Source organism: Paracoccus sp. C2R09 (assembly GCF_018860625.1).
GTDB lineage: Bacteria > Pseudomonadota > Alphaproteobacteria > Rhodobacterales > Rhodobacteraceae > Paracoccus.
Genome location: NZ_JAHKQB010000037.1, coordinates 1 through 46,833, shown reverse-complemented (window position 1 = coordinate 46,833; position 46,833 = coordinate 1). Strand labels below are relative to the sequence as shown.

The 46,833-nt window shown below is 66.0% G+C and carries 40 protein-coding genes, 2 tRNA genes and 1 pseudogene; 8 read left to right on the top strand and 35 right to left on the bottom strand.

The genetic code is table 11. The features are described 5' to 3' along the window. Positions 1-2,168 (bottom strand): ribonuclease E/G (locus KO490_RS15325; RefSeq protein WP_252727238.1); only part of this gene is annotated, 2,168 nt, incomplete at its 3' end. A 609-nt stretch (positions 2,169-2,777) separates the two neighbouring features. On the opposite strand from KO490_RS15325, the gene KO490_RS15320 reads away from it, so the two are divergent. Then, positions 2,778-3,656, top strand: a complete 879-nt coding sequence (locus KO490_RS15320; protein ID WP_216020295.1) for an alpha/beta fold hydrolase — start codon at positions 2,778-2,780, stop codon at positions 3,654-3,656. Here KO490_RS15320 and KO490_RS15315 read toward each other — a convergent pair. From KO490_RS15315 to KO490_RS15305, 3 genes are read right to left on the bottom strand one after another with little or no spacing between them, the layout of a single operon-like run. Next, positions 3,653-4,249 (bottom strand): inner membrane-spanning protein YciB, encoded by a 597-nt coding sequence (locus tag KO490_RS15315; RefSeq protein ID WP_216020294.1) that lies wholly within the window; start codon positions 4,247-4,249, stop codon positions 3,653-3,655. The genes KO490_RS15320 and KO490_RS15315 overlap by 4 nt on opposite strands. A gap of 10 nt (positions 4,250-4,259) precedes the next feature. Then, entirely contained in the window at positions 4,260-5,159 is a 900-nt protein-coding gene (locus tag KO490_RS15310; protein ID WP_216020293.1) for a DMT family transporter, read from the bottom strand. A 44-nt stretch (positions 5,160-5,203) separates the two neighbouring features. Next, positions 5,204-6,088 carry a thioredoxin family protein gene (locus KO490_RS15305; RefSeq protein WP_216020292.1) on the bottom strand — a complete coding sequence of 295 codons (885 nt, stop codon included), beginning with the start codon at positions 6,086-6,088 and terminating at the stop codon, positions 5,204-5,206. A gap of 225 nt (positions 6,089-6,313) precedes the next feature. On the opposite strand from KO490_RS15305, the gene acnA reads away from it, so the two are divergent. Beyond that, positions 6,314-9,085: an aconitate hydratase AcnA gene (gene acnA / locus KO490_RS15300; protein ID WP_216020291.1), complete on the top strand. Its 2,772-nt coding sequence runs from the start codon at positions 6,314-6,316 to the stop codon at positions 9,083-9,085. A gap of 65 nt (positions 9,086-9,150) precedes the next feature. Here acnA and ggt read toward each other — a convergent pair whose 3' ends face one another. From ggt to KO490_RS15245, 11 genes are all read right to left on the bottom strand, one after another. Beyond that, positions 9,151-10,956, bottom strand: a complete 1,806-nt coding sequence (ggt, locus tag KO490_RS15295) for a gamma-glutamyltransferase (protein ID WP_216020290.1) — start codon at positions 10,954-10,956, stop codon at positions 9,151-9,153. Between the two features lie 52 nt (positions 10,957-11,008). Next, entirely contained in the window at positions 11,009-11,560 is a 552-nt protein-coding gene (locus KO490_RS15290) for a DsbE family thiol:disulfide interchange protein (protein WP_252727228.1), read from the bottom strand. Continuing rightward, a complete protein-coding gene (ccmD, locus tag KO490_RS15285; protein WP_216020289.1) occupies positions 11,553-11,696 on the bottom strand; it encodes a heme exporter protein CcmD in 144 nt (47 codons plus the stop codon). The genes KO490_RS15290 and ccmD overlap by 8 nt, the downstream gene beginning before the upstream one ends. After that, on the bottom strand, positions 11,693-12,418 hold the full coding sequence (locus tag KO490_RS15280) for a heme ABC transporter permease (RefSeq protein ID WP_216020288.1): 726 nt from the start codon (positions 12,416-12,418) through the stop codon (positions 11,693-11,695). The genes ccmD and KO490_RS15280 overlap by 4 nt, the downstream gene beginning before the upstream one ends. 39 nt (positions 12,419-12,457) lie before the next feature. Next, the gene (gene ccmB, locus KO490_RS15275) at positions 12,458-13,114 is read right to left on the bottom strand and encodes a heme exporter protein CcmB (RefSeq protein ID WP_216020287.1); all 657 of its coding nucleotides are present in this window, start codon (positions 13,112-13,114) and stop codon (positions 12,458-12,460) included. Continuing rightward, on the bottom strand, positions 13,111-13,731 hold the full coding sequence (gene ccmA, locus KO490_RS15270; RefSeq protein ID WP_216020356.1) for a heme ABC exporter ATP-binding protein CcmA: 621 nt from the start codon (positions 13,729-13,731) through the stop codon (positions 13,111-13,113). Before ccmA ends, ccmB begins: the two co-directional genes overlap by 4 nt. Further along, complete coding sequence (locus KO490_RS15265) at positions 13,731-14,081, bottom strand: Mth938-like domain-containing protein (protein WP_216020286.1); 351 nt, start codon at positions 14,079-14,081, stop codon at positions 13,731-13,733. The genes ccmA and KO490_RS15265 overlap by 1 nt, the downstream gene beginning before the upstream one ends. Before the next feature lie 3 nt (positions 14,082-14,084). Then, positions 14,085-15,080, bottom strand: a complete 996-nt coding sequence (gene secF / locus KO490_RS15260) for a protein translocase subunit SecF (protein WP_216020285.1) — start codon at positions 15,078-15,080, stop codon at positions 14,085-14,087. Between the two features lies 1 nt (position 15,081). Continuing rightward, on the bottom strand, positions 15,082-16,746 hold the full coding sequence (gene secD, locus KO490_RS15255) for a protein translocase subunit SecD (RefSeq protein ID WP_216020284.1): 1,665 nt from the start codon (positions 16,744-16,746) through the stop codon (positions 15,082-15,084). A gap of 15 nt (positions 16,747-16,761) precedes the next feature. Next, entirely contained in the window at positions 16,762-17,091 is a 330-nt protein-coding gene (gene yajC / locus KO490_RS15250; protein ID WP_216020283.1) for a preprotein translocase subunit YajC, read from the bottom strand. Between the two features lie 140 nt (positions 17,092-17,231). After that, on the bottom strand, positions 17,232-18,395 hold the full coding sequence (locus tag KO490_RS15245) for a M20 aminoacylase family protein (RefSeq protein WP_216020282.1): 1,164 nt from the start codon (positions 18,393-18,395) through the stop codon (positions 17,232-17,234). 64 nt (positions 18,396-18,459) lie between these two features. Between KO490_RS15245 and mazG the strand changes: the two genes are divergently transcribed. Next, complete coding sequence (mazG, locus tag KO490_RS15240) at positions 18,460-19,278, top strand: nucleoside triphosphate pyrophosphohydrolase (protein ID WP_216020281.1); 819 nt, start codon at positions 18,460-18,462, stop codon at positions 19,276-19,278. Here mazG and dusA read toward each other — a convergent pair. The 7 genes from dusA to KO490_RS15205 form a co-directional block, all read right to left on the bottom strand. Next, complete coding sequence (dusA, locus tag KO490_RS15235; protein ID WP_216020280.1) at positions 19,275-20,249, bottom strand: tRNA dihydrouridine(20/20a) synthase DusA; 975 nt, start codon at positions 20,247-20,249, stop codon at positions 19,275-19,277. The genes mazG and dusA overlap by 4 nt on opposite strands. Before the next feature lie 146 nt (positions 20,250-20,395). Continuing rightward, on the bottom strand, positions 20,396-21,619 hold the full coding sequence (gene nqrF / locus KO490_RS15230; protein ID WP_216020279.1) for an NADH:ubiquinone reductase (Na(+)-transporting) subunit F: 1,224 nt from the start codon (positions 21,617-21,619) through the stop codon (positions 20,396-20,398). Positions 21,620-21,641: 22 nt separating this feature from the next. Next, positions 21,642-22,250, bottom strand: a complete 609-nt coding sequence (gene nqrE, locus KO490_RS15225; RefSeq protein WP_216020278.1) for an NADH:ubiquinone reductase (Na(+)-transporting) subunit E — start codon at positions 22,248-22,250, stop codon at positions 21,642-21,644. After that, a complete protein-coding gene (locus KO490_RS15220; RefSeq protein ID WP_216020277.1) occupies positions 22,250-22,903 on the bottom strand; it encodes an NADH:ubiquinone reductase (Na(+)-transporting) subunit D in 654 nt (217 codons plus the stop codon). Before KO490_RS15220 ends, nqrE begins: the two co-directional genes overlap by 1 nt. Continuing rightward, a complete protein-coding gene (locus tag KO490_RS15215) occupies positions 22,903-23,712 on the bottom strand; it encodes a Na(+)-translocating NADH-quinone reductase subunit C (RefSeq protein ID WP_216020276.1) in 810 nt (269 codons plus the stop codon). The genes KO490_RS15220 and KO490_RS15215 overlap by 1 nt, the downstream gene beginning before the upstream one ends. Further along, positions 23,705-24,904: an NADH:ubiquinone reductase (Na(+)-transporting) subunit B gene (locus tag KO490_RS15210; RefSeq protein WP_216020275.1), complete on the bottom strand. Its 1,200-nt coding sequence runs from the start codon at positions 24,902-24,904 to the stop codon at positions 23,705-23,707. Before KO490_RS15210 ends, KO490_RS15215 begins: the two co-directional genes overlap by 8 nt. 3 nt (positions 24,905-24,907) lie before the next feature. Next, positions 24,908-26,251, bottom strand: coding sequence for a Na(+)-translocating NADH-quinone reductase subunit A (locus KO490_RS15205; RefSeq protein ID WP_216020274.1), 1,344 nt, complete (start codon positions 26,249-26,251; stop codon positions 24,908-24,910). 208 nt (positions 26,252-26,459) lie between these two features. Between KO490_RS15205 and KO490_RS15200 the strand changes: the two genes are divergently transcribed. Beyond that, complete coding sequence (locus KO490_RS15200; protein ID WP_216020273.1) at positions 26,460-27,449, top strand: FAD:protein FMN transferase; 990 nt, start codon at positions 26,460-26,462, stop codon at positions 27,447-27,449. A 32-nt stretch (positions 27,450-27,481) separates the two neighbouring features. Further along, a complete protein-coding gene (gene nqrM / locus KO490_RS15195) occupies positions 27,482-27,721 on the top strand; it encodes a (Na+)-NQR maturation NqrM (RefSeq protein ID WP_216020272.1) in 240 nt (79 codons plus the stop codon). A 13-nt stretch (positions 27,722-27,734) separates the two neighbouring features. Here nqrM and KO490_RS15190 read toward each other — a convergent pair whose 3' ends face one another. Beyond that, positions 27,735-27,914: a hypothetical protein gene (locus KO490_RS15190; RefSeq protein WP_216020271.1), complete on the bottom strand. Its 180-nt coding sequence runs from the start codon at positions 27,912-27,914 to the stop codon at positions 27,735-27,737. 83 nt (positions 27,915-27,997) lie between these two features. On the opposite strand from KO490_RS15190, the gene KO490_RS15185 reads away from it, so the two are divergent. Further along, complete coding sequence (locus KO490_RS15185) at positions 27,998-28,519, top strand: CBS domain-containing protein (protein ID WP_216020270.1); 522 nt, start codon at positions 27,998-28,000, stop codon at positions 28,517-28,519. A gap of 12 nt (positions 28,520-28,531) precedes the next feature. On the opposite strand, the gene KO490_RS15180 is transcribed toward KO490_RS15185, so the two are convergent. The 8 genes from KO490_RS15180 to KO490_RS15145 form a co-directional block, all read right to left on the bottom strand. Then, positions 28,532-28,606, bottom strand: a tRNA-Val gene (locus tag KO490_RS15180). Between the two features lie 55 nt (positions 28,607-28,661). Next, positions 28,662-28,961, bottom strand: coding sequence for a DNA-binding protein (locus tag KO490_RS15175; RefSeq protein WP_252727226.1), 300 nt, complete (start codon positions 28,959-28,961; stop codon positions 28,662-28,664). A 90-nt stretch (positions 28,962-29,051) separates the two neighbouring features. Further along, a complete protein-coding gene (gene arsH, locus KO490_RS15170) occupies positions 29,052-29,765 on the bottom strand; it encodes an arsenical resistance protein ArsH (RefSeq protein ID WP_216020269.1) in 714 nt (237 codons plus the stop codon). Beyond that, positions 29,758-30,177, bottom strand: coding sequence for an arsenate reductase family protein (locus KO490_RS15165; RefSeq protein ID WP_216020268.1), 420 nt, complete (start codon positions 30,175-30,177; stop codon positions 29,758-29,760). Before KO490_RS15165 ends, arsH begins: the two co-directional genes overlap by 8 nt. After that, positions 30,174-31,226: an ACR3 family arsenite efflux transporter gene (gene arsB, locus KO490_RS15160; RefSeq protein WP_216020267.1), complete on the bottom strand. Its 1,053-nt coding sequence runs from the start codon at positions 31,224-31,226 to the stop codon at positions 30,174-30,176. The genes KO490_RS15165 and arsB overlap by 4 nt, the downstream gene beginning before the upstream one ends. A gap of 36 nt (positions 31,227-31,262) precedes the next feature. Beyond that, positions 31,263-31,595 (bottom strand): helix-turn-helix transcriptional regulator, encoded by a 333-nt coding sequence (locus KO490_RS15155; protein WP_216020266.1) that lies wholly within the window; start codon positions 31,593-31,595, stop codon positions 31,263-31,265. A gap of 101 nt (positions 31,596-31,696) precedes the next feature. Then, positions 31,697-34,114 carry an endopeptidase La gene (gene lon / locus KO490_RS15150; RefSeq protein ID WP_216020265.1) on the bottom strand — a complete coding sequence of 806 codons (2,418 nt, stop codon included), beginning with the start codon at positions 34,112-34,114 and terminating at the stop codon, positions 31,697-31,699. A 125-nt stretch (positions 34,115-34,239) separates the two neighbouring features. Beyond that, positions 34,240-35,592, bottom strand: coding sequence for an ATP-binding protein (locus tag KO490_RS15145; protein WP_216020264.1), 1,353 nt, complete (start codon positions 35,590-35,592; stop codon positions 34,240-34,242). 35 nt (positions 35,593-35,627) lie between these two features. Here KO490_RS15145 and KO490_RS15140 point away from each other — a divergent pair, with 35 nt between their 5' ends. Beyond that, positions 35,628-36,491, top strand: coding sequence for an MBL fold metallo-hydrolase (locus tag KO490_RS15140; protein WP_216020263.1), 864 nt, complete (start codon positions 35,628-35,630; stop codon positions 36,489-36,491). 60 nt (positions 36,492-36,551) lie between these two features. Next, a tRNA-Asn gene (locus KO490_RS15135) sits at positions 36,552-36,626 on the top strand. Between the two features lie 111 nt (positions 36,627-36,737). Here KO490_RS15135 and arsJ read toward each other — a convergent pair. The 4 genes and pseudogenes from arsJ to KO490_RS15115 form a co-directional block, all read right to left on the bottom strand. Beyond that, on the bottom strand, positions 36,738-38,012 hold the full coding sequence (arsJ, locus tag KO490_RS15130) for an organoarsenical effux MFS transporter ArsJ (protein ID WP_216020262.1): 1,275 nt from the start codon (positions 38,010-38,012) through the stop codon (positions 36,738-36,740). Then, positions 38,009-39,007 carry an ArsJ-associated glyceraldehyde-3-phosphate dehydrogenase gene (locus KO490_RS15125; RefSeq protein ID WP_216020261.1) on the bottom strand — a complete coding sequence of 333 codons (999 nt, stop codon included), beginning with the start codon at positions 39,005-39,007 and terminating at the stop codon, positions 38,009-38,011. Before KO490_RS15125 ends, arsJ begins: the two co-directional genes overlap by 4 nt. Then, positions 39,007-39,579: pseudogene (locus tag KO490_RS15120) on the bottom strand (arsenate reductase ArsC); the annotation flags it as partial. The gene KO490_RS15125 and the pseudogene KO490_RS15120, both read right to left, overlap by 1 nt. A gap of 292 nt (positions 39,580-39,871) precedes the next feature. After that, positions 39,872-46,833, bottom strand: a 6,962-nt coding sequence (locus KO490_RS15115; protein ID WP_216020259.1) for a cadherin-like domain-containing protein, incomplete at its 5' end; no start/stop codon positions are given.

Here is a 46,833-nt window from a genome sequence, read left to right as displayed (position 1 = left end):
CCCGCATCGACGACCTCGGGCAGGGCATCGTCGCTGCTGTTGCGGCGGCTGCGCGACCGACTGCGCGAACGGCTGCGGCTGCTGCGCGAACGGCTGCCGCCCTCGACATCGGATTGCGCGGCGTCGTCGCCCTCGGCTTCGGTCTCGCCCGCCGAGCTTTCCTGAGCGGGCTGTTCGGCCACGGCATCATCCGATCCGCTTTCCTCCGATCCGTTCTCGTCGGATCCGTTCTGCTGATCGCCCTCGGCACGGTCGCCATTGCCCCGGCGACGCCGACGACGGCGGCGCTTGCGCGACCGGCCCTCGCCTTCCTCGTCATCCTCGGGTTGCGCGGGGGACGCCTCGGGGGTGGAAGCCTCGACGATCTCGGCCTCCTCGATGGGGGTCTCCTCCTGCGGCTCGTCCTCTTCCTCGGCCACGACGATGCTGGCCATCAGGTCGGCGCTGACGCCCAAGGGGGCATGCGCGGCCTCGGCCACCTGGCGCGTGGCGGTCTTGAACTTCTCGATCGCGTAATCGGGCGAGATGAGCGAGGGGTCGGCCTCGACCCGCACGGCCATGCCGTAACGCGCCTCGATGCCCGCGATATGTTCGCGCTTCTGGTTCATCAGGAAGTTCGCCACCGAAACGGGCGCCTTCACCAGAACCTCGCGCGAACGCTTGCGCGTGCCCTCTTCCTCGATCGCGCGCAGGATCGTCAGCGCAAGGCTGTCGTCGCTGCGGATCAGGCCGGTGCCGTGGCAATGCGCGCAGGGCTGCGTGGTCGATTCCAGCATGCCGGGGCGCAGGCGCTGGCGCGACATTTCCATCAGGCCGAAGCCCGAGATGCGGCCGACCTGGATGCGGGCACGATCGGATTTCAGGCGATCCTTCATGCGCTTCTCGACGGCGGCGTTGTTCTTGCGCTCGTCCATGTCGATGAAGTCGATGACGATCAGGCCCGCGAGGTCGCGCAGGCGCAGCTGGCGGGCGACCTCGTCGGCGGCCTCGAGGTTGGTCTTGGTCGCCGTATCCTCGATCGAGCCTTCCTTGGTGGCACGCCCCGAGTTCACGTCGATGGCGACCAGCGCCTCGGTCACGCCGATAACGATGTAGCCGCCCGATTTCAGCTGCACGACCGGGTTGAACATGCCCGACAGATAGCTTTCGACCTGGTAGCGCGCGAAGAGCGGCATCTGGTCGGTATAGTTCTTCACGCTGTCCGCATGGGTCGGCATGATCATCTTCATGAAGTCCTTGGCGACGCGATAGCCGCGCTCGCCCTCGACCAGAACCTCGTCGATCTCCTTGGAATACAGATCGCGGATCGTGCGCTTGATCAGGTCCCCTTCCTCGTAGATGGCGGCGGGCGCGACCGACTGGAAGGTCAGGTCGCGGATCTGTTCCCACAGGCGCAGCAGGTATTCGTAGTCGCGCTTGATCTCGGTCCGGGTGCGCTGGCTGCCGGCGGTGCGGATGATCAGGCCGGCGCCCTTCGGCACCTCCAGCTCGCCCGCGATGTCCTTCAGCTTCTTGCGATCGGCCGCGTTGGTGATCTTGCGGCTGATCCCGCCGCCGCGGGCGGTGTTGGGCATCAGGACGCAATAGCGACCCGGCAGCGACAGATAGGTGGTCAGCGCGGCACCCTTGTTGCCGCGTTCCTCCTTGACGACCTGGACCAGCATGATCTGCCGGACCTTGATCACCTCCTGGATCTTGTAGCGACGCGCGCGGGGCTTGCGGGGGGCGCGGACCTCCTCGGTGACGTCCTCCTCGGCGACGGATTCGATGTCGTCGCTCTTGGTGTCGGCATCGTCATCGGTCGCGACCTCGTCGCCCGCATCCGCAGCCTCGGCGCGGCTGCGCTTGCGGGGGGCGGGCTCGTGGTCGTCCTCCTGCTCCTCGGCGCGTTCCTCGGCCATCAGGGCCTCGCGGTCGGCCGCGGGGATCTGGTAGTAATCGGGATGGATTTCCGCGAAGGCGAGGAAGCCGTGACGGTTCCCGCCGTAATCCACGAAGGCCGCCTGCAACGAGGGTTCGACCCGCGTGACCTTTGCCAGATAGATGTTCCCCGAAAGCTGACGCTTGTTCAGGGTCTCGAAGTCGAATTCCTCGACCTTTGTTCCGTCGACCACGACCACCCGAGTTTCCTCGGCATGGGTGGCGTCGATGAGCATTTTCTTTGCCATTGATTATGTCTTTCGCGCAGGCAGGAACCGGGCGGCGACGATGTCGACCCCGGTGCGTGGCTGCGTTGTGATTGGGACGCGGCGGCGTCGCTGGCGGCGAAAGCGGCGACGGCGGCTGCAAAGCCCCGCCCGTCCCCGTATCTGCCGTCCAAAGCGCGCGTCATCGCGTCTGTTCCTTCGAAAGACCCGTTGTCCGTGGGACAGCCGGGCCGCTGTCTGTCATCGCCCCGGCGCGCTGCAAGGCGCGGCCCAAGGGCGGGTTTTCCGCGAGACACGTGACCCGCCTGTTGCTTGGGGCCAGAGGTGTCGCGCTGCGAAACTGTCGGCGCCTGCCGGTTCCGTCACGACGGACCATGGGCGCATGGGTCCACCATAGAGGTGGAATGCAGGAAAATTCAATGCCGAAAACGGTCTGTGCCCCTTTCATGCGCAGGGTGTTCCGTCGCGGGACCGACATGAAGCGCCCCGGCGGCGCGCCCGCATCGCCACGAACCCGCCCGCGGACGCGACCGGCACCCCCGGGCTGTCACGAAGCCATAACGCGAGTTTCACGCGGATGTCGCAGGCTTTTCCGATGATGCGTGCAAGGCACAACCACCGGAGGAACGCATGGCCGTGATGCGGGCAGATGCCGGGACCGAACCCGACGAAGCGCTTCTGCAGGCGGCCCGCGCCCTGCCCCGCGGCGCGCCCATCGTCGTCATGTCCCACGGTTTCAGGTATTCGCCCGACCACCCCGCCCATTGCCCCCATCGCCACATCCTGTCGCCCACGCCCCCTTCCTGCGGCCCGTCCTGGCCCTTGGCACTGGGATTCGGCGGCCCCCGGTCCGAGGGCCTGGCCGTGGCCTTCGGCTGGCAGGCGCGCGGCAGGCTGCGGGCGGCCTATGGACGCGCGGAACAGGCCGGATGCGCGCTTGGCGATCTGGTGGGCAGGCTGTCGGCACTGGCCGAACGTCCCGTGGCGCTGATCGGGCATTCGCTCGGCGGTCGGGTGGTGTTGCAGGCGACGGCCCGCGCCACCCCCGGCAGCGTCGGGCGCGTGGTGCTGCTGAACGCGGCCGAATTCCGCGACATGGCAGCCAAGGTCGTCGCGACCCCCTCGGGTCGGCGGGCCGAGTTCCTGAACGTCACCGCCCGCGAGAACGACCCCTTCGATTTCGCATTGGAGGCGATCCTGTCGGGCGGGCGCAGGCGGGCCTTGGGCTTCGGGCTGGAAACCCCCCGCGCCAACTGGCTGGACCTGCAGATCGACGACGCGGCGACGCTGGATGCACTGGCGGATCTGGGCTTTCCGACGGAACGCGGCGCCCGGAGGCTGTCGCATTGGACATCCTATCGCCGGGGCGGGTTGTTCGAATTCTATCGCGCGGCCATGTGCCACCCCTGGGCCGTGCCGCTCGGGTTGCTGCGACACCATCTGCCGGTGCGGCCCGAACCGCGTTGGGCGCGGCTCTGGGCGGCCCAGGGGCCCGTCGCGCGGGCCTAGTCGCGCTTGTCGGGCAATGCATGCGCCCGGTAGAGGCCCGCATTCCCCATCAGGAAGGCGAACAGCAGGATCGGCAGGCCGAAGGTCTTGAACCAGACCCAGGTCTCGTCCGAGAAGTTGCGCCAGATCGCCTCGTTGGCCACCGCCAGCGCAAGGAAGAACAGCGCCATGCGCAGGGTCAGCTTGCGCCAGCCCTCGTTGTCCATGGGCAGCGCCTCGGACAGGACGGCGCCCAGCCAGTTGCGGCGCAGCAGCAGCGACATCCCCAGGATCGCGCCGAACAGCAGATAGATCAGCGTGGGCTTCATCTTGAAGAAGCGCGGATCGTTCAGCCAGATCGACAGCCCGCCGAAGACCAGCACCAGGACCAGCGTGGCGATCTGCATCGGCTGCAGCCGGCCGTTGACGCGCCATTGCACCAGGCTTGCCAGCAGCAGCGCGGGAATGAAGACCAGCGTGGCCAGGATGAACCCGCCATATTCGCGGCCCGCGATGACGACCGTGTCGTCGCGGTACAGCATGAAGACCCCGAAAAACAGGACCAGAGGCCCGAATTCCAGCAGCGGCTTCAGCCAGGGTTTGGAGTTTTGCATGACGTCTGCCTCAGGCCGCGAATTCCACGATCATCGCGCCGGCTGCGATCACGGCCATCAGGACCGCGCGACGCGCGCCCACCTTTTCGCCCAGGATCAGCCAACCCACAAGGGCTGCGAACACGGTCGAGGTTTCGCGCAGCACGGCGGCTCGCCCGACCTCGTCCAGGCGGGTGGCGATCATGATCGATCCGAAGCTGGCAAAGGCCACCAGCGCGCCGATCACCCCGCGCCCCATCAGCGGCCCCAGCTCGGACCGGGGCAGCGCGGCAAGCCTGCGCATGTTCCAGATCGGCATGAAGAACGCGTCCAGCAGAAAGAACCACGCAAGGAAGGTGAACGGGTTCTGGGCCAGCCGGATCCCCCACGCGTCATAGGTCGTATAGAGCGCGACCGTCGCCCCGGTCGCTAAGGCCCAGAGCAGCGCGGGCACCAGCGTCTCGCGGCCGACCGTCACCTTGCGATAATTATGCGCGGCCAGCGCGAAGATCCCGCCGACCAGCAGCGCAAGCCCCAGCCACTGCACCGTGTTGAACCGTTCGTGAAAGACCAGCATCGCAGCCAGCACCGCGAAGAAGGGCGCGCTGCCGCGCACCACCGGGTAGACGACGATATAGGCGCCCCGCTGATAAGTCTGCGCCTGCGCCATCTTGTAGACGATGTGAATGACCACCGCCCCCGCCAGCGCCAGCCACAAGGGGCGGTCGGGCCAGGGCACCAGGAACAGCGCGACGGGCAGCGCCATGATGCCATAGCAGATGTCGATGGCCGCGCGGCTGATCCAGGGATCGTGCCGGCCCTTCTGCAATGCGCCGAATACCGCATGGAGGAACGCCGCCGTCAACGCCAGCGCCGAGGCCAGCGTCGCACCCTGTTCCGTTCCCGCGACCGAGGTGATCCATTTTCCCATGCCGTTTCATGGCCGGGGCTTGCACGTTGTGCAAGGGGGAAGGCTCAATCCAGCCGCAGGGCCGTCAATATCTCGCCCGGCAGGGCGTCGGCGCCGGTCATGCGCTGGATCAGCAGGGCATGGCGGGTGTCGGGCGGGTAATCCGCATCGCGGATCTCCTCGGGGTGGACGTTCAGGCGCAGGGGCGCCGCGCCGTCCCATCGCGACAGCAGCTCCAGCTGGACGACGATATTGGTATAGCGCACCGTCCGGCCGCGATTCTCTCCCGCCGTCACCTCGACCAGCCGTTCGGGCAGGTAACGCACAAGAACCACGTCCACCGCATCGCCCAGTTCGGACAGGGGCATCAGCTCGATCGTCTCGCCATCCTCGGTGGCTTCGCGGTCGATATTGACCATCGCGGGGGCGAAGCGATGCGCGTCGATGATTGCCATCAGCTGCGCGGGCCCCGGCGCGACCGAGGTGTCGCGCCCGTTGACGATCATCTGCGGGGTATAGACGGAACGCTCGCCCGCGCTGCGGGCATAGGCCTCTTGCCGTTCGGTGAATTCAGGGCTGGCAAAGCTGTCGGCCCAGCCGAGATAGTCCCAGTAATCCACGTGATAGGACAGCGGCAGGATCTCGGGATCCTCGCTCAGCCGGGACAGCATGTGATCGGCGGGCGGGCAGGACGAACACCCCTGAGAGGTGAACAGCTCGACCACGACCGGTTCGGCCTCGGTCGGCAGATGCGCCGTGGGCGGGGGCGGCAGATCCATGGTCGAGAATGCGTTGAAGCCCGCCCCGCGCGGCGCGCCCGGCCCTGGTGCTGCCATGCGTCCCGGTTCGTCGGGTGCGGCGATGATGGGCGCCTGCGCCCCGGCTGCCTGCGGTCCCAGCAGCATCGCGGCGGCCATGATCGCGGGCAGGACTGCGTTCGATATGTGCATTTGCGTGTTCATGTCGCCTTGGTGATACGCCCCCCGCCCGCGATCCGCCAAATCAACGCTTCGTCAACCGCCGCCCGAAGTTTCATCCGTGCCCGGCTTGCAACAGGCTTGATTTCGGTATGCGACGGCATACATTGAACCCGAACGGTCTTGCGATGCTTCCCTCTATCGGGCAAGCAAGGACTGAAGCCGGACCCATCCATATTCGCAGACAGGGAGGCCCTGATGCCTATTCAGACAGGAACCGACACGGCCAGGACACGGCGCACGCTGACGGCGGGCGGCCAGCAGGTCGACTACTACTCCATCGATGCGGCGACCGAGGCCGGGCTGGGCGATTTCTCTCGCCTGCCCGCCGCGCTGAAGGTCGTGCTCGAGAACATGCTCCGCTTCGAGGATGGCGGACGCACGGTGTCGGTGGACGACATCAAGGCCTTCGCGGAATGGGCCGAGAAGGGCGGGAAGAACCCGCGAGAGATCGCCTATCGCCCCGCGCGCGTGCTGATGCAGGACTTCACCGGCGTTCCGGCCGTGGTCGACCTGGCCGCCATGCGCGACGGCATCAAGGCCCTGGGCGGCGACGCGCAGAAGATCAACCCGCTGAACCCGGTCGATCTGGTCATCGACCATTCGGTCATGATCGACGAATTCGGCACCCCCCGCGCCTTCCAGCGCAATGTCGAACTGGAATACGAACGCAACATCGAACGCTACACCTTCCTCAAATGGGGTCAGAAGGCGTTCAACAACTTCCGCGTGGTTCCGCCCGGCACCGGCATCTGCCACCAGGTGAACCTGGAATACCTGTCCCAGACCGTCTGGTCCGATACCGACCAGGACGGCAAGCTGGTCGCCTATCCCGACACGCTGGTGGGCACCGACAGCCATACGACCATGGTCAACGGCCTCTCGGTCCTCGGCTGGGGCGTCGGCGGGATCGAGGCCGAGGCCGCGATGCTGGGCCAGCCGATCTCCATGCTGATCCCCGAGGTCGTCGGCTTCAAGATCACCGGCGCCATGATCGAGGGCGTGACCGCGACCGACCTGGTGCTGAAGGTCACCCAGATGCTGCGCGCCCACGGCGTCGTGGGCAAGTTCGTCGAGTTCTACGGCGACGGCCTTGCGAACATGCCGCTGGCCGACCGCGCCACCATCGCCAACATGGCCCCCGAATACGGCGCGACCTGCGGCTTCTTCCCGGTGGACGAAGAAACGCTGCGCTACCTGGAACAGACGGGCCGCGACAAGGATCGCATCGCCCTGGTCGAGGCCTATGCCAAGGAGAACGGCTTCTGGCGCGACATGGGTTACGAGCCCGTCTACACCTCGACGCTGCATCTGGAACTGTCGGATGTCGTGCCCGCCATCTCGGGTCCGAAACGCCCGCAGGACCACACGCCGCTGACGGAATCGGCAGATGCCTTCACCAAGCTGATCCGCGGCATCCGCTTCCCCGACGCCCCCGACGCCGAGGAGGACAAGTGGACCCGCGAGGGTGGCGCGCGCGAGCCCGGATATGTTCCCGGCGGCCGCCACGAGGGCTTTGCCGAGGGCGAGGTCGAGGGCGAGGATTACAAGCTGCATGACGGCAGCATCGTGATCGCCTCGATCACCTCCTGCACCAACACGTCGAACCCCTATGTGATGATGGCCGCCGGCCTCGTGGCCCGCAAGGCGCGCGAGCTGGGGCTGGACCGCAAGCCCTGGGTCAAGACCTCGCTTGCGCCCGGTTCGCAGGTCGTCAGCGAATACCTGGAGGCCGCGGGCCTGCAGGACGATCTGAACGCCATCGGTTTCGACCTCGTGGGCTATGGCTGCACCACCTGCATCGGCAATTCGGGCCCGCTCCAGCCCGAGATCTCGAAGTCGATCAACGACAACGACCTGGTGGCCGTGTCGGTGCTGTCGGGCAACCGCAACTTCGAGGGCCGCATCAGCCCCGATGTGCGCGCCAACTACCTGGCATCGCCCCCGCTGGTCGTGGCCTATGCGCTGGCGGGCGACATGAATGTCGACCTGACCCGCGATCCGATCGCCAAGGGCAAGGATGGGCAGGACGTCTATCTCAAGGATATCTGGCCCAGCTCCAAAGAGGTGTCGGACATGGTTCACAGCGTGGTCACGCGCGAGATGTTCCAGTCCAAATATGCCGACGTCTTCAAGGGCGACGAACGCTGGCAGGGCGTCGAGATCACCGACAGCGAGACCTATGATTGGCCCGCATCGTCGACCTACATCCAGAACCCGCCCTATTTCCAGGGCATGTCCAAGGATCCGGGCACGATCAGCGACATCAAGGGCGCGCGCGTCCTGGCGTTGCTGGGCGACATGATCACCACCGACCACATCAGCCCGGCCGGTTCCTTCAAGCCCACCACGCCCGCAGGCAAGTATCTGACCGAACGTCAGGTCGCACCCAAGGACTTCAACAGCTACGGTTCGCGCCGCGGCAACCACGAGATCATGATGCGCGGCACCTTCGCCAATATCCGCATCAGGAACGAGATGCTGGACGGCGTCGAGGGTGGCTACTCGAAGGATGCCAAGGGCGAACAGGCCTCGATCTTCGACGCGGCCATGTCCTATGCCGATAACGGCACGCCGCTGGTCGTGATCGGGGGCGCGGAATACGGTGCGGGCTCCAGCCGCGACTGGGCGGCGAAGGGCACGAACCTTCTTGGCGTCAAGGCCGTCATCGCCGAGAGTTTCGAGCGCATCCACCGTTCGAACCTGGTCGGCATGGGCGTCATCCCGTTCGAGTTCACGGAAGGCGCGACGCGCAAGAACCTGAACCTGACCGGCGACGAGGAGATCACGATCGAGGGGCTGGAAGGCGACTTCAAGCCGCTGGCGACGGTGCCCTGCACCATCAAGTATGCCGACGGGACCGAGAAGCAGATCCAGCTTCGCGCCCGCGTCGATACCGAGGTCGAGATCGATTACCTCAAGAACGGTGGCGTGCTGCATTACGTGCTGCGCAACCTCGCCGCCGCCTGACAGGCGATAGCGGAACGAAAAAGGCCCCCGGTTTCGCGACCGGGGGCCTTCTTCATGTGTGCCGTTCAGCCGCCGATGGCGATGCCTTCACGACGCGGATCGGCCCCGCCCTGCAGCCCTTCGGGGGTGATGACGATCCCCTGCAGCCCCGAGGTCAGGTCCCCCTCGTTCAACTCGAAGCCCATGCCGGACAGCGCCTCGGTCAGTTCCGTGGGCAGGCCCGGTTCGACATCCATCGTGCCGAAGCGGTTCAGGATGTTCGGGCTGGCCACGGCCTGCTGGACGTCCATGCCCCAGTCCAGATGTGCGATGATGGCCTTGGCGACATAGCCGATGATGCGACTGCCGCCGGGCGACCCTATCACCATGGACGGCGCGCCGTCCTTCATCACGATGGTCGGTGCCATGGACGACCGCGGACGCTTGCCCGGGGCCAGCGCATTGGCGATGGGCCAGCCGTCATCGTCATGGGTCGAGAAGCTGAAATCGGTCAGCTCGTTGTTCAGCAGGAAGCCGTTGGTCATCACCCGCGACCCGAAGCCGTTCTCGATGGTCGTGGTCATGGACAGCGCGTTGCCATAGCTGTCCACGATCGAGATATGCGTGGTCGAGGGCAGCTCGATCGCGTTGTCCTGCCCCCAGAGGCTGGCATGGCTCCAACCCGGCTGACCGGCGCTGACTTCGGGCAGCGCGTCGTCGCCCGCCAGCAGTTCCGCCCGCTTGGCCAGATAGGCCGGATCGACCAGCCCCTCGGTCGGCATGGGCACGAAATCGCTGTCGGCCATGAAGCGACCGCGATCCGCGAAGGCCAGCCGCGAGGCATCGCCGATCAGGCGCCAGCTTTCGGGGTTCTCGGCGCCCAGGGCCGCCATGTCCTGCCCTTCCAGCATGCCCAGGATCTGCCCGACCGTCAGGGCCCCGGACGAGGGCGGCCCCATCCCGCAGACGTCATGCGCGCGATATTCCACGCAGACCGCCGGACGTTCGATCACGCGATAGGCCGACAGATCGCCCGCGGCCAGCACGCCGGGATTGTCCTCGGCCCCCGCGACGGCTGCCACGATGTCGCCCGCGATCGGCCCTTCGTAGAATGCGTCGGCCCCGTCCATCGCCAGCGCACGCAGCGTCGCGCCGTATTGCGGGTTCCTGACCACCGTGCCTTCGGCCAGCGGCTGGCCATCGGGGAAGAAATAGGCATCCGTCGCGGCATAGCGGCGCAGCGCGTCGCCCTCGTCCGCGATGGCCCCTGCCAGGCGGGGCGAGACGGTGAAGCCCTCTTCGGCCAGCCGGATCGCATCGTCGAACAGGCCAGACCAGTTGGCACGACCCCATTTGCGGTGCGCGACCTCCAGCAGGCGCGGCGTGCCCGGCGTCCCGACGGAACGCCCGCCGATCACGGCCTCCATGAAGTCCAGGGGCTCGCCCGCGTCGTTCTGGAACAGCGTGGGCGTCGCGGCCATGGGCGCGGTCTCGCGGCCGTCCAGCGTCGTCACCTCGCCCTTTTCGGCGTCGTACCAGACAAGGAACGCGCCCCCGCCCATCCCCGAGCTTTGGGGTTCCACGAGGCCCAGCACCGTCTGCACCGCGACCATGGCATCGGCGGCGGTTCCGCCGGCCTCCAGCACCTTGGCACCGGCCTCGACCGCCAGCGGATGGGCGGCTGCGACCATCCAATCCTGCGCCTCGACAGGGCGACCTTCGGATTTCGCGGCCAGCGCGTCACGCGCCGCCTGCCCCAGATCGCCGAAACCGTCGGCGATCACCGCCGTGCCGCTTGCGCCTTCGGGGGCGACCCCGTCGGCGGCCTGCTGAGCCGCCGCAACCGCCGCACTGCCCAGCAGCAGTGCCAGCGTCAGACCCGTTCGCATCATCTGCCCGCTCCTTCTCATGTCGGATGATGCAGGCAGTCTGACGCTACGTCAGTCACTCCGCAACTGACAGTTGTTCCTGTCGGCGGGCATCCTGCAGCATCGGCAGGAAACGGCGCTCGTAATCCTCGCGGATCAGGGGACCGGCATGGCGATGCAGGATGCGGCCCTGCCCGTCGATGATGAAGGTTTCGGGCGGGGCGGTGACGCCCCAGTCGATGGCCCCGCGCCCCTTCGGATCGGTCGCGATGGCGGCAAAGGGATCGCCATCCTCGGCCAGGAACTCCAGCGCATCGCCTTCGGCATCCTTCAGATCGATGCCATAGACGGGCAGTTCCTTCGCAAGCTGCATCAGGGTCGGATGTTCGGCCCGGCAGGGCGGGCACCAGCTGGCCCAGAAATTCACCAGCTTCACGCCCGGCTGGCGCAGCATGTCGTCGGTCAGCTGATCCTTGCCCGGCAGCGTGGTCTGCGGCAGGGCGGGCGCCTCGCGCCCCTGGAAGGCCGAGGGCAGCTGATCGTCGCGCCCCATCCCCCACAGGAACATGACCGCCAGCCCCGCAAAGATCACGGGCGGGATCAGCACCACGGGTGAAACCCTAGCCATTGCGTTCCTGCCTTTCCAGATCGCGGCGCGCACGCGCATTGGCGGCAAGGCTGTGCCAGATCAGCCCGCCCAGCAGTGCCAGCGACACGCCATAGGCACCGATCACGGCGCCCGCATATTTCCCCAGCTCGATCACGAACGAAGCTCCCTCGCCTGAAGGGCGGCCAGCCTGCGCCTGCGGATCTCGGTCCGGGTGCGGATCAGGATCAGCGCCAGCGACAGCGCCGCAAAGCCCAGCATCGCCAGATACAGCGGATAGCGATAGACCGCCGACATCCGTTCCCCCGAGGCGACCGAGAGCGACGCGCCCTGGTGCAGCCCCTGGTTCCAGAACAGGACCGCGTATCGCGACAGCAATGCGAAGACCGACCCGACAAGGCACAACACGCCCGTCAGGTCGGCGGCGCTGTCGGGATCCTCGATCGCGGACCACAGCGCGACATAGCCGACATAGAACAAAAACAGGATCAGGAACGAGGTCAGGCGCGGATCCCATTCCCACCAGGTTCCCCACATCGGCTGCCCCCAGATCGCGCCGGTGGCCAGCGCGATCAGCGTCATCACCGCACCCACGGGCGCGGCGGCCCGGGCGGCCAGCGCGCTGACATGGTGGCGCCGGATGATCCAGATCAATGAGGCGACGAGCATCATCACCCAAATGTTGATCGCCATCATCGCGGCGGGAACGTGCATATACATGATCTTGACGGTCGATCCCTGCCGGTAATCGTCGGGCGTGAGGAACCCCCACACGACCCCTACGACCGTCGCCACGACCGCCGCCGGGACAAGCCAGGGCAGCATCGCGCCGGTGGTGCGCATGAACTTGGCGGGGTTGGCGTATTCCCAGATCGACATGGCTTTCCTTATCCCGATGCCCTGCGCAGGCTCAAGCCGTCATCGCAGGTTGATCCGAAGCGCGGCGGCGGCGGCAAAGGGGATCAGCGCCGCGGCGGCCAGGGTGATCCCCGCGATCAGCGCGATGGGCGCCGCCACCGGCGCGCCTTCGGCGCCGCGCCGCGTGATCTCGGCCCCGAAGATCAGCGTCGGGATATACAGCGGCAGCACCAGCGCCGACATCAGCAGCCCGCCCCGGCGCAGCCCCACGGTCAGCGCCGCCCCGAAGGCCCCCAGCACCGACAGCGCGGGCGTCCCCAGCAGCAGCGACAGCACCAGCCAGGGCATCGCCGCCAAGGGCAGTTGCAGCAGCAGGCCGAAGACGGGGGCCGCGATCACCAGCGGCAGGCCTGTCGTCAGCCAATGGGCCAGCGCCTTGATCGCGACGACGCCCTCCAGCGGCAGGGGCGATGTCGCCAGCAGATCCAGGCTGCCATCCTCGTGATCCAGCGCGAAGATGCGGTCCAGCGACAGCAGGCAGGCCAGAAGCGCGCCGACCCACAGGATGCCCGGCGCGACGGGGGCCAGCCCCGCACGGTCCGGCCCGATGCCGAAGGGCACGAGGACCGTCAGGATCAAGAAGAAGCACAGCCCCAGCCCGAAACCGCCGCCCGCGCGCATCGCAAGCCGCAGATCGCGCAGCAGAAGCGCCCTCATCCGAAGGCCTCGTTGAAGCTGGAGGGGCGGGCGACGGGCCCCGGTGCCGCACGATGCGCATCAAGGTCCAGCACCTGCGCAGGCAGGTCCAGATCCAGATGGCTGGCGATGACGGCGATGCCGCCCTGCCCCAGATGCGCCCGAAGGATCTTGGTGAAGCGCCCGACCGAGCCGCGATCGAGCGAGACCGTCGGTTCGTCCAGCGCCCAGATCGGGCGGCCCGTCACCAGCAGCCGCGCAAGCCCCAGACGCCGCCGCTGCCCCGCCGACAGCCGTGCGGCGGGCCGGTCGGCCAGATGCGCAAGATCCAGCCGCGCCAGCGCATCGCTGCCCTCGCCCCCGAAGACCTGCGCCCAGAAGGCCAGGTTCTCGGCCACGGTCAGGGTCGGTTTCACCGCATCGGCATGGGCGGCATAGGCGATGGAATCCTCGGGGGCCTCGATGGTCCCCGCAGCGGGCGGCTGGAGGCCCGCGATGGTGCGCAGCAGCGTGGTCTTGCCCGCCCCGTTCGGTCCCTGCAGGATCAGCGCTTGGCCCGCCCGCAGGTCCAGTTCCACCCCCTCGATCACGCGCAGGCCACCGCGGGCCACGGCCAGATCGCGGGCGCGAAGCCGGATCACAGCGGCAGAAGCGCGCAGGCCACGCGCCTGCCTTCGGACAGGGTCACGTTGTAGGTCCGCGCCGCCGTGGCCGAGGCCATGGCCTCGACCCGGATGTCCAGCGCCTTCAGGTCCTCGACCAGGTCGCGCGGGGCATAGGCGATTTCCGCACCCATCCCCAAGAACAGCACGTCCACGCGGCCCGCAAGGCCGCGAAGGGTGGCCCGGTCATCCAGCCCACCCCATCCGCTTATCCGGTCGCCCTCGACCACGATGGCCCCGTGATGGACCTTGCCGGCCACGCGGAAGAAACCCGGCCCATAGCCGTCCACCGCGTTCTGGCCGTCGAATTCCGTGGGGCTCAGCATGGATCAGACCTCCTCGGCGCCTTCGAAGGGCGAAACGTTCTTGCGCTTCTTTGGGTCCTTGGGATCGGTCTTGTCCCAATCGCGCTTGACCCCCAGCCACAGGACGAAGTTCTTCGCGACATAGATCGAGGAATAGGTCCCGATCAGGATCCCGAAGGTGATCGCGAAGACGAATCCGCGGATCACGTCGCCGCCCAGCACCAGAAGCGCGATCAGCGCCAGAAGCGTCGTCCCCGAGGTCATGACCGTCCGCGACAGCGTCTCGTTGACCGACAGGTTCATCAGGTCGCGCAGGGGCCGCGTCTTGTACTTCATCAGGTTTTCGCGAAGGCGGTCGAAGACGACGACCGTGTCGTTGATCGAATAGCCCACGATGGTCAGAAGCGCCGCGATGGTGGTCAGGTCGAACCGGATCTGGAACAGCGCGAAGATGCCCATGGTGATCAGCACGTCATGCACCAACGAGATGATCGCCCCGATCGAGAACTGCCATTCGAAGCGCAGCCAGATATAGATCGAGATCCCGACCAGCGCCGCCAGCACCGCATAGATCGCGGTGTTGATCAGTTCGCCCGACACCTTGGGGCCGACCGATTCGACGGATGCGAACTCGATCGAGGGGTCGATCTGCTGCAGGACGCCGCGCACCTCCTCGATGGTGGCCGGCGTCACGGCCTCGGCCCCGTCCTGCGCGCCGATGCGGACCTGCGCCACGTTGCGTTCGGGCCCGAAGCTGGGGTCGAACACCTCGGTGATGGCGACATCGCCCAGATCCAGCGGCTGGATCGCGTCGCGATAGGCGCCGACATCGATGGGCTGGACGGCCTCGGTCCGGATGGTCGTGCCACCGCGGAAGTCGATGCCGAAATTCAGCCCGTTGACGAACAGCAGAAGCACCGATGCGATCATCAGGATGGCCGAGAACCCGAAGGTCACGAACTGCCAGCGGAAGAAGTCGATCTTGGTCTCGTCGGGGACCAGTTTCAGACGGAATGCCATGTCAGACCTCGATCTTTTTCGGGCGGGCGCGTTCGAACCACATGACGGTGATCAGGCGCGTGACGAACAGCGCGGTGAAGACCGAGGTGACGATCCCGATGGTCAGCGTCACGGCAAAGCCCTTGACCGGGCCGGAGCCCAGCACGAACAGGATGCCCGCCACGATCAGCGTGGTGATGTTGGCGTCCACGATGGCCGACATGGCCTTCTCGTAGCCGGCCTCGATGGCACGGGCGGGGCCGCGGGCGGTCTTGAGTTCCTCGCGGATGCGTTCGAAGACCAGCACGTTGGCATCGACCGCCATGCCGATGGTCAGCACGATCCCCGCGATGCCCGGCAGCGTCAGCGTCGCGCCGATGGCCGACAGGATCGCGAACAGCAGCACCATGTTGAACCCGAGCGCGACGGTCGCGAAGATGCCGAACATGCCGTAGCTGCCGATCATCAGCGCGACGACCAGCACGAAGCCCACGCCCGCCGCGACCTTGCCCGCGTCGATGCTGTCCTGCCCCAGTTCGGGACCGACGGTCCGTTCCTCGAGGAAGGTCATCTCTGCGGGCAGTGCGCCTGCGCGCAGCAGCACCGCAAGCTGGTTGGCCTGGTCGAAATCCATCGAGCCCGAGATCTGCCCCGAACCCGTGGTGATCGCCTGGCGGATCACCGGGGCCGAGATGACCTCGTTGTCCAGAACGATGGCGAAGGGCTGGCCCACATTGGCCGAGGTATAGGACCCGAAGGCGCGTGCGCCACTGGGGTTGAAGCGGAAGGTGACGGCGGGAAGGCCGTTCTGGTCGGTGGCGGGCAGCGCATCGACCAGATCCTCGCCCGTGACGACGGGCGTGCCGTCGAGGATGTAGTACACCCCCTCCTGGTCGATCAAGGGCGCGACGGTCTGACCGACGCCCGCCTGGGCATCGGCATCGCCGGTGGTCCCCACGACCGGGTTGAAGGTCAGCTGGGCGGTGGTGCCGATCAGCTCTTTCAGCTCGGCGGCCGAACCGATGCCCGGCACCTGGATCAGCACGCGGTCGCTGCCCTGACGCATGATGGTGGGTTCGCGGGTGCCCACCTCGTCGACGCGACGGCGCACGATCTCCAGCGTCTGCTGGATCGTGCGGTCGTCAGTCACGGTCTTTTCGGCATCCGACAGCCCGATCGACAGGGTCGCGCCGCTGCCGGTGATGTCCAGCGTCTGCTGGCCCGCCCCGGTCAGGGTCGTCACGGGGTCGGAAAATTCGCGCGCGATCTCGACCGCGCGGGCCATCTGGTCGGGATTGCCGATCTCGATGCGCAACTCTCCCTCGGGGGCATCCACGCGACGGATGGCACCGACCGTCCCGCGGTCCTCGGCCAGGGCGCTACGCAGTTCGGGCCACAGCGCGTCCATGCGCGACTTGTAGACCTGCTCGACCTGGACCTCGCCCAGAAGATGGGCGCCGCCGCGCAGGTCCAGCCCCAGATTGACCAGCCCCGCGGGCAGCCAGGACGGCCAGGCGTCCCGCGCCGCGATCAGCTCGGGCGTTTCCACGCCGCTGGCCTCGATCTGGGCCGCGGCATCGTTATGCGCCTCGACGCGGGCATAGAAGGCGTTGGGCAGCGCATAGAGCAGCCCGAGAAGACAGATCCCGATAATCAGGATGCGCTTCCAGCGGTCAATCTGAAGCATCTGGCTTGCGCCTCCTCAGCTGTTCGCGGCGACCGGCTCGGTCTTGTTCAGGACCTGCGCCACGGTGCTGCGGACAATGCGGATACGGACGCCCTGTGCGATCTCGACCTCGACTTCGTCGTCGCGAACCGAGGAAACCTTGCCCAGGATGCCGCCCTGCGTGATGATCTGATCGCCCTTCTTCAGGTTGGCCACCATTTCGCGATGCTGCTTGGCACGCTTCTGCTGGGGGCGGATCATCAGGAAATACATGATCGCGAAGATCAGGATCAGCGGGATGAACTGCGTGATGGCAGAGGTCGCACCGGCACCGGCGGCCTGCGCGTAAGCGGGGGTCACGAACATCGATATTCCTTTCGCAAGAAGGCCCCGGCGGAAAGGCGGGGCCATGTCTGGGTCGGCACGGACCCTAGCCGCGCGGACCGCCATTGGCAAGAAAGCGCCCCACCCGGCGGGGGTGGGGCAACGTCAACGTGAGAAGGGCGTCAGGCGGCGGGCTGTGCGCGTTCGACCAGGCGGGCGAAGAAGCTGGCGCCGACCGGGGCGACCTCGTCGTTGAAATCGTAATCGGGGCTGTGCAGTCCCGCCGTGTCGCCCTGCCCCATGAACAGGTAGCAGCCGGGCCGCGCCTGCAGCATGTAGCTGAAATCCTCGGCCCCCATCTCTCGCCCGCCCTGATCGCTGACGGCGCCGTCGCCCGCGATCTCGCGCGCGACGGCGGTGGCGAAATCGGTCTGGGCGGGGTCGTTCACCGTCGCCGGATACCCCTCGACATAGTCCAGATCGACGGTCAGGTCATAGGCCGCTGCCTGCCCCTCGCAGATCTGGCGGATGCGGCGGGCGACCATTTCGCGGACATGGGGGGCGAAGGTGCGGACAGTGCCGTTGATATAGGCGGTGTCCGGCACGATGTTGTCCGCGCTGCCCGCATGGATCTGCGTGACCGAGATCGCCAGATCGTCCGCGGAATGATGGTTGCGGCTGGAGATGGTCTGGATGCCCGACACGATGGCCACGGCGGCCACGATAGGATCGACCGTCATGTGGGGCATCGCGCCATGGCCGCCCCGCCCCTTCACATGGATGTCGAACGTGTCCACGGCAGCCATGATCGGACCGGGGGTCGTCAGGAAGCTGCCCGGCGCCTGGCCGGGATTGTTGTGCATCGCGAAGACGCGGGCGATGCCGAAGCGTTCCATGATGCCCTCCTGCACCATGATGTCGGCCCCGCCGCCATTTTCCTCGGCGGGCTGGAAGATCAGCGCCACGCGCCCGGCGAAGTTGCGCGTCTCGGCAAGGTATCGCGCCGCACCCAGCAGCATCGTCGCATGGCCGTCATGGCCGCAGGCATGCATCCGGCCCGGCACGGTCGAGGCCCATTCCGCGCCCGTCGTCTCGGACATGGGCAGCGCGTCGATATCGGCACGCAGGCCGACGGTCGAACCTTCGGACCGGCCACGGATGATCGCGACGATGCCGCTCTGCGCGATGCCCTCGTGGATCTCGTCCACGCCGAACTCGCGCAGGCGTTCCGCGATGAAGGCGGCGGTCGCGTGGCAGTCGAAGCTCAGTTCCGGGTGGCGGTGCATGTGGCGGCGCCATGCCGTCATGTCGTCGGCGAAATCGGCGATGCGGTTCAGAACGGGCATGTGGACAGGCGTCCTTCCTTGTGGCAGTCGAAACGCACCTTCCTGTTGCGCAAGGGGATTTGCAATGCCCGACAATCGTTCCGAACGCCGCGACCCGGCGGCCGAGATCACCCGCCTCATCGGCATCATGTCCGATCTGCGCGATCCGAAGACGGGCTGTCCCTGGGATATCGAACAGGATTTCGCCTCGATCGCCCCCTATACCATCGAAGAGGCCCACGAGGTCGAGGACGCGATCGAACGCAAGGCCTGGGACGAGCTGCCGGGCGAACTGGGCGATCTGCTGCTGCAGGTGGTGTTCCACGCGCAGATGGCCTCGGAACGCGACATGTTCGATTTCGCCGATTGCGCGGCCTCGATCAGCGACAAGCTGATCTTCCGCCATCCGCATGTCTTCGGCGACGAATCGCGCGACAAGTCCGCCGAACAGCAGGTGAAGGACTGGGAGGCGATCAAGGCCGTGGAACGCGCGGGCAAGGCCGAACGCGGCACGCTGGACGGGGTGGCCCTGGGCCTGCCGGCGCTGACCCGCGCGGTCAAGCTGCAGAACCGCGCGGCCCGCGTGGGCTTCGACTGGCCCGAGATCGGCGGCGTCACCGACAAGATCACCGAAGAGGTCGCGGAACTGGTCGAGGCCCGCGATACCCTTGGCCAGGATCAGGTCGAGGAGGAGTTCGGCGACCTGATGTTCGTGATGGCGAACCTTGCGCGCCACCTGAAGGTCGATCCCGAACAGGCGCTGCGCCGGGCGAACGCGAAATTCACCCGCCGCTTCACCGCGATCGAGGATGCGCTGGCCCGCGACGGTCGCCGCCCCGAGGACAGCGACCTGGCCGAGATGGATCGCCTGTGGGATGCGGCCAAGCGGGCCGAGAAGGCCTAGGCCGTTTCGGTCACTGCGGCCAGGGCGGCGTCGTAATCGGCCAGCGTCCCGCGCGACGAGGCCTCGGACAGGATGCGCTTCCAGCCCCGTGCGCCGGGACGCCCGTGGAACAGGCCCAGCATGTGACGGGTGATCTGGTGCATCCTGCCCCCTGCCGACAGATACGCCCCGAGCCGGTCGCGCATCGCGACGGCGACCTCGGACGGGTCCGCGAAGGGCGGTGCATCGCCCCACAGCGCGTCGGCCTGCCCCATGATGTTCCACGGCTCGTGATAGGCCGCGCGCCCCACCATCACCCCGTCCATCGCATCCAGATGCGTGCGCACCTGGTCCAGCGACGCGATCCCGCCGTTGATCGACAGATGCAGCTGCGGGAACCGGGCCTTCATGGCGTGGACCAGCGGATAATCCAACGGGGGAACCTCGCGGTTCTCCTTGGGTGACAGGCCCTGCAGCCAAGCCTTGCGGGCATGGATCGACATGCGCGCGATCCCCGCATCCGCCATGCGCGCGACGAAGGCGGGCAGCACCTTGGATGCGTCCTGTTCGTCTACACCGATGCGGCATTTCACCGTCACCTCGACCGGGCTTGCGGCCTGCATCGCCTCGACGCAGCGCGCGACCAGATCGGGATCCTTCATCAGAACCGCCCCGAAACAGCCCGACTGGACACGGTCGCTCGGGCAGCCGACATTCAGGTTGATCTCGTCATAGCCCCAATCGGCGGCGATGCGGGTCGCCTCGGCCAGTTCCTGCGGGTCGGACCCGCCCAGCTGCAGGGCCAGCGGATGTTCCGCGGCATCGTAATCCAGCAGCCGGGGCCGGTCGCCGTGAACCACCGCCGGTGCCGTCACCATCTCGGTATAGAGCAGCGCGTTGCGCGACATCAGCCGGTGGAAGTACCGGCATTCGCGATCCGTCCAGTCCATCATCGGCGCGACAGAGAGACGGGCGTGATCCTGCAGCTTCATGGTTCGAGGCACCTATCGAAATGACCGCGCGCCGGACGACCGGCGGCATGGAAAGCAGGTCATATAGTCGATCCCGGCGCCCGCGTGAACCGTCCGGGGCCGCAAAAGGAAACGGGGGCCGAAGCCCCCGCATCCCGTGTTTCCGTTCAGCCGCCGAAATCGTCCAGCATGATATCCTCGCGGTCGACGCCAAGCTCGAGGAGCATGTTGATGACCGACTGGTTCATGATGGGGGGACCGCACATGTAGTATTCGCAATCCTCGGGGTTCGGGTGATCCTTGAGGTATTCCTCGTAGAGGACGTTGTGGATGAAGCCGGTATAGCCCGTCCACTCGTCCTCGGGCAGCGCGTCGGACAGGGCGACATGCCATTCGAAGTTCGGGAACTGGGCGGCCAGTTCGTCGAAATCCTCGACGAAGAACATCTCGCGCTTGGAACGCGCACCGTACCAGAAGGTGATCTTGCGGTCGCGGTTCTCGAGGCGCTTGAGCTGGTCGAAGATGTGGCTGCGCATGGGCGCCATGCCCGCGCCGCCGCCGATGAAGACCATTTCCTTCTTGGTGTCGCGGGCGAAGAATTCGCCGAACGGGCCCGAGATGGTCACCTTGTCGCCGGGCTTCAGGTTGAAGATGTAGGACGACATCTTGCCCGCGGGAATGCCCTGCGAACCCGGCGGGGGCGAGGCCACGCGGACGTTGAGCATGATGATGCCCTTCTCGTCCGGATAGTTCGCCATCGAATAGGCACGCTCGATCGGTTCGTCGACCTGGCTTTCGTATTGCCACAGGTCGAAGCGGTCCCAGTCGCTGCGATATTCCTCGGCCACGTCGAAATCCTTGTAGGACAGCTTGTGGGCCGGGGCCTCGATCTGGATATAGCCGCCGGCGCGGAACTTGACGTCCTCGCCCTCGGGCAGCTTCAGGACCAGCGCCTTGATGAAGGTGGCGACGTTCTCGTTGGAAATGACTTCGCATTCCCATTTCTTGACGCCGAACACCTCTTCGGGGACTTCGATCTGCATGTCCTGCTTGACCGCCACCTGACAGGACAGGCGGTCGCCGCAGGATGCCTCGCGCTTGGTGATATGCGTCTCCTCGGTGGGCAGGATCGACCCGCCGCCCTCGTGGACGCGCACGCGGCACTGCGCGCAGGTGCCGCCGCCACCGCAGGCCGACGGCACGAACAGCTTCTGTTCGGCCAGGGTCTGCAGCAGCTTGCCGCCGGCGGGGACCGAGATGGTCTTCTCGCCGTTGATGGTGATGTTGACGTTGCCCGAGGACACCAGCCGCGAACGTGCGGCAAGGATGATCGTGACCAGCGCGATCACGATCAGGGTGAACAGGATGACGCCGAGGCTGAAGGTTTCCATGTCTTGCTGACCCCTTCCGCGTTCAGAGTTTCACGCCGCTGAAGGACATGAAGGCCAGCGCCATCAGACCTGCGGTGATGAAGGTGATGCCCAGGCCCTGCAGGCCGTCGGGGATGTCGGAATATTTCAGCTTCTCGCGCACGCCGGCCATCGCGGTGATCGCCAGGGCCCAGCCGAAGCCGGACGAGACGCCGTAGGTCACGCTCTCCGAGAAGTTGTAGCCGCGTTCGACCATGAACAGCGAACCGCCCAGGATGGCGCAGTTCACCGTGATCAGCGGCAGGAACACCCCGAGCGCGTTGTAGAGCGGCGGGAAGTACTTATCGAGGACCATCTCCAGGATCTGCACCAGCGCCGCGATGACGCCGATATAGGAGATCAGCCCGAGGAAGGTCAGGTCGATATCGGGAAAGCCCGCCCATGCCAGCGCACCGGGCGCCAGCAGCTGGGTCAGGATCAGGTTGTTGGCCGGAACGGTGATCGCCTGCACGATCATCACCGAGATGCCCAGCCCGATCGCGGTCGAGATCTTCTTCGACACGGCGATGAAGGTGCACATGCCCAGGAAGAAGGACAGCGCGAGGTTCTCGACGAAGACCGCCTTGACGGCGAGAGAGATCAAACCCTCCATCAGTGGGCCTCCACGGTCTGGATCTTGTACTGGCGCTCCTCGACCTGACCCGGCTTCCAGGCGCGGATGGCCCAGATCAGCAGGCCGATCACGAAGAAGGCCGAAGGCGGCAGCAGCAGCAGGCCGTTCGGGACGTACCAGCCGCCATTGTTCACCGTCTTCAGGATGGTGATGCCGAACAGCGACCCCGAACCGAACAGCTCGCGGAAGACGCCCACGGTCATCAGGATCAGGCCGTAGCCCAGGCCGTTGCCGATGCCGTCGATGAAGCTGTCCACGGGCGGGTTCTTCATCGCGAATGCCTCGGCGCGGCCCATCACGATGCAGTTCGTGATGATCAGGCCCACGAAGACCGACAGCGTCTTCGAGATCTCGAAGGCATAGGCCTTGAGGACCTGGTCGACCAGGATCACCAGCGACGCGATGATGACCATCTGCACGATGATGCGGATCGAACCCGGAATGTGGTTGCGCAGCATCGAGATGAACATCGACGAGAAGGCCGTCACCAGCGTCACGGCGATGGCCATGACCAGCGCGACCTTCAGCGACGACGTCACGGCCAGGGCCGAACAGATGCCCAGGACCTGCAGCGTGATCGGATTGTTGTCGATCAGCGGGTCCACAAGTTGCGATCTACGTGTCTGAGCCATCAGATCTCTCCTGCCTTGAGCCGCTCGAGGAAGGGCCCGAAGCCTTCTTCACCCATCCAGAAGCGTACCAGGTTGTCCACCCCGCGCGAGGTCAGGGTCGCCCCCGACAGCGCGTCGATATAATAGTCGCGGCCCGCGGCGGGCGGCGCCTTGGCCACGGTGATCTGCAGCGTGCCGTCCTCGTCGCGCAGCTTCTTGCCGTTCCACAGCGCCTTCCAGCGCGGGTTGTCCACCTCGGCGCCCAGGCCCGGCGTCTCGCCGTGCTGATAGAACTGCAGCCCGAAGATGTCGTTGCCGTTCTCTTCCAGCGCGATGAAACCATAGAGCGTGGACCACAGGCCGTAACCTTCCACCGGAAGGATGACCTTGTCGATCCCGCCCTCGTCGTCGCGCAGCAGATAGACCATCTGATAGGCCAGCATCTCGCCGCCGAGGCCCGCAGGGTCCTCGTCCAGGGCGCGCACGATGGCGGGATCCCAGTCCGAGGCCAGATCGGCATAGGTATCGATGTCGTACTGGTCGGCGAACTCGCCCGTCTCCAGCTCGACGACATGCGGCTCGAACGCCTCGAATGCCTGGGCCACGTCGGTGCCGGGTTCATAGATGCCGGCAACCTCGAGGATGTTGATCTGCTTGTCGCGCTGGCTGTTGGCCTGCTGAATGGGGCGCAGGGTCACGGCGGCTGCCGACACGATCATCGACGCGACAAGGCAGAGCGCGGTCGCGACCACCACGGTCTTGGCGATCGAATCCGCCGGAAGGTCGAGGAAGCGGCCCAGGGGGCCTTTCTTCTTGTTCTCGTCAGGCATTGCGCTTGGCCCTCCGTTTGATGTTGGCCTGAACGACGAAGTGGTCGATCAGCGGCGCGAAGACGTTCCCGAACAGGATCGCCAGCATCATGCCTTCGGGGAAGGCCGGGTTGATCACGCGGATCATCACGACCATGAAGCCGATCAGCGCGCCATAGATCCAGCGGCCCGTGTTGGTGTGGCTGGCCGAGACCGGTTCCGTGACCATGAAGGCCAGACCGAAGGCATAGCCGCCGACGACCAGGTGCCAGTGCCAGGGCATCGCGAACATCGGGTTCGTGTCGGATCCGATGAAGTTCAACAGCGTCGAGAAGCCGATCATCCCCAGCAGGCAGCCCGCGATCAGGCGCCAGTTGGCGATGCGCGTGGCCAGCAGGAATGCCAGGCCGATCAGCGCGGCCAGGGTCGAGGTTTCCCCGATGCAGCCCTGGATCGTGCCGATGAAGGCGTCCATCCACGTGATGCCGCGTTCGGGCAGCGCCTGGTAGCCGTCGGTCGCGCCGATGGCCAGCGCCGTCGCCCCCGAGAAGCCGTCGACAGGCGTCCAGATCGTGTCGCCCGACATCTGCGCGGGATAGGCGAAATACAGGAACGCCCGCCCGACCAGCGCCGGGTTGAGGAAGTTCTTGCCGGTGCCGCCGAACACCTCCTTGCCGATCACCACGCCGAAGATGATGCCCAGTGCCACCTGCCACAGCGGCGCCGAGGCCGGAAGGATCAGCGCATAGAGCATCGAGGAGACGAGGAAGCCCTCGTTGACCTCGTGGCCGCGCACGACCGCGAAGATCACCTCGAAGATGCCGCCCGCGATCAGCGTGACCAGATAGATGGGCAGGAAATACAGCAACCCGTGCAGCATGTTGGCCAGCGGGTTGGCCGGGTTGAACCCGATGCCCAGGGTGTCGATGATCCAGGCACGCCAGCCCGATGCGCCGTATTCGGCGATCGCCATGTTCGTCTGCAGGCCGGTGTTGTACAGGCCGAACAGGATGCAGGGGATCGTCGCGATGACCACGTAGGTCATGATCCGCTTCATGTCGATGTAGGACCGGGCATGGGGTGCCACGGTCGTCACCGATTTCGGCGTGTAGATGAAGCTTTCGACCATCTCGTAGATGGGGAAGTACTTCTGGTACTTGCCGCCCGCAGTGAACTGCGGCTCGATCCGGTCGAAGAATGCGCGGAGACCCACGACCTAGCCCTCCTTCTCGATCTTGGTAAGGCTGTCGCGCAGGGCGATGCCGTATTCGTATTTTGCAGGACAGGCGAAGCCGCAGAGCCCGAGGTCCTCCTCGTCCAGCTCCAGCGCGCCGAGGGCCTGTGCCTGATCGGTATCCATCACCAGCAGGGCACGCAGCAGCTGCGTCGGCAGGAAATCCTGCGGCATCAGCTGTTCGAACGTGCCGATCGGCACCATCGCGCGGCGTCCGCCGTTCAGGTTCGACGTCAGCGGGAACAGCTTGTTCTTCAGCGCCGAACCCAGCACCGGCTGGAAGGCGTATTTGCTGAACATCGGGCGGATCCAGCCCATGGGGATCTGTTCGTGATCCTCCTTGATCAGGGTGATCTGGCGGGCATAGCGGCCCAGATAGGCGGTCGGCCCGTCACCCAGACGACCCGACAGGATCGAACCCGAGATCATGCGCACCGGCGTTTCGGTGGCCAGATCGTCCGTGCAGAGATCGACCATCGAGGCCCCGGCCAGCGTGCGCACCAGCCGCGGACGCGCGCAGAGCGGGCCGCCGATGGCGATGACGCGGGTGCTGTCGATGCAGCCGGTTTCCAGCAGGCGCCCGATGGCGATCACGTCGTGATAGCCGATGGACCAGACGACCTTGCTGTTCGAGGGGGCATCGAGGAAATGCATGTGCGTGCCGGCAAGACCCGCCGGATGCGGACCTTCGAAGCCCGCCACGACGACGCCCGGGATCTCGGCGTCGATGATCCGGTCGTCCGGACGCTGGCAGAGATAGGTGGCACCCTCGCTCAGGACGGCGACGGCCTCCAGACCGCGACGGAATGCCGCGGCATCCTCGGCGATGATCAGGGCGGCGTCGCCCGACAGCGGCTCGGTATCCATCGCGGTAACGAAGATGGCGGCGGGACGCGTCTCGGGATCGGGCACCTTGGAATAGGGACGCGTGCGGAACGAGGTCCACAACCCCGAGGCGCAGAGACGTTCGGCCAGGCCCTCGTCGGTATCGGCGTCGCCAACACCCGAGAAGTCCACCGGCTGGGCCGCATTCTCGTCGACCTCGATCTCGACACTGATCAGAACGCGACGTGCGCCGCGATTGATGGCCTTGATTCGTCCCGATACCGGCGAAGTGACCTGAACCCGGGGCGTGTCCTTGTGCGCCAGGATGGGCGCGCCGGCGGCGATGGTATCGCCTTCCTGCACCGCAAGCCTGGGCTTCAGTCCGAGGTAGTCCTGCCCCAACACGGCCACGGTGCGAACCGGCTGCGCGTTTTCGATTCCGCCCTCCGGAGCCCCCTGCACCGGGACATCGAGACCTTTTCTCAACGTATATTGCTGCACGTGGTTTCGTCCTGTCCTTTTCCCGGGCGCCTTATGCGCTTCATAGCCGCCTTATGGAAGTTCTTTACGGGGATTTTTCGACTTTAATGTTGTATCCGGGGCCAAAGATCGTCAGAACGCCCCCTGTCTCATGTCGAACATCAGCCTTCTTTCTGCGGAGATACCCGTGACGACCGCCTTCAATCTTACTCGCCGTAGCTTCTTTGTCATGCCGATTGCCCTGGCAGCGTGCAAGAAGGGCTGGTCCGTTCTGGAAATGTCCGGCCTGACGATGGGAACCAGCTACAACATCGTGGCCGTGGATCACACCCGCAGCGTCGACAAGACGCAGCTGCAGGCCGCGATCGACGACAGCCTTGCCCTGGTCAACCGCCAGATGTCGAACTGGGATTCCGGTTCCGAGATCTCGATCTTCAACGCCGCCACGACGCCGGGCAGCATGAAGGTCTCGGCCGATCTGGCCCATGTGATGGAGGCTGCGGCCGAAGTGAACGCCGCGACCGGCGGCAGCTTCGACGTGACCGTCGGCCCGCTGATCGACCTCTGGGGCTTCGGTTCGGGCCATGCCCGCGGCGACATGCCGTCGGATGCCGAGATCGCGCAGGCCCTCGCCTGCTGCGGCCAGTCCGATGCCCTGCGCGTCGAAGGCCAGCGCCTGCACAAGATGCGCCCCGAGGCCGAGGTGTATCTGTCGGCCATCGGCAAGGGTTACGGCGTGGACCGCGTGGCGCGCGTGATGGCCGAACACGGCATCAAGGATTTCATGGTCGAGATCGGCGGCGATCTCTATACCGCCGGGACGAACCCCGACGGGCATGCATGGCGCGTGGGCATCGAGACCCCCCAGAGCCATGATCGCGGCGTCCAGCAGGTCGTCGGCGTGTCCGACATGGGCATGGCCACCTCGGGCGATTACCGCAACTTCTTCGATTACGAAGGCAAGCGCTATTCGCATATCATCGACGCGACCACGGGCCGCCCGGTCACCCATTCGACCGCATCCGTGACCGTCATGACCGAAAACGCGATGATGGCCGATGCATGGGCCACCGCCCTTCTGGTGCTGGGCACCGAGCGCGGCCTGCAGATCGCAAATGATCGTGACATGGCGGTGCTTTTCATTGATCGCACCGGCCAGTCGGGCGACAAGGGCTTCGCAACCACGGCAAGCGACCGCTTCGGCGCGCTGGCCGTCTGAAAGCAACGCCAGCCCGGGAAAGGAGGCTGACCATGTCGACCTTCATCCTCGCCTTCGGCCTTCTGCTGTTCGTGATGCTGGGAATGGCGCTTGGCGTCATCTTCAGCGGGCGGACCATCAAGGGCAGCTGCGGTGGCCTGAACGCCATCGCCGATGCCGATCACTGCCTTGTCTGCAAGCAGGAGATCGACCCCGACAGCCCACTTCGCGACCGGCTGAACTGCCCGCGCGCGAAGAAGATGCTGGAAGACATGGGTCGGGAAGCCACCTGACCCGTTTTGCCGCCTAGCCCTGCAGCGGCGTGAAGCCCAGGGTCAGCAGTGCCGCCGCGGCGATCACCCCGAACAGCCACAATTTCCACGCCGGGCCTTCCGATTTCCAGGTCCGACGATAGGCGTATCCCGCGATGCAGGCGATCACGAAGATGATCGTCGCGATCAGCGGTGTCAGGGTCAGTTCGGTCAAGCTGTGGAACCTCCGGAAGTTAACGCGTGTTTTGATTCGCTGATTGCATTATGCTGAAGACGGATCAAGGGAGGCACAGGCCGATGGTTTCTTCATACAAGCCTCATACCCGTGACGACGAGGGTCGCGAACCGACCCGCAGCCAGAGCGTGGACACCAACCTGTCCCCGGCCCAGGCCACGGTCCAGCACATCCTGGACCACAAGGGCAGCGAGGTGTTCTGGATCCAGCCCGAAGATACCATCGCGACCGCCGTGACCGTGCTGCGCGACAAGCGGATCGGCGCCCTGCCCGTACAATCGCCGCAGGGCGATCTTGTGGGGATCCTGTCCGAACGCGACATCGTTCGCCGCCTGGCCGACACGCCCGGTCAGACCCTGCCGCAAAGCGTGGCCGAGCTGATGACCACCCAGCCCGAGACCTGCACCCCCGCCGATACGCTGGTCCAGGTGCTGCGCCGCATGACCGATGGCCGCTTCCGTCACCTGCCCGTCGTCGACAATGGCAACATCATCGGCATGGTCTCGATCGGGGATGTGGTGAATTACCGGCTTCAGGCGCTGGAATACGAAGCGCTGCAGATCAAGCAGCTGATCGTCGGCTGAAAAAGGGGGAAATGGTGGGTGATAAGGGATTTGAACCCCTGACATCTTCGATGTGAACGAAGCGCTCTACCACTGAGCTAATCACCCGTGACGCGGCTTCTAGCGCCCCCCGTTCCCCGTTGCAAGAGGCAGATCCGCCCCGTCAGTTTTTTTCCTGCGCGGGGCGGCGCAGGCGCAGCGTGATCACCTCGGCCCCGCGCGAATCCCGTTCCAGCGCGACACGCGCACGCCCCAAGGGCGGCACGGCCAGCGTCGAGCCCGAAGACAGGACATCGCCCAGTTGCGCCAGCGTCGCTTCGATGATGGGTCGGGCATCGCCGCGTTTCGCACCCGTCGCGGCCAGCACGCGATCCACGAAATCGCGTTTCTGCACCACCAATGCGACATGGGGATCGACGGCCCCCTTGCGCATCCCGTCGATCATGTCTTCCCTTTCGGCCATATCCGCCTCCTCGGAACAAGCATGGCCCCAGAGTAGCGAGAGAAGCCCTTGCGTCAATCTTTACCGCGCAAGGGCTTGATCTTCGCGGGATCAGACTGCGCTGCCCTGATTGACGCGCCGCGACAGTTCCGCGTGGCTTTCCACCCGTTCCGAATAGCGATCGACCAGGGTTTCCTTGATGTCGCGGGTCAGCAGGGTGAAACGGACCAGCTCCTCCATCACGTCGACGATCCGGTCGTAGAAGGGGGTGGGCTTCATGCGGCCCTCCTCGTCGAATTCGTTCCACGCCTTCGCGATTGAGGATTGGTTGGGGATGGTCAGCAACCGCATCCAGCGCCCGAGGATGCGCATCTGGTTCACGGTGTTGAAGCTCTGGCTGCCGCCGCAGACCTGCATCACGGCCAGGGTCTTGCCCTGCGTTGGGCGCACGCCGCCAAGCGACAGGGGGATCCAGTCGATCTGGTTCTTCATCACGCCGGTCATCGCCCCGTGGCGTTCAGGGGATGACCAGACCATCCCTTCGGACCAGGTCACCAGCTCGCGCAGCTCGGCCACCTTGGGATGGTCGTCGGCCGTGGCATCGGCCATCGGCAGACCATGCGGATCGAAGAAGCGCGTCTCGGCCCCCAGGGCGTTCAGGATGCGCGCCGCTTCCTCGGCCGAGAGGCGCGAGAAGCTGCGATCGCGCAACGATCCATAGAGCAGCAGGATGCGGGGCGCATGGCTGCTGCATCGCGCAGGAAACAGGCTGGCCGCATCGACGGGCCGGAAGCTCTCGGTCTTTACATTCGGGAGGTCAGTCAACGATCTCGCCCTTCTCGTTCAGTATCATCTGGCCGTCTTCCTTGAAGACCGGCCCCTTGGGCATCCGGTCCAGCAGAGGCAGCACGGTCTGCGACGGACGACACAGCCGAACCCCCCGCAGGGATGCGACGATGGGCCGTTCCACCAGGATCGGGTGCCGTATCATGGCGTCCAGAATTTCGTCATCGGGAACGCCTTCGTCCAGCAGACCCAGCCCCTCCGCGGGGGATCGCCGGACACGCAGCGCCGTCCGGGGCGTCAGTCCCGCCGCCGCGAACAGCGCCTGCAGCTGCGGACGTGTCCACCCCTCGGTCAGGTAATCGACCACGACCGGATCGGCCCCCGACGCCCTGATGATGGCCAGCACGTTGCGCGATGTGCCGCAATCGGGGTTGTGGTGGATGACGATCATGCCGGCCCCTCGGGGAAGCTGGCGCGCGTGCGGTTCGCGATGGCGACCAGCGTCAGCATCACCGGAACCTCGACCAGGACGCCCACCACCGTCGCCAGCGCCGCCCCGGAATTCAGCCCGAAAAGGCTGATCGCCACAGCAACCGCCAGTTCGAAGAAGTTCGACGTCCCGATCATCGCGCAGGGGGCCGCGATCCGATGCGGCACCCGCATCAGCCAGGCCGCCCCGTATCCAAGCGCGAAGATCAGATAGCTTTGGACGATGATCGGAACCGCGATCAGCAGGATCACCGTCGGGCGCGACAGGATCACGCCACCCTGCAGCGCAAAGAGGATGGCGACCGTCACCACCAGCCCGATGATCGACCAGGGCTTGATCCGGGACGAGAAGCTCTCGATCGCGTCCTGGCTGCCCAGCATCCGGCGGGTCAGCAGCCCTGCGGCCAAGGGCAGCACGACATAGAGGATCGTCGCCAGGACCAGCGTCTGCCAGGGCACCGAGATCTCGGTCGCGCCCAGCAGCAGCGCCACGATGGGGGCGAAGGCCACCACCATGATCAGGTCGTTCACCGAAACCTGCACCAGGGTATATGTCGCATCCCCCCGCGTCAGCTGCGACCAGACGAAGACCATGGCCGTGCAGGGTGCGGCCCCCAGCAGGATCAGGCCCGCGATATATTGCTGGGCATCCTGCGGATCGATCCAGGGGGCGAAGACATGATCGAAGAACAGCACGGCCAGAAGCGCCATGCTGAACGGCTTGATCAGCCAGTTGACCGCCAAGGTGATGATCAGCCCGCGCGGCTGCCGCGCCACCCCCGCGACGGACCCGAAATCGACATTCACCATCATGGGATAGACCATGGCCCAGATCAGCACCGCGACCACGAGGTTGATCGAGGCGATCTCGGCGGTGGCGATGGCCTGCACGAGCCCCGGGGCGACGGCGCCCAGGGCGATGCCGCCGATCATCGCAAGCGCGACCCACAGGGTCAGCCAGCGTTCGAATGTTCCAAGGGCCCCGCCCCCGGTATCTGTCATGTCGGTCATGAAAGGGTCGGCTTTCGATCAGATGTCAGGTTGCGATCAGCAGTTGCAGGCGATCTGGTCCAGAACGGGCTGGCACAGCTCTGCCCTGCCCCCGCAACAATCGCGCAACAAGAAGCCCAGCAATGCGGCCATGGCCTCCATTTCAGCGAAATAGCGGATCGAGCGGCCTTCGCGCGCCGACCGGACCAGACCCGTCGCGGACAGGATGTTCAGGTTGTTGGACAGGGTGTTCGGCCGGATATCCAGCGCGGTCGCGATCTCTCCGGCGGGCATGCCTTCCGGCCCCGCCTGCACAAGGCAGCGGAACACGTCCAGACGGATGTCATGGGCCAAGGCCGAGAGCGTATCGAGGGCAAGAGTCTTTTCCATATTTCATGTATATCGGAAACGACCAGCGCCCGCAAGGCGAACGAAAAGGCGCCCGCCGGTTTCCCGACGGGCGCCCATTTTCCTGGATCGACCCAGCAAGATCAGTGGGCGACGGCGCCACCCGATCCGCGTTCGGCGTCCCGGCGCTGCAGGCGCGCGGCCTCGGCTGCCTCCTCGGCAGCCTCATCCCACTCCACGGCGGATGGCATGCGGGTCAGCGCATGGCGCAGAACCTCGCGGACATTGCCGACCGGGATGATGGTCAGGCCTTCCTTCACGTTCTCGGGGATTTCCACCAGATCCTTGGCGTTATCCTCGGGGATCAGCACGGTCTTGATGCCGCCGCGCAATGCGGCCAGCAGCTTCTCCTTCAGCCCACCGATGGCCAGCACGTTGCCGCGCAGGGTCACCTCGCCCGTCATGGCGACATCCTTGCGGACCGGGATGCCGGTCATCACCGACACGACCGAAGTCACCATGGCGATGCCCGCCGACGGACCGTCCTTGGGCGTCGCTCCTTCGGGGACGTGGACGTGGATGTCGCGCTTGTCGAACTCGGGCGGCTTGACGCCGATCTCGGGCGCGACCGAGCGCACGAAGCTGGAGGCCGCATCGATCGATTCCTTCATCACGTCGCCCAGCTTGCCCGTGGTCTTCATGCGACCCTTGCCCGGCAGCTTCAGCGCCTCGATCTGCAGCAGATCGCCCCCGACCGAGGTCCAGGCCAGACCCGTCACCACGCCGACCTGATCCTCCTTCTCGGCCAGGCCATAGCGGAAGCGGCGGACGCCCAGATATTCCTCGGCCTTCTCGGGCGTGACCTCGACCGACGTGACCCGACCCTTCATGATCTCGGTCACGGCCTTGCGGGCCAGCTTGGCGATCTCGCGTTCCAGCGAACGGACGCCGGCCTCGCGGGTGTAATACCGGATGACATGGGTCAGCGCCTCGTCGGTGACGCTGAATTCGCCCTTGCGCAACCCGTTCGCGGCGATCTGCTTGTCCAGCAGGTGGCCGCGCGCGATCTCGCGCTTCTCGTCCTCGGTATAGCCCGACAGGCCGATGATCTCCATCCGGTCCAGCAGCGGTCCCGGCATGTTGTAGCTGTTGGCCGTGGTCACGAACATCACGTTCGACAGATCGTATTCCACTTCCAGATAGTGGTCCACGAAGGTCGAGTTCTGTTCGGGGTCCAGCACCTCGAGCATGGCCGAAGCCGGATCGCCGCGGAAGTCCTGACCCATCTTGTCGATCTCATCCAGCAGGATGAGCGGGTTGGTCGTCTTGGCCTTCTTCAGCGCCTGGATGATCTTGCCCGGCATTGAGCCGATATAGGTCCGACGGTGGCCGCGGATCTCGGATTCGTCGCGCACGCCGCCCAGGCTGATGCGGATGAATTCACGCCCCGTCGCCTTGGCGATCGACCGGCCGAGCGAGGTCTTGCCCACACCCGGAGGACCGACCAGCGTCAGGATCGGACCCTTCAGCTTCTGGCTGCGCGCCTGCACGGCCAGGTATTCGACGATGCGTTCCTTGACCTTGTCCAGACCATAGTGGTCGGCGTCCAGCACGGCCTCGGCCTTGCCAAGGTCCTTCTTGGTGCGCGACTTCACGCCCCATGGCAGCGCCAGCAGCCAGTCCAGATAGTTGCGGCTGACCGTCGCCTCTGCCGACATGGGCGACATGGATTTCAGCTTCTTCAGCTCGGCATCGGCCTTTTCACGGGCCTCCTTGCTGAACTTGGTCTTGCCGATCTTCTCTTCCAGCTCGTCCAGTTCGTTCTGGCCGTCCTCGCCGTCGCCAAGCTCCTTCTGAATGGCCTTCATCTGCTCATTCAGGTAATATTCGCGCTGCGTCTTCTCCATCTGGGTCTTGACGCGCGACTTGATCTTCTTCTCGACCTGCAGGACCGACATCTCGCCCTGCATCTGGCCATAGATCTTCTCGAGACGCTCGGCGATGCTCAGCGTGTCCAGCAATTCCTGCTTGCGGTCCAGATCCACGCCCAGGTGACCGGCGACCAGATCGGCCAGCTTGCCCGGATCGGTGGTGTCGGACACGGTGGTCACGACCTCTTCGGGGATGTTCTTGCGGACCTTGACGTAGCGCTCGAACTCCTCGGAGACGGTGCGCAGAAGCGCGGTGACGGTATCCTCGTCGCCCAAGCTCTCCTGCAACTCCTCGGCCGTCGCCTCGAAATGGTCGGGATTGGGCACATAGCCGGTGATCGAGACGCGTTCGCGCCCCTCGACCAGCACCTTGACCGTGCCGTCGGGCAGCTTCAGCAGCTGCAGCACATTGGCCAGAACGCCCGTCTGATAGATCCCCTCCTCGGTCGGTTCGTCGACCGAGGCATCCTTCTGGGCGGCCAGAAGGATCGGGCTGTCCGATTCCATGACCGCTTCCAGCGCGCGCACCGATTTCTCGCGGCCGACGAACAGCGGCACGATCATGTGCGGGAACACGACGATGTCCCGAAGGGGCAGCACCGGATAGGTCTTGTTGGAAAATTCCGTCATGTCAGTTCCTTTCTGCCCGAAGCCGTGGCCCCGTCATGGCAACGCACGGCCCCTGCCTGGCAGACAATCTAGGCCGCGCGGGGGGCGCGTTCAATGGGATGCCAAGAATCCGACCTATTCCGCCCTCAGCGGGGGATCACGATTTCAGCACGCAGACCGCCCAGCCGCGTGCCCCGGCCCAGACGCAGCTGGCCTCCGTGCCCGCGCGCGACATCGCCCGCGATGGCCAGCCCCAGACCCGCGCCCTGCGCGCTGTTGCGGTTGCGCGCGGGGTCCAGCCGGGTAAAGGGGCGCATCGCGGCCTCGATGCTGTCCTCGGGGATGCCGGGGCCGTCATCTTCGACCCCGATGCGCAGGCTGCGCGGCCCCAGCGTGGCATCCAGCTCGGCGCGGTTGCCATAGCGGACCGCGTTGCCGATCAGGTTCTCGATCGACCGGCGCAGCATGTCGGCCCGGAAGGTCGCAAGCCCCTGCGCGTCGCCGTCAAAGCCCCGCAGCACGACCGCCTGCCCCGCCCGCTGCGCATCCGCGACGATCGCCTCCAGGAAATCTGACACCACCATAGGCTGCGGCGGGCGCTCCTGCGCATCGTCGCGGGCATAGTCCAGGAACCCGTCCACCATGCGGTTCATTTCGGCGATGTCGGCCTCCATCGCGGCGATCTCGTCGGGTTCGGGGGGCAGATCGGGCGACAGGACCGACAGGCCCAGCCGCAGGCGCGTCAGGGGCGTGCGCAGATCGTGGCTTATCCCCGACATCATCAGCTTGCGCTGTTCGTTCTGACGCTCCAGCCGGTTGCGCATGTCCAGAAACGCCGTGCCCGCGATGCGGATCTCGGCCGCGCCCTGGGGGCGATAGGCGACCATGCGCCCCTTGCCGTATTCCTCGGCCGCATGGGCCAGCCGGCGGATCGGACGCAGCTGGTTGCGCAGGAAGATCGTGGCGATCCCCGTCATCAGGAAAGAGGTGAAGACCATCAGCACCAGCAGCTGATGCGGATTGGACGCGCTGACGCGCCTGCGATCGAAGCCCAGCTGATACGCCCCGAAATCGCCCGGCAGCGCGACCTCGACCCGCTTGTCGTCGCTGGCCAGATCGACCGAGATGATGTTGGGCAGGCTCTCGCGCAGTACCTCGATCACCACCCGGCCCGAGAAGTCGTAGAAGAGCCGGCTGTCCTCGGGGGGCGGATCGACCGGCAGGCGCAGCGTGACGCCAAGCGGATCGGCGACCGAGCGGCCCGCGATCCGCGCAGCCTCGCTGTCGGCCACATGCTGCATCCGCGACGACACGAAGGCCACCTCGCGCGCCATGCTGGTCGTCATCTGGCGCGTCACCCCGTCGAAATGGCGCTGCAGGAACATCACGCTGACCACCAGCGTCACCACCACCACCGGCAGGAACAGGATCAGCGCCGCCCGCGCATAGAGCCCGCGCGGCAGGAATGTCGTCTTCAGCTTCTCGGCCGTATTCGCCATTGGCACCCCCGGTTCGCCGCGGCTAGGCTAGCGCCATGAACCGCCCCGTGAAAGAGCCGCTGCGCATCCTTGCGCCGAACCCCTCGCCCCTGACCGGGCCGGGCACCACGACATTCCTGCTGGGCCGGGACCAGGTGGCGGTGATCGACCCCGGCCCCGACGATCCCGCCCATATCGAGGCCGTGGCCCGCGCGGGACGCGACCGCATCGGCCATATCCTGATCACCCATGCCCATCGCGACCACAGCGCGGGCGCCGCGCGCCTGTCCCGGCTGACAGGTGCCCCGGTGCTGGCCTTCGGCACCGCGACCGAGGGGCGATCCCCGGTGATGCAGCGCCTGGCCGCGGGCGGCCTTCTTTGCGGGGGCGAGGGGCTGGATCACGATTTCGCCCCCGACCGACGCCTGCGCGACGGCGACATCATCAAGACCCCGGAATGGCGGCTGATCGCGATGCACATGCCCGGCCATGCGGCGGGGCACATGTGCTTCGGCTGGGACGACACGGTCTTTTGCGGCGATCTGGTGATGGGCTGGTCCTCGACGCTGATCTCGCCGCCCGATGGCGATCTGGGCGATTATTTCCGCTCGCTCGACCGCTTGGGGCAGACCGGCGCAAGCCGCCTGCTGCCCACCCATGGCGACCCGATCGAGAACCCCGCCCCCCGCCTTGCCGAACTGGCCCGGCACCGCCGCGAGCGGAGCCGCCAGATCATCGCGGCCCTCCGCGAGCGCGGCGATTCCGCCCAAGGCCTCGCGCGGCGCATCTACGACATCCCCGAGCCGCTGCTTCCGGCCGCGGAACGCAACGTGCTGGCCCATCTGATCGCCCTGCACCATGTCGGAGCCGTTGATACGCAAGAAGAAATCGCCCGCGACAGTTTTTTTGCGGCGACGTGAAAAAACTGCGCCGATCCCTCTGGACAGCACCGGTCGGGGTGGCTATACCCCGCCTCGTGTTCCGGCGTAGCTCAGCGGTAGAGCAGTTGACTGTTAATCAATTGGTCGTAGGTTCGATCCCTACCGCCGGAGCCAAAAAATCCTGAAACGGATCAGCTACGAAAACCAGCCGCCCCTTCGGGCGGTTTTTTCGTTCCCCGGGCCCGCGTGCCGACCCGCCCCCGAATGGGCGGATCGGCGATATGTTCAGGCCGCGACCGGGCGGTCGTCCAGCCGCCCCGAGATCAGCGCGGCCAGCGCGACCATGACCGTAGCCGTTCCCAGAACCAGCGCAAGGCCCCCCAGCTGATAGGTCAGCCCGGACAGCACCGTCCCGATCAGCCGCCCGCCCGCATTCGCCATGTAGTAGAAGCCCACATCCATGGTCACACGCTCGGATCTGGTGAAGGCCAGCACCAGGTAGGAATGCAGCGAGGAATTGACCGCGAAGATCGCCCCGAAGGCCAGAAGTCCCAGCACCAGGGTTACGGTCAGCCAGCCCTGCGGGCCGCCCGCGACCAGCACCGCGCCGGTCAGCACCGCAGGCACGACGAACAGCGCAGCCGCCCAGCCGCGCGCGGCGCGGATCAACTCGCCCTCGGGGCGATGCGATGCACGCAGGATGCGCGGGGCCGCCGCCTGAACCGCGCCATAGAGGATCACCCAGACCGCCATGAAGCTGCCGATCATGAAGAAGGCCGCGCGGTTCCCGGCCTCTGTCCCGTCCGACAGGACGGCATAGAAATAGATCGGGATCCCCACCACGAACCACACGTCCCGGGCCCCGAACAGGAAGACCCGCGCCGCCGACAGCCAGTTGATATTGGCCGATTTCGAGAACACCTCGGAGAACTTGGCCCCCTTGCGGCCGCGCGGCAGGCCCGCGGGCATGAAGATCGCCACCGCCGCCAGGATCGCGGCCAGCACGACCGCCATCACCAGGACCGAGCCCACGAAGCCGATCAGCGCCAGAAGCGCCGCGCCCAGAAGAAAGCCCAGGCCCTTGACCGCGTTCTTGGACCCGGTCAGCACCGCGACCCATCGGAACAGGCCCCCGCCCTCGGACGGGGCCAGCAGTTTGACCGCCGATTTCGACGACATCTTGGCCAGGTCCTTGGCGACCCCGCTGGCGCCCTGCACGCACATCACGAAGGCGACCGATGCGCCGATGGCCCAGCCCGGGTCCAGCTGCGTCAGCGCCAGAAGCGCCGCGACCTGCAACCCCAGCCCCGCATAGAGCGTCGATGTCAGCCCGAACCGCGCGGCGATCCAGCCCGCGGCAAGGTTCGTGACCATGCCCGCGATCTCGTACAGCACGAACAGATAGGCCAGCTGCACGGGCGAGAAGCCCAACCGGTGGAAATGCAGCAGCACCAGCATCCTCAGCGCGCCATCGGTCAGCATGAAGGCCCAATAGGCCGCCGTCACCGCGACATAGGCCGACATGCCTTCGGCCCGCACCCGTGATCGCGCCGCGTTCATGCCGATGCACCCACCATCAGCGCGACATCGACCAGCCGGTTGGCATAGCCGAACTCGTTGTCGTACCAGGCATAGACCTTCACCTGCGTGCCGTTGATCACCATGGTCGAAGGCGCATCGACGATCGAGGAGCGCGGATCGTTCGTGTAATCGGTCGAGACGAGCGGACGCGTTTCGTATCCGAGGATCCCCTTCAGCGGTCCTTGGGCGGCAGCGGCGAAGGCTGCGTTGACCTCTTCGGCGGTGGTCTCGCGTTCGATCTCGAAGACGCAATCGGTCAGCGACGCGTTCAGCAGCGGCACGCGCACGGCATGCCCGTTCAGCCGCCCCTTCAGTTCGGGATAGATCAGCGTGATCGCCGTGGCCGATCCGGTCGTCGTGGGGATCAGCGAATTCAGCGCCGAACGCGCACGACGCAGATCCTTGGCCGGGCGGTCCACGATGGTCTGGGTGTTCGTCACGTCATGGATCGTGGTGATCGACCCGTGCCGGATGCCGAAGGTCTCGTGGATGACCTTGACCACGGGCGCCAGGCAATTGGTCGTGCAGGACGCCGCCGTCACGATGCGGTGCGTGGCCGGATCATAGCTGTCATCGTTCACGCCGAAGACGATGTTCGCGGCATTCCCGTCCTTGACCGGGGCCGAAACGACGACCTTCTTCACGCCCGCCTCGAAATAGGGGGCAAGCGCGGCCTCGGACTTGAAGACGCCGGTGCAGTCGATCACCACGTCCACGCCGTCCAGCGGCAGGTCGGCGATTCCTTTCGCGCCGATGAAGGGCAGTCGCGTCCCGTCGATGGTCACGCCATCCGCATCATGCCCGAATTCCGCGTTCCAACGGCCATGCACGGTATCGAATTCCAGCAGATGGGCGTGCATCTCCGGGTCGCCCACCGCGTCGTTGATCCAGGCGATCTTCGCGCCGCTTTCGATCAGGGGCTTCAGGGCAAGCTTGCCGATGCGGCCAAGGCCGTTCAGGGCATAGGTGGTCATCAGATATCCTCGGGGTTGGTGCGGCCGATCTCGTCCACGGCCGATTGCAGGGCGATCCGGTCGAGGCTGGCCACCGGCAGCGCCACGAAGGCCTCGATCCGGCGGCGGAGCGCGCCATAGGCCTGCTGGAAGGCCAGCGCCTTTTCGGCATCGGTGCCCTGGGCCTTGACGGGATCGGGCATGCCCCAGTGACCGCTGACGGGCTGGCCCTTCCAGGCGGGGCATTCCTCGTTGGCGGACTGGTTGCAGACGGTGAAGACGAAATCCAGATGCGGCGCATCCGCCCCCGAAAACTCGGAAACGTTCTTGGCGCGCAGGACGGAAACGTCATGCCCCTTGTGGCGCAGCACTTCCAGCGCGAAGGGGTTCAGCTCGGAATAGGGGCGCGTTCCTGCGGAATGGGCGACGAAGCGGTCGCCCGCCACCTCGCGCAGGATCGCCTCGGCAAAGATCGAGCGGGCGGAATTGCCCACGCAGATGAACAGGACGTTGTACTTGCGATCGGTCATGGCTGAATTTCCCGTGCTGTGGGGCATGCATGTTTCTGGGCGGCCAAAGCGGCAGGCATCGTGGCGGGCATCGCGCGACCCATCGTCGGACTGTCGCAATCCCGCCATGTGCATGGATTAGAAGAACCCCGCGTCACGTCCTGCGGTCGGGACAATACCCGCCGCAAGTCGGTATCCGGAGCGCCGTCATTCCCGGCGATGCCGAACGGATCGGAATGCTTCTTTTCCATATTTCATGTATTAATGAATTGATACGGCAATTCAACCCTGAAAAGCACCCTCTGCCCCGGCATGAAAACGCGAAATGCCGGCGACCTTCACGGTGCCGGCATTCCGCCCCTCGCGTTCCTTCAGGTCAGATCAGAAGATCTTCCCAGTTGATGACCAGTTCGGGCGCATTGCCACCCGATCCGAAGGGATGGGCCACGCGGCTGCCGTCACCCTCGATCAGGAAGCCGAAGGCCCCGTCGCTGGTGCCGTCATCCCCGATCACCGCCTCGATCAGGTCGGACAGATCGCCGGTCTCGTAGGTCTCGCCATCGGTCCAGGCCTCGGGGTTCCACTGGAACTCGTCGGCAAGATAGCTGCGCCCCCCCGGCGTGGAGCCCGAGGAATAGCCGGCGGCATTCTCGGTATCCTCGATCTTGATGGTGAAGGATGCGGGATCCGAATTGTCCTCCATCGCCTCGAAGCGCAGGAAGGCCTCGGTGATCACCGCGCCGTCGGGAATGTCGATCCCGTCGAAACGGATGCCCACATATTGCGGCCCGCCATTGTCGCCCAGTTCCAGGTCGCCGCTGGTCCCGCCGCCGCGTTCCTCCCAATCGTCGGAGGTCGCATCGACCGGGACGACGATCCCGCCGGACCCCACCGACCCGCCGCCATCGCCCGGCTCGCCCTCGATGAAGCTCGAGTCCGCAGAGCTGGCATTCGGGGTCGAACCGCCCGCCTTGGACAGGTCCCAGTAATCGACATGGAACCCCTGGCTGCGCCCGTCCAGCTGCACGGTATAGAGCCCGGCCTCGGAGATCTCGATCTGAGCGTTGAAGTTGCCCGGAACGCCGTCGATCGCGCTTGCAAAGCCCCAGCTGCCGTCGTTCGGGCCGCCATAGACCTTCACGAAGCCCCCGGCGACGGGTTCGGCCTCATCGGTGGTTTCCGTCAGGAATTCCTCGATATTGCCGTTCCCGACATCCTCGGCATGCTTGAAGTTCAGCCAGATGTCGTTCTGCTGATCGCCTGCCGCCGTGCCGTCGCGGCTGGCACGGACGCGGAAGTTGTAGATGCCGGTCTCACCCTCGGGGACGTAGATGGTGTATTCCAGCATCTCGTTCCCGCCGACATTGTTGTCGATCCCGGTCGAGCTGTTGCTGCCGAAGAGATAGTAGCCGTCACCGTCGAAGCCCGACTGGTTGCCATCCCCGTCCGCAGCGGCCTCATAGGACCACTTGCCGCCAGGATTGGTGCCGCCATTGGCATTGGCATCCTCGATCTGGACCTTGAAATAGGCCGCCGTGCCGGTTCCGTTGATCTGATAGTAGCCCTCGACGCCGCCGCCGGTCCCGCCGGACGGATCGCCGACCACCGGGCCGCCGTCATTGGTCAGATAGATCGGTTGCGTCGTCGGACCCACCGGCAGGCCGTCGCTGCCGACCTTGGTGGCCACGAAGGCGATGGGCTGGACATCATCCCCCGAGAAGCTGCCCGAACCGACATTGTTGTTCACGGCGTCGTCGTAATCGAACAGCGTCGAGGCATCGAAGGTCCCGTCCGCACCGATCGTGACCGTGACCGACTGGGCATCGAAGGCGTTGTTGGCCTTGAAGTCGTATTTCTCCAGCCGGTCGTTGACCAGGTCCGCGATCCCGGCATCGGTCTCGGTCACCGGGTTGAAGCCCTTGGTCAGGGTGATCTGCACCAGGTCGCCCGGATTGCCCGTGACCGTGATGGCGGGCAGCGTGCCGCCATAGGTGCCGTTCTGGCCCGCGTTCAGCCCGTTGACCGCGATGCCCGGTGCGGTGTCGCCCGGCGCCTGAGTCGCGACGGTATGCGACCCGGCCGAACTGCCGTCCGAGGCCAGCTGACCGCTGGCCGTGGTGCCGTCGTCGAAGAGCACGGTGAACAGCGATCCGATCAGTTCATGCCCCGAGATGCCACCGACATCCCAGCTGAGGATCGCGCTGCCATCCACATCGCCCTTGGCCATGCCCGCGATCGAGTTCGGGTCCATGTCCCCCGAGAAGCCGACCGTCTCGCCCGCGGTGAAGCCGCCATCGTCGGTCGCGCTGAACTTGACCATCGCGCCCTTGTAGCCGCCATTGCTGGCCCCGCCCGATCCGCCGGAATTGGGGATCGGATCCTCGCCCGGAAGGAAATACCCGCTGCCCGAGATGTAGGCCCCGGTATTGCCGTCCGAATTGACCTGCCAGGGCTTGGCGGCATCGTCCCCGCCCAGCCCGTCGGGATCGAACACGCTGTCCTGATACAGCGCCGAGGTCACGTCGATGAAAATGGCCGAGATCTTCTTGTCGCCGGTATTGGTCACCTCGAAGGAGTCGGAGCCATAGTTCGACGACTGGATGTTGTTGTTCCCGGTCATCACCTCCAGCCTGGCCGATCCGATGGTGCCTTCGGCATAGGTCGATCCGGTGGCAAGGTCGGATTGCGACGCGAACGCCTCGAGCGCGCCGGTCGGATCGACCGGATCGGTCGGGTTCTCGACATCGGTAGACAGGGCCACGATCTCGATCCCGTTGATGATCGGGTTCTGTTTCAGATCGTTTTCCAGGCCGATGTTCAGGACCCCGTCATCGACATGGACCTGCGCCGTCAGCACGCCCCCGCCGCCGCCATACAGCCCGCCGGGATCGATATTGTTGAACGAGGCCGGGACGAACCCTTCCAGCGAGGCGTCGAAGTTCCGGAAATCGCCCGCATGGGCCCCCGGGAAGACCTCGGCCAGGTACAGCCGGACCTCGAAATTCTCGCCTCCGCCCAGTTCGGACACCGGGATGTCGTAGAAGAAGGACCCGTCGCTGGACCGCGCGGTCGAGAAGATCGCATCCGGCACCCCGTCGATGCCGGGTGCCGCCGTGCCGCCGGTATCGGCCGCATCGCGCGGATTGGTCAGGCGCAGATATTCGTTCGGCGCCCCCGGCTGATCGCCCAGCCAGTCCGGCCCGCCATCGGTCGCGGCGATGAACGCCCCGCCCGCGTTGATGCGATAGACCGAGGCGTCGTCGCCACCCGTCGATCCGCCACCGATATCCAGGCTCAGACCGGCGCTGGCGGCCTCGTTCCCGTTGGGCGTGCCCGCCAGGTCGAGGACGGCACCCTCGGTCAGGGTGACCGCGATCTGCGTGCCGTCGGTCCAGCCGCCGGCGGGTGCGGCGATCTGGTAGGTCGCCACGCCATCCGCAAGACCCGTGAAGGTGACCGGCGGGTCGGACACGTCGAACCCGTTGACCGACAGCGCAAGATCGTCATCGCCCAGGCTTGCCGCATCGATGCCGCTGGCATCGGACAGCGCGATCTCGACCAGGATCGGATCGGTGGCCAGGGCCGGGTTGGTCAGCGTCAGCGCGGCCTCGGGGGCATCGGTATCCAGTGCCGCGGCAGGGTTCGACATGATCTCGATCGCGTTGATGATCGGGTTGTCGATGCCGTCCACCAGATCCTTGACGAAGCCGATGTTCAGCTCTCCGTCGGTGACGGTCACCTCGTAGCTGACGACCCGCAGATCACCGCCCGCATCGGGCGCCGAGGGGTCGAAATTGTCCAGGATGCCCGTCGTCATGCCCTCGACGCTGATGTCGAAGACCCGATCGCCCACGGCCTGGTTCCCGCCGTACAACTCGGCCAGGTAAAGGTTCACGATATAGCTGCCGTTCCCGTTCAGATCGCCGACCGGGATGGCATAGGAGAAGTCGCCATCGGCCGACCGCGCGGTGTTCAGCACGGCCTGCGGCACCTCTGCGGGGATGTCGCCCGGATCGCCGGAATACCCCTGGGTATCGCCGCGATTGAAGCCCGGACCCTCGCCCGTCACGACATAGGGGCTGTCGGCATTGCCGTTGCCGTCCGCCTGCCAGTCGGGACCGCCGTCGATGGCCGCGACCGCGTCGCCCCATGCGTTGATGCGCAGCAGGGGTTCGGGATCGTCCGTCGCCTCGGCCACGTCGTCGACCGAGACCTGCACCGATTGCGTCACCGTCGAGGACCCGTCGGACACGGTCACGTCCACCTCGTAGACGTTGTCGCCATCCGCATCGGTCGGGTTTTCGTAATCGGGCGCCGCGACGAAGCTGAGCGCACCGGTATCGGCATCGATCGCGAACAGCGCGTCATCCGCACCGGTATCGGCGATGCCGAAGGTCAGATCGCTGCTGTCGGCATCCTCGGCCGTGATCGTGGCGACCGCGGTCTGGTTCTCGGCCATGCTGACGGTGTCCGCGCTGGTGAAGACCGGCGGCAGATCGTCCGGCGGCGTGTCGACCACCACGTTCGAGAAGATCGCGCTGGTGCCGTCGATCCTGTCGGCATCGTTGATCAGCACGAGGTACTGGAAGCTCTGGCCCGCGAAGGCCGCAAGCGGGATCTCGATCGTCGTGATGCCCGGGCCGGCCTCGCCGGCGAAGCTCTGATCGGCGACGGGCCACAGCTGGCTGCCCGCGATCTGGAACAGCGGCTGGCTGCCCGAGAAGCTCGAGTCGTTGTCCAGACCGATGGCGATGATCTCGCCCTCGGCAGGGATCTCGATGTCGAAGCGCAGGACCGTGTCCGCCTCGACCGAAACGGGTTCGGGCAGGGTGAACTTGTTCCAGGTGTTCCCGTCGATGGTCAGCGTGCTGCCATCGGCCGAGGATGCGACCGTGCCGTCGCCCGACTGCCCGCCATAGTTGGAGCTGGGCAGCGCCGAGAAGTCGATCTCGGTTCCCGAACCGCCGGGGCCGGGATCGCTGTCGCCCACCGTGACGGTCGCAAGCCCCGTATCGGTGCCGCCGCGCCCGTCGCTGACGGTATAGGTGAAGCCCGCATCGCCGGTGAAGCCCGCATCGGGCGTGAAGGTGATCTGCCCTTCGTCATCCAGCACGACCGTCCCGCCCGTCGCCCCGCCGACCGAGGTCACGGTCAGCGCATCGCCATCGGGATCGGTGTCGTTCTGCACCAGCAGATCCGCCCCCAGATAGATCGGCGTGTCGACCGCGGTCTCCAGCGTGTCGGTCACCGCATCGGGTGCGCGGTTGACATTCAGCGTGACGCTGGCCGTCGCCGTCGCCCCGTCCGCATCGGCCACGGTATAGTCGAAGCCCGCCTCGCCCGCGAAGCCGTCATCGGGGGTGAAGTAGATCAACCCGTCCTCGAACAGGACCTCGCCATTGGTCGCGTTGGACACGCCCGTCAGGGTCAGCGCGTCGCCGTCCGGATCGCCGTCATTGGCCAGCAGCGTCGTGGGGTCGATGACGGTGACCTCGTTGCCGATGGCCGCAAGCGCGTCATCCGCAGGGGTCGGGTTCGCGTTCGTGACGCTCTGCCGGACCAGCTGCACATCCGAGAAGGTGACGTCGCCCGTCACCGCATCGGCATCGTTGGCAAGCACCAGGTGGCTGAAGGTCTGACCCGCCCAGGGGCTCAGGTCCAGTTCGTAAGTGACCGTCTGGCCCGCCGTGTCGTAGTCGTTCGGAACCTGGCGGAAATAGGCGGGCAGCGGCTGCGACCCACCCAGCTGGAACAGCGCCTGGTCGGCCTGCTGGAACGAATTGTCGTTATCCAGCCCGATGCCGATCACTTCGCCGATCTGATCGGCCCTGATCGTCACGCGCAGGACCGTGTCCGCCGTCACCGCGTAAGGCTCGGGCAGCTCCAGCTTCTTCCAGCTGTTGCCGGTGATCTGCAGCGCGTTCCCGCCATCCTGCACCGAAGCGCTGGCCGGGTCCTTGTCCTGGTTGGAATAGGAGCTGAGATCCCCCCCCGAGAAGACCACATCCGTGACCCCCGCACCCGGATCCAGCGTCGGCACGACCGAGATGGTCACCGTGGCCGTGTCGCTGCCCCCGGCCGCGTCCTCGATCGTGTAATCGAAGCTGGCAGTGCCGGTGAAGCCGGCAGCCGGGATGAAGGTGACCTGGTCGTCCTCGAACTCGACCGTGCCGTTGACCGCGTTCGACACCGAGACGAGGCTGATGGCCTGACCGTCGGCATCGGTATCGTTGGCCAGCAGCTGCGCCGGCGTCAGATAGACGGTGCCGTCGCGGGCGATCTCGATCCCGCCGTCATCGACCGCATCGGGGCCGCTGTTGACCTCGACCGCGACCGTCGCGGTATCGGTGCCGCCCTTCCCGTCCGAGACCGTGTAATCGAAGCTGGCCGTCCCCGAGAAGCCCGCATCCGCGGTGAAGGTGACCTGCCCGCCCGACAACGACACGGTGCCGTTCACCGCACCCGACACAGCCGTCACCGACAGCGCGTCCCCGTCCGGGTCGACATCGTTGCCCAGAAGCGCGGCGCTTGCGATCACCAGCGGCTGCCCGGGCGCCGATGCGAAGCCCGCATCGTCATTGGCCGTGGGCGCGCCGTTCGTGGTCGTCGTGCTGACGATCTGGACATTGCCATAGGTGCTGATCGCGCCGATCCCGTCATCGTCGTCGCTCATGAACACCAGATAGTCGAAGCTGCGCCCGGCCAGCCCGGCCAGCGGGATCTCGACCGTGACGGTGCCGTCGCCTGCCTCGTAGGTGTTGAAGCTCTGATCGGCATAGGCGCCGAAGGTCTGGCTGCCCGCCAGCTGGAACAGCGCCTGGTTCGCGGTATCGGTCGTGAAGCGGTTGTCGCTCTCGAAGCCGATGCCCATGATCTCGCCGATCTGATCGGACGAGAAGCTGAAGCGCAGAACCATGTCGGGCTGGACGGTCAGCGGCTCAGGCAGGGCCAGCTTCTTCCAGGTATTGCCCGAAAGCTGCAGCGCATCCCCCCCATCGAGGATCGTCGCCCCGGCAGGGTTCTTGTCCTGCGTGTCGTAGGAGCTGAGATCGGAAGCGGCAAAGGCGATTTCGGTGATGCCCTCGGGGCCCGATGCCTCGACCGTCACGGTCGCGGTGCCCGTCGAACTAGCCGTCCCGTCCGACACGACATAGCTGAAGTCCGCCGTCCCGGTGAAGCCCGCATCCGGGGTGAAGGTCACCACCCCGTCCGTCAGCGCCACGGTGCCACCCGTCCCGGCGGTCACCGAGACCACCGTCAGCGCATCGCCATCGGCATCGGTGTCGTTCGCCGCCAGATCGGCCGCGTCGAAGGACAGCGCGGTATCCTCGGTCGCGG

Bases quoted from the DNA above. Each gene is read 5' to 3' on its own strand.
- mazG (WP_216020281.1), top strand. From the start codon at position 18,460: ATGCCCGACAATCGTTCCGAACGCCGCGACCCGGCGGCCGAGATCACC.
- KO490_RS15140 (WP_216020263.1), top strand. From the start codon at position 35,628: ATGAACCGCCCCGTGAAAGAGCCGCTGCGCATCCTTGCGCCGAACCCC.
- ccmB (WP_216020287.1), bottom strand. From the start codon at position 13,114: ATGAGGGCGCTTCTGCTGCGCGATCTGCGGCTTGCGATGCGCGCGGGC.
- ggt (WP_216020290.1), bottom strand. From the start codon at position 10,956: ATGATGCGAACGGGTCTGACGCTGGCACTGCTGCTGGGCAGTGCGGCG.
- arsJ (WP_216020262.1), bottom strand. From the start codon at position 38,012: ATGAACGCGGCGCGATCACGGGTGCGGGCCGAAGGCATGTCGGCCTAT.
- nqrF (WP_216020279.1), bottom strand. From the start codon at position 21,619: ATGGAAACCTTCAGCCTCGGCGTCATCCTGTTCACCCTGATCGTGATC.
- yajC (WP_216020283.1), bottom strand. From the start codon at position 17,091: ATGTTCGTGACCCCCGCTTACGCGCAGGCCGCCGGTGCCGGTGCGACC.
- KO490_RS15215 (WP_216020276.1), bottom strand. From the start codon at position 23,712: ATGCCTGACGAGAACAAGAAGAAAGGCCCCCTGGGCCGCTTCCTCGAC.
- nqrM (WP_216020272.1), top strand. From the start codon at position 27,482: ATGTCGACCTTCATCCTCGCCTTCGGCCTTCTGCTGTTCGTGATGCTG.
- secF (WP_216020285.1), bottom strand. From the start codon at position 15,080: ATGGCATTCCGTCTGAAACTGGTCCCCGACGAGACCAAGATCGACTTC.
- KO490_RS15320 (WP_216020295.1), top strand. From the start codon at position 2,778: ATGGCCGTGATGCGGGCAGATGCCGGGACCGAACCCGACGAAGCGCTT.
- KO490_RS15305 (WP_216020292.1), bottom strand. From the start codon at position 6,088: ATGCACATATCGAACGCAGTCCTGCCCGCGATCATGGCCGCCGCGATG.
- KO490_RS15185 (WP_216020270.1), top strand. From the start codon at position 27,998: ATGGTTTCTTCATACAAGCCTCATACCCGTGACGACGAGGGTCGCGAA.
- acnA (WP_216020291.1), top strand. From the start codon at position 6,314: ATGCCTATTCAGACAGGAACCGACACGGCCAGGACACGGCGCACGCTG.
- KO490_RS15175 (WP_252727226.1), bottom strand. From the start codon at position 28,961: ATGGCCGAAAGGGAAGACATGATCGACGGGATGCGCAAGGGGGCCGTC.
- KO490_RS15245 (WP_216020282.1), bottom strand. From the start codon at position 18,395: ATGCCCGTTCTGAACCGCATCGCCGATTTCGCCGACGACATGACGGCA.
- dusA (WP_216020280.1), bottom strand. From the start codon at position 20,249: ATGAAGCTGCAGGATCACGCCCGTCTCTCTGTCGCGCCGATGATGGAC.
- KO490_RS15310 (WP_216020293.1), bottom strand. From the start codon at position 5,159: ATGGGAAAATGGATCACCTCGGTCGCGGGAACGGAACAGGGTGCGACG.
- KO490_RS15200 (WP_216020273.1), top strand. From the start codon at position 26,460: ATGCCGATTGCCCTGGCAGCGTGCAAGAAGGGCTGGTCCGTTCTGGAA.
- KO490_RS15220 (WP_216020277.1), bottom strand. From the start codon at position 22,903: ATGGCTCAGACACGTAGATCGCAACTTGTGGACCCGCTGATCGACAAC.
- nqrE (WP_216020278.1), bottom strand. From the start codon at position 22,250: ATGGAGGGTTTGATCTCTCTCGCCGTCAAGGCGGTCTTCGTCGAGAAC.
- KO490_RS15145 (WP_216020264.1), bottom strand. From the start codon at position 35,592: ATGGCGAATACGGCCGAGAAGCTGAAGACGACATTCCTGCCGCGCGGG.
- KO490_RS15155 (WP_216020266.1), bottom strand. From the start codon at position 31,595: ATGGAAAAGACTCTTGCCCTCGATACGCTCTCGGCCTTGGCCCATGAC.
- KO490_RS15265 (WP_216020286.1), bottom strand. From the start codon at position 14,081: ATGCTGAGCCCCACGGAATTCGACGGCCAGAACGCGGTGGACGGCTAT.
- KO490_RS15165 (WP_216020268.1), bottom strand. From the start codon at position 30,177: ATGATCGTCATCCACCACAACCCCGATTGCGGCACATCGCGCAACGTG.
- KO490_RS15125 (WP_216020261.1), bottom strand. From the start codon at position 39,007: ATGACCACCTATGCCCTGAACGGCCTTGGCCGCATCGGCAAGCTTGCC.
- KO490_RS15290 (WP_252727228.1), bottom strand. From the start codon at position 11,560: ATGGCTAGGGTTTCACCCGTGGTGCTGATCCCGCCCGTGATCTTTGCG.
- arsB (WP_216020267.1), bottom strand. From the start codon at position 31,226: ATGACCGACATGACAGATACCGGGGGCGGGGCCCTTGGAACATTCGAA.
- KO490_RS15280 (WP_216020288.1), bottom strand. From the start codon at position 12,418: ATGTCGATCTGGGAATACGCCAACCCCGCCAAGTTCATGCGCACCACC.
- KO490_RS15315 (WP_216020294.1), bottom strand. From the start codon at position 4,249: ATGCAAAACTCCAAACCCTGGCTGAAGCCGCTGCTGGAATTCGGGCCT.
- lon (WP_216020265.1), bottom strand. From the start codon at position 34,114: ATGACGGAATTTTCCAACAAGACCTATCCGGTGCTGCCCCTTCGGGAC.
- secD (WP_216020284.1), bottom strand. From the start codon at position 16,746: ATGCTTCAGATTGACCGCTGGAAGCGCATCCTGATTATCGGGATCTGT.